At 64.8% G+C, this 56,687-nt stretch carries 53 protein-coding genes (2 of these 53 cut by a window edge); 28 read left to right on the plus strand and 25 right to left on the minus strand.

Annotated elements, in window-relative coordinates; all coding sequences use genetic code 11:
• Together pcaH and EB835_RS09805 are read right to left on the minus strand one after the other, a co-directional pair.
• Positions 1-604: the 5' portion of a protocatechuate 3,4-dioxygenase subunit beta gene (gene pcaH / locus EB835_RS09800; RefSeq protein WP_135809282.1), read on the minus strand. The gene continues 257 nt to the left of window position 1, outside the view; 604 of the gene's 861 nt are visible here — the first part of the coding sequence; it begins with the start codon at positions 602-604; its stop codon lies off the left edge, out of view.
• A 55-nt stretch (positions 605-659) separates the two neighbouring features.
• Positions 660-1,844 carry a 4-hydroxybenzoate 3-monooxygenase gene (locus EB835_RS09805; RefSeq protein WP_205749907.1) on the minus strand — a complete coding sequence of 395 codons (1,185 nt, stop codon included), beginning with the start codon at positions 1,842-1,844 and terminating at the stop codon, positions 660-662.
• A gap of 275 nt (positions 1,845-2,119) precedes the next feature.
• Here EB835_RS09805 and EB835_RS09810 point away from each other — a divergent pair, with 275 nt between their 5' ends.
• The 4 genes from EB835_RS09810 to EB835_RS09825 all read left to right on the plus strand — a co-directional run bounded on the left by EB835_RS09810 (position 2,120) and on the right by EB835_RS09825 (position 5,321).
• The gene (locus tag EB835_RS09810; protein ID WP_135809284.1) at positions 2,120-2,722 is read left to right on the plus strand and encodes a SipW-dependent-type signal peptide-containing protein; all 603 of its coding nucleotides are present in this window, start codon (positions 2,120-2,122) and stop codon (positions 2,720-2,722) included.
• Between the two features lie 101 nt (positions 2,723-2,823).
• Positions 2,824-3,438: a SipW-dependent-type signal peptide-containing protein gene (locus tag EB835_RS09815; protein WP_168216687.1), complete on the plus strand. Its 615-nt coding sequence runs from the start codon at positions 2,824-2,826 to the stop codon at positions 3,436-3,438.
• Between the two features lie 3 nt (positions 3,439-3,441).
• Positions 3,442-4,824, plus strand: a complete 1,383-nt coding sequence (locus tag EB835_RS20430; protein ID WP_205749908.1) for a signal peptidase I — start codon at positions 3,442-3,444, stop codon at positions 4,822-4,824.
• Positions 4,821-5,321: a hypothetical protein gene (locus EB835_RS09825; RefSeq protein ID WP_135809286.1), complete on the plus strand. Its 501-nt coding sequence runs from the start codon at positions 4,821-4,823 to the stop codon at positions 5,319-5,321. The genes EB835_RS20430 and EB835_RS09825 overlap by 4 nt, the downstream gene beginning before the upstream one ends.
• Positions 5,322-5,417: 96 nt before the next feature.
• On the opposite strand, the gene EB835_RS09830 is transcribed toward EB835_RS09825, so the two are convergent.
• The gene (locus tag EB835_RS09830) at positions 5,418-6,254 is read right to left on the minus strand and encodes a phosphosulfolactate synthase (RefSeq protein WP_135809287.1); all 837 of its coding nucleotides are present in this window, start codon (positions 6,252-6,254) and stop codon (positions 5,418-5,420) included.
• Positions 6,255-6,348: 94 nt separating this feature from the next.
• Positions 6,349-7,773 (minus strand): MmgE/PrpD family protein, encoded by a 1,425-nt coding sequence (locus EB835_RS09835; RefSeq protein WP_135809288.1) that lies wholly within the window; start codon positions 7,771-7,773, stop codon positions 6,349-6,351.
• Between the two features lie 205 nt (positions 7,774-7,978).
• Between EB835_RS09835 and EB835_RS09840 the strand changes: the two genes are divergently transcribed.
• Together EB835_RS09840 and EB835_RS09845 are read left to right on the plus strand one after the other, a co-directional pair.
• On the plus strand, positions 7,979-9,034 hold the full coding sequence (locus tag EB835_RS09840) for a YeeE/YedE family protein (protein WP_135809289.1): 1,056 nt from the start codon (positions 7,979-7,981) through the stop codon (positions 9,032-9,034).
• A complete protein-coding gene (locus EB835_RS09845; RefSeq protein ID WP_135809290.1) occupies positions 9,031-9,255 on the plus strand; it encodes a sulfurtransferase TusA family protein in 225 nt (74 codons plus the stop codon). The genes EB835_RS09840 and EB835_RS09845 overlap by 4 nt, the downstream gene beginning before the upstream one ends.
• A 36-nt stretch (positions 9,256-9,291) precedes the next feature.
• On the opposite strand, the gene EB835_RS09850 is transcribed toward EB835_RS09845, so the two are convergent.
• Positions 9,292-10,062 (minus strand): class II glutamine amidotransferase, encoded by a 771-nt coding sequence (locus tag EB835_RS09850; RefSeq protein WP_135809291.1) that lies wholly within the window; start codon positions 10,060-10,062, stop codon positions 9,292-9,294.
• Positions 10,063-10,234: 172 nt separating this feature from the next.
• Here EB835_RS09850 and EB835_RS09855 point away from each other — a divergent pair, with 172 nt between their 5' ends.
• The gene (locus EB835_RS09855) at positions 10,235-10,768 is read left to right on the plus strand and encodes an O-acetyl-ADP-ribose deacetylase (RefSeq protein ID WP_135809292.1); all 534 of its coding nucleotides are present in this window, start codon (positions 10,235-10,237) and stop codon (positions 10,766-10,768) included.
• 77 nt (positions 10,769-10,845) lie between these two features.
• Complete coding sequence (locus EB835_RS09860; protein ID WP_135809293.1) at positions 10,846-11,163, plus strand: hypothetical protein; 318 nt, start codon at positions 10,846-10,848, stop codon at positions 11,161-11,163.
• 27 nt (positions 11,164-11,190) lie between these two features.
• Here EB835_RS09860 and EB835_RS09865 read toward each other — a convergent pair whose 3' ends face one another.
• The 3 genes from EB835_RS09865 to EB835_RS09875 form a co-directional block, all read right to left on the minus strand.
• Positions 11,191-11,439, minus strand: coding sequence for a hypothetical protein (locus EB835_RS09865; RefSeq protein ID WP_135809294.1), 249 nt, complete (start codon positions 11,437-11,439; stop codon positions 11,191-11,193).
• Between the two features lie 120 nt (positions 11,440-11,559).
• Positions 11,560-12,240, minus strand: a complete 681-nt coding sequence (locus tag EB835_RS09870; protein WP_135809295.1) for a response regulator — start codon at positions 12,238-12,240, stop codon at positions 11,560-11,562.
• On the minus strand, positions 12,237-13,415 hold the full coding sequence (locus EB835_RS09875; RefSeq protein ID WP_135809296.1) for a sensor histidine kinase: 1,179 nt from the start codon (positions 13,413-13,415) through the stop codon (positions 12,237-12,239). Before EB835_RS09875 ends, EB835_RS09870 begins: the two co-directional genes overlap by 4 nt.
• 152 nt (positions 13,416-13,567) lie before the next feature.
• On the opposite strand from EB835_RS09875, the gene EB835_RS09880 reads away from it, so the two are divergent.
• The 3 genes from EB835_RS09880 to EB835_RS09890 all read left to right on the plus strand — a co-directional run bounded on the left by EB835_RS09880 (position 13,568) and on the right by EB835_RS09890 (position 17,018).
• The gene (locus EB835_RS09880; protein WP_135809297.1) at positions 13,568-13,972 is read left to right on the plus strand and encodes a DUF4175 domain-containing protein; all 405 of its coding nucleotides are present in this window, start codon (positions 13,568-13,570) and stop codon (positions 13,970-13,972) included.
• 17 nt (positions 13,973-13,989) lie between these two features.
• Positions 13,990-15,477, plus strand: coding sequence for a multicopper oxidase family protein (locus EB835_RS09885; protein ID WP_240688660.1), 1,488 nt, complete (start codon positions 13,990-13,992; stop codon positions 15,475-15,477).
• Between the two features lie 842 nt (positions 15,478-16,319).
• Positions 16,320-17,018 carry a nucleotidyl transferase AbiEii/AbiGii toxin family protein gene (locus EB835_RS09890; protein ID WP_135809299.1) on the plus strand — a complete coding sequence of 233 codons (699 nt, stop codon included), beginning with the start codon at positions 16,320-16,322 and terminating at the stop codon, positions 17,016-17,018.
• A gap of 102 nt (positions 17,019-17,120) precedes the next feature.
• On the opposite strand, the gene EB835_RS09895 is transcribed toward EB835_RS09890, so the two are convergent.
• On the minus strand, positions 17,121-17,879 hold the full coding sequence (locus EB835_RS09895; protein WP_135809300.1) for an SDR family NAD(P)-dependent oxidoreductase: 759 nt from the start codon (positions 17,877-17,879) through the stop codon (positions 17,121-17,123).
• Between the two features lie 208 nt (positions 17,880-18,087).
• On the opposite strand from EB835_RS09895, the gene EB835_RS09900 reads away from it, so the two are divergent.
• Positions 18,088-18,651 carry a dihydrofolate reductase family protein gene (locus tag EB835_RS09900; protein WP_135809301.1) on the plus strand — a complete coding sequence of 188 codons (564 nt, stop codon included), beginning with the start codon at positions 18,088-18,090 and terminating at the stop codon, positions 18,649-18,651.
• Positions 18,652-18,655: 4 nt separating this feature from the next.
• Here EB835_RS09900 and EB835_RS09905 read toward each other — a convergent pair whose 3' ends face one another.
• Positions 18,656-19,435, minus strand: coding sequence for a GTP pyrophosphokinase (locus EB835_RS09905; RefSeq protein ID WP_205749909.1), 780 nt, complete (start codon positions 19,433-19,435; stop codon positions 18,656-18,658).
• A complete protein-coding gene (locus EB835_RS09910) occupies positions 19,404-20,888 on the minus strand; it encodes an MFS transporter (RefSeq protein ID WP_135809302.1) in 1,485 nt (494 codons plus the stop codon). The genes EB835_RS09905 and EB835_RS09910 overlap by 32 nt, the downstream gene beginning before the upstream one ends.
• A 111-nt stretch (positions 20,889-20,999) precedes the next feature.
• Here EB835_RS09910 and EB835_RS09915 point away from each other — a divergent pair, with 111 nt between their 5' ends.
• Entirely contained in the window at positions 21,000-21,935 is a 936-nt protein-coding gene (locus EB835_RS09915; RefSeq protein ID WP_135809303.1) for a helix-turn-helix transcriptional regulator, read from the plus strand.
• A complete protein-coding gene (locus EB835_RS09920; protein WP_135809304.1) occupies positions 21,932-22,834 on the plus strand; it encodes an aldo/keto reductase in 903 nt (300 codons plus the stop codon). Before EB835_RS09915 ends, EB835_RS09920 begins: the two co-directional genes overlap by 4 nt.
• A 13-nt stretch (positions 22,835-22,847) precedes the next feature.
• On the opposite strand, the gene EB835_RS09925 is transcribed toward EB835_RS09920, so the two are convergent.
• Entirely contained in the window at positions 22,848-23,516 is a 669-nt protein-coding gene (locus EB835_RS09925) for a flavodoxin (protein ID WP_240688661.1), read from the minus strand.
• Positions 23,513-23,827: a hypothetical protein gene (locus EB835_RS09930; protein ID WP_135809305.1), complete on the minus strand. Its 315-nt coding sequence runs from the start codon at positions 23,825-23,827 to the stop codon at positions 23,513-23,515. Before EB835_RS09930 ends, EB835_RS09925 begins: the two co-directional genes overlap by 4 nt.
• A gap of 138 nt (positions 23,828-23,965) precedes the next feature.
• On the opposite strand from EB835_RS09930, the gene EB835_RS09935 reads away from it, so the two are divergent.
• Together EB835_RS09935 and EB835_RS09940 are read left to right on the plus strand one after the other, a co-directional pair.
• Positions 23,966-24,229 carry a DUF2277 domain-containing protein gene (locus tag EB835_RS09935; protein WP_135809306.1) on the plus strand — a complete coding sequence of 88 codons (264 nt, stop codon included), beginning with the start codon at positions 23,966-23,968 and terminating at the stop codon, positions 24,227-24,229.
• Positions 24,226-24,612 carry a DUF1304 domain-containing protein gene (locus tag EB835_RS09940; protein WP_135809307.1) on the plus strand — a complete coding sequence of 129 codons (387 nt, stop codon included), beginning with the start codon at positions 24,226-24,228 and terminating at the stop codon, positions 24,610-24,612. The genes EB835_RS09935 and EB835_RS09940 overlap by 4 nt, the downstream gene beginning before the upstream one ends.
• Before the next feature lie 20 nt (positions 24,613-24,632).
• On the opposite strand, the gene EB835_RS09945 is transcribed toward EB835_RS09940, so the two are convergent.
• Positions 24,633-25,406, minus strand: coding sequence for an IclR family transcriptional regulator (locus EB835_RS09945; protein WP_135809308.1), 774 nt, complete (start codon positions 25,404-25,406; stop codon positions 24,633-24,635).
• Positions 25,407-25,629: 223 nt separating this feature from the next.
• Here EB835_RS09945 and EB835_RS09950 point away from each other — a divergent pair, with 223 nt between their 5' ends.
• Genes EB835_RS09950 through EB835_RS09960 form a run of 3 tightly spaced genes read left to right on the plus strand, consistent with a single transcriptional unit; the run spans position 25,630 to position 29,591 of the window.
• Entirely contained in the window at positions 25,630-27,087 is a 1,458-nt protein-coding gene (locus EB835_RS09950; RefSeq protein ID WP_135809309.1) for a benzaldehyde dehydrogenase, read from the plus strand.
• A 28-nt stretch (positions 27,088-27,115) separates the two neighbouring features.
• Positions 27,116-28,408 carry an MFS transporter gene (locus tag EB835_RS09955; protein ID WP_135809310.1) on the plus strand — a complete coding sequence of 431 codons (1,293 nt, stop codon included), beginning with the start codon at positions 27,116-27,118 and terminating at the stop codon, positions 28,406-28,408.
• Positions 28,409-28,436: 28 nt separating this feature from the next.
• Positions 28,437-29,591, plus strand: a complete 1,155-nt coding sequence (locus EB835_RS09960) for a PrpF domain-containing protein (protein ID WP_135809311.1) — start codon at positions 28,437-28,439, stop codon at positions 29,589-29,591.
• A gap of 15 nt (positions 29,592-29,606) precedes the next feature.
• Here the strand turns inward: EB835_RS09960 and EB835_RS09965 are convergent, their stop codons facing one another.
• The 7 genes from EB835_RS09965 to EB835_RS09995 form a co-directional block, all read right to left on the minus strand.
• Entirely contained in the window at positions 29,607-32,375 is a 2,769-nt protein-coding gene (locus EB835_RS09965) for an ExeM/NucH family extracellular endonuclease (protein WP_135809312.1), read from the minus strand.
• A gap of 182 nt (positions 32,376-32,557) precedes the next feature.
• A complete protein-coding gene (locus EB835_RS09970) occupies positions 32,558-33,472 on the minus strand; it encodes an endonuclease/exonuclease/phosphatase family protein (protein ID WP_168216688.1) in 915 nt (304 codons plus the stop codon).
• Positions 33,473-33,507: 35 nt separating this feature from the next.
• Entirely contained in the window at positions 33,508-34,188 is a 681-nt protein-coding gene (locus EB835_RS09975; RefSeq protein ID WP_135809314.1) for an HAD family hydrolase, read from the minus strand.
• Positions 34,185-35,279, minus strand: coding sequence for an ABC transporter ATP-binding protein (locus EB835_RS09980; protein ID WP_135809315.1), 1,095 nt, complete (start codon positions 35,277-35,279; stop codon positions 34,185-34,187). The genes EB835_RS09975 and EB835_RS09980 overlap by 4 nt, the downstream gene beginning before the upstream one ends.
• Positions 35,276-36,139, minus strand: a complete 864-nt coding sequence (locus tag EB835_RS09985; protein WP_168216689.1) for an ABC transporter permease — start codon at positions 36,137-36,139, stop codon at positions 35,276-35,278. The genes EB835_RS09980 and EB835_RS09985 overlap by 4 nt, the downstream gene beginning before the upstream one ends.
• Positions 36,140-36,165: 26 nt before the next feature.
• Positions 36,166-37,089, minus strand: coding sequence for an ABC transporter permease (locus tag EB835_RS09990; protein ID WP_205749910.1), 924 nt, complete (start codon positions 37,087-37,089; stop codon positions 36,166-36,168).
• Complete coding sequence (locus tag EB835_RS09995; RefSeq protein WP_135809317.1) at positions 37,086-38,225, minus strand: extracellular solute-binding protein; 1,140 nt, start codon at positions 38,223-38,225, stop codon at positions 37,086-37,088. Before EB835_RS09995 ends, EB835_RS09990 begins: the two co-directional genes overlap by 4 nt.
• Before the next feature lie 339 nt (positions 38,226-38,564).
• On the opposite strand from EB835_RS09995, the gene EB835_RS10000 reads away from it, so the two are divergent.
• Complete coding sequence (locus tag EB835_RS10000) at positions 38,565-39,356, plus strand: GntR family transcriptional regulator (protein ID WP_135809318.1); 792 nt, start codon at positions 38,565-38,567, stop codon at positions 39,354-39,356.
• Positions 39,357-39,447: 91 nt separating this feature from the next.
• On the opposite strand, the gene EB835_RS10005 is transcribed toward EB835_RS10000, so the two are convergent.
• Positions 39,448-42,870, minus strand: a complete 3,423-nt coding sequence (locus EB835_RS10005) for a proline dehydrogenase family protein (protein ID WP_135809319.1) — start codon at positions 42,868-42,870, stop codon at positions 39,448-39,450.
• 154 nt (positions 42,871-43,024) lie between these two features.
• Between EB835_RS10005 and EB835_RS10010 the strand changes: the two genes are divergently transcribed.
• The gene (locus tag EB835_RS10010) at positions 43,025-44,557 is read left to right on the plus strand and encodes an FCD domain-containing protein (protein ID WP_135809320.1); all 1,533 of its coding nucleotides are present in this window, start codon (positions 43,025-43,027) and stop codon (positions 44,555-44,557) included.
• A gap of 51 nt (positions 44,558-44,608) precedes the next feature.
• A complete protein-coding gene (gene udk / locus EB835_RS10015) occupies positions 44,609-45,220 on the plus strand; it encodes a uridine kinase (RefSeq protein WP_168216690.1) in 612 nt (203 codons plus the stop codon).
• Between the two features lie 117 nt (positions 45,221-45,337).
• Here udk and EB835_RS10020 read toward each other — a convergent pair whose 3' ends face one another.
• Complete coding sequence (locus EB835_RS10020; protein ID WP_135809321.1) at positions 45,338-46,534, minus strand: IS110 family RNA-guided transposase; 1,197 nt, start codon at positions 46,532-46,534, stop codon at positions 45,338-45,340.
• A gap of 262 nt (positions 46,535-46,796) precedes the next feature.
• Between EB835_RS10020 and EB835_RS10025 the strand changes: the two genes are divergently transcribed.
• Together EB835_RS10025 and EB835_RS10030 are read left to right on the plus strand one after the other, a co-directional pair.
• On the plus strand, positions 46,797-48,371 hold the full coding sequence (locus EB835_RS10025; protein WP_135809322.1) for an HNH endonuclease: 1,575 nt from the start codon (positions 46,797-46,799) through the stop codon (positions 48,369-48,371).
• 72 nt (positions 48,372-48,443) lie between these two features.
• Positions 48,444-49,013 carry a hypothetical protein gene (locus EB835_RS10030; RefSeq protein ID WP_135809323.1) on the plus strand — a complete coding sequence of 190 codons (570 nt, stop codon included), beginning with the start codon at positions 48,444-48,446 and terminating at the stop codon, positions 49,011-49,013.
• Positions 49,014-49,204: 191 nt separating this feature from the next.
• Here EB835_RS10030 and EB835_RS10035 read toward each other — a convergent pair whose 3' ends face one another.
• Together EB835_RS10035 and EB835_RS10040 are read right to left on the minus strand one after the other, a co-directional pair.
• On the minus strand, positions 49,205-51,148 hold the full coding sequence (locus EB835_RS10035) for an FAD-binding monooxygenase (RefSeq protein WP_135809324.1): 1,944 nt from the start codon (positions 51,146-51,148) through the stop codon (positions 49,205-49,207).
• A gap of 45 nt (positions 51,149-51,193) precedes the next feature.
• Positions 51,194-52,600 (minus strand): MFS transporter, encoded by a 1,407-nt coding sequence (locus tag EB835_RS10040; protein ID WP_135809325.1) that lies wholly within the window; start codon positions 52,598-52,600, stop codon positions 51,194-51,196.
• Between the two features lie 139 nt (positions 52,601-52,739).
• Between EB835_RS10040 and EB835_RS10045 the strand changes: the two genes are divergently transcribed.
• The 4 genes in view from EB835_RS10045 to hpaD are tightly spaced (at most 12 nt apart) and all read left to right on the plus strand, a layout consistent with a single transcriptional unit that may run on beyond the window.
• A complete protein-coding gene (locus tag EB835_RS10045) occupies positions 52,740-54,230 on the plus strand; it encodes a fumarylacetoacetate hydrolase family protein (protein WP_135809326.1) in 1,491 nt (496 codons plus the stop codon).
• Positions 54,191-54,919, plus strand: coding sequence for a GntR family transcriptional regulator (locus EB835_RS10050; protein WP_135809327.1), 729 nt, complete (start codon positions 54,191-54,193; stop codon positions 54,917-54,919). Before EB835_RS10045 ends, EB835_RS10050 begins: the two co-directional genes overlap by 40 nt.
• 12 nt (positions 54,920-54,931) lie before the next feature.
• Positions 54,932-56,437, plus strand: coding sequence for a 5-carboxymethyl-2-hydroxymuconate semialdehyde dehydrogenase (gene hpaE / locus EB835_RS10055; protein ID WP_135809328.1), 1,506 nt, complete (start codon positions 54,932-54,934; stop codon positions 56,435-56,437).
• Between the two features lie 7 nt (positions 56,438-56,444).
• Positions 56,445-56,687: the 5' portion of a 3,4-dihydroxyphenylacetate 2,3-dioxygenase gene (gene hpaD / locus EB835_RS10060; RefSeq protein WP_135809329.1), read on the plus strand. The gene runs 894 nt beyond the window's last position; only the first 243 of its 1,137 coding nucleotides appear in the window; it begins with the start codon at positions 56,445-56,447; its stop codon lies beyond the right edge, outside the window.

A 56,687-nucleotide genomic window follows, 5' to 3' on the forward strand; every position in this document is an offset into this window, starting at 1 on the left:
GCCATGCGTTGTGGTGGTTCTTCCACGGGTAGGGGCCCGGCTTGATCGTCGTGAATGAGTAGGACCCGTCGTCGCCGGTCAGGGTACGGCCGACACCGGTGAAGTTCGGGTCGATCGGGGCCGGGTGCTGGTCGCGTTTGTGGATATAGCGTCCTGCCGAGTTCGCCTGCCAGATCTCGACGAGCTGGCCCCGCACGGGACGACCTTCACCGTCGAGGACCCGGCCGGTGACGCGGATGCGCTCGCCGATGGGTTCGCCGTCGGCCTGGATGGTCAGATCGGATTCGAGGGTGCCGATGTCCCGGTGCCCGAAGGCGGGGGAGAAGAGCTCGATCGTCTCTGGGTCGGTGTGGCGCGGATCCTTCGTCGGGTGCCGCAGGATCGAGGACCGGTAGGGCCGGTAGTCCAGGCGCGGCTGGGTCTCGGGCTTCTTGCCGCCGGCGACGTCCTGCTTGTACTGCGTTTCGATGCTCTCGATCTCCGCCGACAGCGTCGCCTGTGACTCGGCTGCGTCGTCGGGGCCCTTCACGGGCTGATCGATGACGGTCGGGGAGGTGAATGCCTCGGCGGACTCGTCAACGTCCGAGTTCTGCTGTGGACTCATCGTCGAACCTTTCTCTCTTCGGTGCTCATGTTCGTGGGGAGGGTGGGGGAGCGGCTCAGCCGTGGGGCCAGCCGGTGTAGCACTCGGCCAGGTAGCGGCGACCGTGGTCGGATTCGAGGATGGACCGCAGTTCGCCGAGGCTGCGCTTCGTTTCGAAGGCGTCCTGAGTCGGGTCGGTGTGGAGCATCCGTGTCATCTGGTACGAGAAGTTCTGGGCCTTCCATACACGCTTGGTCGCGGTCTGCGAATACCCGGCGAGCGCCTCGGCGTCGGAGTCCTTGAACGCCGTGATGAGAGCGGGGGCGAGCACGGCGACATCGGCGAAGGCGAGGTTGAGGCCTTTTGCGCCGGTCGGTGGGACCGTGTGGGCGCTGTCGCCGGCGAGGAACATCGACCCGTGCTGCATCGGCTCGGTTACGGCCGAACGGAACGGCAGCACGGTCTTGTCGAAAATCGGACCGGTCTTGAGTTCGAAGCCGTCGGGGCCTGCGACGCGGGCCTGGAGCTCGGTCCAGATCCGGTCATCGGACCAGTCGGCCACATCGGCGTCGGGGGAGGCCTGGAAGTACATGCGCTGGACGTTCGCGCTGCGTTGGGAGATGAGGGCGAAGCCGCGTTCGGAGCGGGAGTAGATGAGGACCTCGTGGCTGGGCGGGGCTTCGCAGAGGATGCCGAACCAGGCGAACGGATATTCGTGGAAGAAGCGCTGCCGGGTGCCGTCGGGAATCATCGAGCGGCAGGGGCCGCGCGAGCCGTCGGCCCCGACGACGTAGCGGGCGCTGATGCGCAGCTCTTCACCGTCGGCAGAGGTGGCGGTGACCCAGGGGGCCTCGGTTTCGATATCGCCGAGGCGGGTGTCCGTGACCGAGTAGTAGGTGGGGCGGCCCGTGCGTTCACGGGCGGCGGCGAGGTCGACGAAGATCTCGTTCTGGGGGTAGAGCCACACGGATTCGCCGACGAGTTCGGGGAAGTCGAAGTGGTTCGAGGCGCCGTTGACTCGAATGTCGATGCCGTCGTGGCGGTGACCGTCGATGTGGACGCGGGATTCGACGCCTGCAGCTTCGAGCATGCGCACCGATCCTGCTTCGAGGATTCCGGCGCGGTGTGTGTGGGCGATGTCGTCGCGGCTGCGGTTGTCGATGACGACGGATTCGATGCCTGCATTGTGCAGCAGGTGCGCGAGCATGAGTCCCGCGGGTCCGGCTCCGACGATCGCCACGTCTGTCTTCAGTTGTGCCACCTTGGCCTCCTTGCCGTATCTCGTCTCATCAGTGTGCGCCCAGTCACTGAGCCGAAGCGATGGCATTCTCAATGAATAAGAAGTCGGGCCGAGGGTGGGTGGAGTCCGGCGGCGCGGCTCACCGTGCGAACTCCGTTCAAAGTTACTTTTCGATAACAGATCACAGAAGTGATGGAAAAAAGTTCTTCGAAAGTAATTCTTCAGTCATCATGAAATCATCCCCCAACACTCTTCAACGTGATCGGTGCTCATGCACCCCTGGATAAGGAGTCTCCGTGACCGCTTCCAAGACCCGCTCCCGCAAGTTCAAAGCCATTCTCGCCGGCGGCATCGTCCTCGGTGTCGGCGCGGCAGTGACCCTCGCTGCCTGGACCGACGACGAATGGGCCGAAGGTGTCTTCGGCGCCGGTTCGTTCAACGTGGAGGGCAGCACCGACGGCTCGAGCTTCACTGATCACGAGAGCGCAGACGGAGCGGCCTCACTGGACTTCCAGGTCGGCGCGGACAACCTGTCTCCCGGTGACACCGCCGCTGCTCCCTTCGTTCTCCGCCTTGATGACGCGACGAGCTACGACGCTACGGTGGCGCTCACCTCGGCGGCGGGGTCAGGCGACAACACGGGCGCACTGAGCTACGAGATCGTTCAGGTCGCCTCGGCGGGAGACTGCTCGGCCACCGCCACGGGTACTTCGATCGTTGACGCCGGCACCGCGCTGAACTCGACGGGCGGCGCTGCGGACTTCGACCTCACCGCGGGTTCGGGCAGCACTGCGGGAGCTCCGGTGACGCTGTGCTTCAAGGTCACCGCGGGTGATGATCTCGAGCAGGGTCAGAACACCATGGCGCAGTGGCAGTTCACCGCAACCTCGGCCGAATGACGACGCTGAACTGATCGATGCACCTTTCCTCGTTGCGGCTGCGGAATCTCTTCTCAGGCGGGCGGGCACCGTCGAGTGACCGCCCGCTGAGTCGACGGCAGATGCGACAGCGGCGTCGGCTGCGCAATCGACGTATCAAAGCGATTCTCGCCGGTGGGCTGGTTTTCGGTGTGGGCGCGACGGCGACGGTCGCGGCGTGGACGGATACGGAAGAGGCCTCCGGCTCGTTCGAAGCCGGGAGGTTCAATATCGAACTGTCTGTCGACGGGTCGGACTGGACGAACACCAGCACGATGACCTTCGACGCAGGCAGCATGTATCCGGGGCAGAAGGTCTATGCCCCGGTGTTCGTCCGGACTACGTCGACCACGTCGATCGGCGGCGAGGTCACCGTGTCGGGCGGCGGAATACAGAATCCGAACGCCTTTGCCTCTGCGCTCACCTATCGAGCTGTGGCGCGGACTTCGTCCGGTACCGGGTGTGATGCGAACAGTTTCCCCGGTCCGGGCACCGTCATCTTCGGTGAGGACGGCGGGGTCGCCCTGAGCAGCAGACCGACTGCGGCGGCAAGTCAGGAACTTGAGTCTGCGGGTGCTGCCGTTCAGGCCTACTGCTTCGAGGTGACGCTGCCGACGAACGCGCCGAACGAGGCTCAGGGACTGTCGACGTCTCACACCTGGACCTTCACCGCCGAATCCACGACTCCAGGATCGTGAACGATGAGCCGTAGTTCATCGAACGGGTCGGGCATCGGTGCCTGGCTGGGTGCTGCCCTGCTCAATGTGCTCGCCGTTCTCGGCGTGGTGTGCATCGTCCTCGTCATCCTCGGTGTGGTCTTCAATGTCTCAATCATGATGTTCAAGACCGGATCGATGAGTCCGACGATTCCGGCGGGTTCGGCCGCTCTCGTTCGGGAGATCCCTGCCGAGGACATGAAGGTCGGCGACATCGTCACCGTCGACCGCGGAGACAAGGTTCTGCCGGTGACGCACCGCGTCATCGACATCCAAACGACCGACCCTTCCACCGGTGCCGTGACCTTCGACATGAAGGGTGACGCGAACGCGGAGAAGGACCCCGATCCTTACACCACGGAAACGGTGCGGAAGGTGATGTTCTCTGTCCCTGGAATCGCGCCGATCCTCCAGCAGTGGCGCAACCCGTTCCTGCTCGGCGGCATCACGATCGCGGCGAGCCTCCTCGTCGTGTGGGCGTTCTGGCCGCGCCGCGGCGATGATCTGGACGAGAGTGACGAGTCATCGGCAAACGCCGCACGTACCGAGGTTGATCGATTGCGAACTGCTGCGCGCTCGCCCAAGCATGCCGTGGCGGCTCCGATCATCGCCGCTATGTTGCTCGGCGGAGGAGTCGCAGGAGAAGATCTCGGAGTCGACACGACTGCCAGTGGAGGCGCGGGAGCTGCCTCGAACCAGTCCTCGTCGGAGGTTCACGGTCAGTATCTGCGTTTGAGGGCGTTCGGCGACGATAAAAGGATGCTCGGTCTCAGCCCGGGAGCATCGGCGAATTGGACCGTCGATGTGTGGGTCGAGGACGCTGATCCCGGCACGGTCGACCTCGAGATCGGTGCGGGGCAGGTGACTGAGCCGCTCGCCTCGGCGCTGGTCGTCGATGTGCGCAGCTGTGATCGGACCGCGATCGACGAAGGCTGTCCAGCGGGTTCACACAGCTTGCTGAGCGGGATGCCCTTGACCGACTTGGGGCGTGCGCCGGACGGAAACAGAGTCCTCGAAGAAATGCCGAGTGAAGACGAACGGCGCATCGATGTCACCGTCTCGCTGCTGCCCGACGCCGATGTGAAGAAGGTCAACGGGCAAACGAGCAGTGTCCGGATCACCGCGCTGGGCCAGGGCGAGGAGCTCTCTGTGGGCCCAGGTGACCCTGGGCCAGGCGATCCGGGTGAAGCCGACGCCGGCTCCAACGGATCAGGCTCAGATGATCCTGGTGCGGAAGGGCCTGGCGGGTCGGGAGAACTGCCGTGGACCGGCATCGACGGATGGCAGTGGTTCCTGCTGGCCGCGTTCGTGCTCATCGTTGTGGGATCGGCCGTGGTCTCGAGGACGCGGAGGGCGCGACAGTCATGACTCATATCTTCGTGTGGAAGCGAATCCGCGTCCTGCTCGCCATAGTCGCACTGTTGGCGCTCGTCCTCGTGCCTTCGGTGGTCAACGGGACCCTCGCCGGGTGGAACGATGACAAATCGAGTACCGGGGAGTTCACCGCCGGGTCGCTCAATATCAGCAATCTGACATGTACGGACAACAGCGGTCTGCTCGGGCTCGGCGGGGACCAGCTGAAACTGGATTGGACAAAGCCTGCGAACTCCGGGTCCACGCAGCTCCAATACACTGTCACAGTGGTAAGGACGCCATTGATCGGTTCGGCCGAGACGACAACTCACATCACCGAGAGCACCACTTACACATATACCGACAAGCGTCTGACACTGGTTTCTCTGCCGCGGTACTCATTGACGGTCCAAGCGAACCCTGTAGGTGGTTGGACCGGGGCCGCCCAAACCGTGAACGGGCGCGGGGCGAATCTGCTGGGTATCGGATTGGTTCTGCGCTGCAGATCGTGATGGTCGGCAGGGGATGAAAGGCGAAGACGCCGGCGGATTTCGCCGGCGTCCTCGCCCTTACTGCCGGTCAGACTGGCTTAGTGGCGGCGCCACACCTCACGGAGCCGGATTGATCACCCGTCCCCAGGTGGACTTGTTGCCCCAGACGTTCTGGCGCAGGCCCTCGAGCTGAAGAATCTGCGAGTGGTCGACGAACAGGTTGCATTCGTTTCCGTAGTTCTTGATGTACCACTCGAAGACCGGTCCGTCGGCGGCTTCGAACATGACGTTCTCCAGCCCCAGCCCGTTGATGATCGAGGCGGCCGCGGCGGTGTTCCACTCATCCACGTTCTCCGTGATGCCTTCGGACTCGATCATGATGATCGAAGCTCCGGCATCCAGGGCTCGCCTGCCGCGGTCGACGAGGTCGCCGATGTCCTTCGCGGACTCCGCTGCCAGCTCGGCCTCACCGGAGTCTCCGCCGGAACCGATCTGGATGCCCAGCTCGGGCTTCGCCTTGAGCCCGGCCTTGACGACCTTCTCCACCAGGCGCTCGAGCCCCGAGGTCGGCAGCATGATGAACCCGGTCGAGATTTCGATGACGTCGAAGCCGACCTCCTTGGCCTCCTTGAGGTACTGGTCGACCGCGTCGTCTCCGTAGCGCAGGACCGTTTCGATCCAGCCGCCCGACGACACGTACGCGTCGTTCTCGTGGGCGATGTCGCTCATCGCCTTGACCTGCTCGGGAGGCACGAGCGAGAAGGACCCACCCGCCCACTTGATGCCGTCGACCCATTGCCCGGCGACGTCGAAGACGTCCTGGAGGTGACGGGTGCCGAAGGTCGAATAGTACGGTGCGCGGATCTCGGTCATCCCGATGGTGCGGGGCTTGGCCGGGCGGTAGGCGCGGGGGACGAAGTTCATGGACACATCGAAATCGATGGCGTTCGACATGGTCTTTCCTTTCTTCGAATGCCGACGATTCGTCGGCGAGGGTGCCGACATCGCGTCGGCAGGGGTGCCGGGATCTCCGGCGGGTGGCGCAGCCTCAGCTGCGAGTCTGGCGAACCTGAGCTAGCACTCGGGTCAGCTCGCGGATCGGATGATTCTCGAGGTCATGGACGAGGTCGGCGATCTGGTCACGCAGCTCCGCCTCGGCGAAGGGGGAGGTCAGGGCGTCGAACTTCCGGCGCGCTCCTGCCCAGTCGAGGGGGTTCGTGGTGAAGCCCTCGTAGTCGTCGGTGCTCGCCCGGAACTTCGTTCCATCGCCGAGGGTGACGACGAGGTCGGCGCACATGTGCTCGGGGAAGCGATCGCTGAACTCCTGCGACGGCGTGATCGTCACCTTGTGCATGAGGTCCTGCACATCGTCGTCGACGATGCGCTCCGGCTCGTACTGGGCCGGGTTGAGCTCCCCGTCGAGGAGGACGACCGCGACCATCCACGGCAGCGAATGGTCCGCCTCCTCCTTCGTGCGGATCGTGCGCTTGTCGCCCTCTTCGCCACCGCCGATGATCGAATAGGCGACGTCGAAGGTCTTCAGCTCCACGCTGGCGATGGCATCTGCGCGGAAGCCCTCCTGCCGACGGATCTCCTGTGCGGCATCGAGGGCCGACTGCGAGTGGATCTCCGCATTGTGCTTCTTGATGATCGTGCCCGTGACCTTCTCGAGGTCCTCGGACGACCAGTCGAGGTCGAAGTCCCCAGCCAGTGTCTTGAAGCCCTTGTTGCCTTCGAAGACCTCGGCCGGGCCGGTGATTCCGTGTGCGGCGAGCAGGGCGTCGAAGACTCCCTCCTTCGACACGTGCGGATACGCCAGCCCCTTCCAGTGGCTCAAGTCCCCGGTGCGGGTCACACGCAGCGCCACATTCGCGGTGCCGGCCATGGCGGCCGCGTTCGCGATCTGCTCCGCGGTCAGACCCAGAGCCTTCGCCGAGGCGGCGCCGGCAGCGAATGCGCCCTGCGTCGTATGGTCGAAGCCCAGGTCACGGACCGGAGCGACGTCCGAGAGGCGGGCGTGGATCTGGTAGGCCACGGCGAAGGCCGTGAGGAAGTCCTCACCGCTGGCGTCGGCGTGCTCGGCGGCGGCGAGGACCGCGCCCATATTGTCCGAGGGGTGATTCGTCTCGCCCTTCGCGAGATAGGCATCCATGAAATCGAGATACCTGCTCAGAGCCGAGTTGAAGAACGCGGCATGGTCCGGGCTGGCATGGCCGCCGCCGATGAGGGTGGCTCCCCGCCCGGCGTCGAGGTCCTCGATGAGGGCTCTGATCTCCTGCAGCGGGGGTGCGTCGAGGGCGCCGATGGCGACGCCGATCGTGTCGAGAACGCGGATCTTCAGCTGTTCGAGGGCCTGCTCGCTGAGCATGTCCAGCGAGGCTCGGTCGACGAACTGCGCAAGTGACTGGACTTCTGTCTGTGCTGCCTCCGCTGTCGCTGTCTGAGCTGAGCGAGGCGTCGTTGTCGTTGTCATTGTGACCTCTCCTAGTTAGGTTAGGTATTCCTAAGCATGCGCCCAAAAGTATCTTGACGTCAAGATACATTTACTGAGATCCATACCACATCGAGACCACTGGGCGGCATTTCCGGTCGACGCGGTTGACGGAATTGTGATTGTTGAGCAAAATGGGCGGTTGTTGTGGTCGCCTGCGACCCTGTCTCACAGAGAAAGCAGCTTCATGATCATCACCGGACTCGTCGTCGGACTGGTGCTCGGTTTCGTCTTCCAAAGGGGACGCTTCTGTGTCACCGGAGCGTTCCGCGACCTCACTCTGACGGGGAACACGCGTTGGTTCTCCGCACTCATCGTGCTCATCGCCGTCCATTCCATCGGACTGTTCCTGCTCAACACCTTCGGGGTCATCACCCTTGAGGCTGAGCCCTTCCCGTGGCTCGCCGCGATCGTCGGCGGCCTCATCTTCGGTGCCTCCATGGTCTTCGCCGGCGGCTGCGCGACGGGCACCTATTACCGGGCCGGCGAGGGTCTCGTCGGCAGCTGGTTCGCGCTGATCTTCTACGCCCTCTTCTCCGCGGTCATGAAGCTCGGACCGGCCGCCGGATTCACTGACGGCATCCGCGCGATCACTCTGGACAACGGAAGCCTGCAGGCGAGCACGGGACTCAGCCCCTGGGTCTTCGTCGTCATCATCTCCGCCATCGCGATCTGGCTGACCGTCCATCATGCGCGCAAGCTCAAGACCCCGATGGCCACCCTGCCTCCCCGCAAGACCGGGCTTGCCCATCTGTTCACCGAGAAGCGCTGGAACCCCTTCGCCACCGCCGTGGTCATCGGCATCATCGCCACGATCGCCTGGCCGCTCTCGGCAGCGACCGGACGCAACTCCGGCCTGGGCATCACGACCCCCTCGGCGAATCTCACCGGCTACCTCGCCACCGGCGATGCCGAACTCATCGACTGGGGAGTCATGCTTGTCATCGGCATCCTCGTCGGCTCGTTCATCGCCGCCAAGGCCTCGGGCGAATTCCGCCTCCGTGTGCCGGACCAGGCCACGATCATCAAGTCGATCATCGGCGGAATCGGCATGGGCGTCGGCGCCGCCATCGCCGGGGGCTGCACAGTCGGCAATGCCATGGTCTCGACCGCACAGTTCGAATACCAGGGCTGGGTCTCCATGGTCTTCATGATCGCCGGTGCCGGAATCGCGGCCAAGGCCACCATCAAACCCAAGCAGTCGCAGGCCGCAGCGCCTGTGGCGGAAAGCAGGACCGTATGAAACAGGTACTCGAAACCGACGGTCAGGTCTGCCCCTTCCCGCTCGTCGAAGCGAAGGAGGCCATGACAGGTCTGGAGGCCGGCGATGAGCTGGTCATCAACTTCGACTGCACCCAGGCCACCGAGGCGATCCCGCAGTGGGCGGCCGAGAACGGCTACCCCGTCACCCACTTCGACCGCGTCACCGACGCCAGCTGGACCATCACCGTCCAGAAGTCCTGACCCGGCCCAGAAGTTCTGAACGGGATCTGACTCCAGCTACAGCCGGATGATCGTCTCCGCTCCATCGGGGACGGTCAGCCGCATGATCGTGTTCTGCTCGATGAGGCTCCAACCGCGATGTTCGAGCCCCGAGGAGGACACGATCATTGCGTTCTCGGGCGATCGCCGCCAGCTCATCCGGTAGTAGTGGTCGTGATGGTCCGGCGGCAGCGGTCCCTGCAGATAGGGCACCTCGGTGCCGGCGGTAGCGTGGACGACGATCATCTCCTCACGTGTGAGGAGGAGCAGATTGATGCCGGGATGGTCGAAGTCGGCCCGCAGCTTCCGCACCACTCCGGTCACCGCATCGAGCAGCCGTTCGCCGTGGCGCATCCGCCGAAGGATGAGCGCGAAGATGATCGCCGAATCCGTGGTGCCGCCGACCTCGTCGACCTCACTGACGCTGACATATTCGCGCAGCCGCTCGATCGGGTGGACCGAACCGTTGTGTGCCATCGCCACGCCCTCGGCGAGGAATGGATGCGTGTTCTCCTCGAGGTCGGCCAGCCCCGTCGTCGCCATCCGCAGATGGCAGATCCGACCCTCGCTCACGTCCGCATCCAAAGCTCGGGTCAGCCGCGGATCATCGGCACCCTCGGTGGAGGTGCGGAACCGAGCGACCGCCTCGGTGCCGGTGTCGACCCATGCCGTGCCCCAACCATCATCGTGGAGGGTGCCCATCGACTGCCATTGGCGGCACTCATCGGCACCGATGAGATCCGCGGCGGTCGTCGGGGTGGGGGAGATGAAACCGAGCAGCCTGCACATGTCCTTGAGCCTCTTTCCTCGCCGAGGTGACGCCGTCCTGCCAGCGTACGCGCACCGGTGCGAACGGTGGCGTCAAGTGTGAGTGAGTTCGACTCTTACTCACAGATACGTGGCTAAGTGTGAGTAATAGCCGAAGGGCTGCTGAGGCGGAGCAGACGTCTAGACTCGAGGCATGAAGATCACGGTTCTCGAAGGCGATATCACCGAGGTGGCCGTCGACGCGATCGTCAATGCCGCGAATTCGAGTCTGCTCGGTGGCGGCGGGGTCGACGGAGCCATCCACCGTGCGGCCGGGCCCGCACTCCTCGAGGCCTGCCGCGCGGTCAGGCAGACCACCCATGTGCGTGGCCTGCCGCCGGGGCAGGCCGTGACCACCCTCGCCGGGGATCTGCCCGCCCGCTGGGTGATCCACACGGTCGGGCCGAATCGGCACGCAGGTGAAGCCGATCCGGAGGTCCTCGAATCGTGTTTCGAGTCGAGTCTCAACCTCGCCGAGGAGGTCGGTGCGACCTCGATCGCGTTCCCCGCCATCGGCGGCGGAGTCTATGGCTGGTCGGCCCGGGACGTCGCCGAGGCAGCTCACAGCGTCATCGTCGACGGTCGGTCCCGCGGGCGCTGGGAATCGATCGAGGAAGTCCAGTTCGTCCTCTTCAATGACCAGATGACCAGCGTGTTCTGCCAGATCTTCGACCACGATCAGTGGTGATCGGGCTTCAGCGGTGATCGGGCAGGAGGGGCGCCGAAGGAGCGCGTGCGCGGAAGGCCTCCGGCTACTCTGGTTTCATGAGCGCAAGCTATGAAGAGACGATGACCATCCCCGTTGCCGCTGCCGACGTATGGCAGAGGGCGATTCAGGTGCTGAATTCTCAGCAGGGCGTATCCGGTGTGATGACGCACCCGGGCGTGCTGACTGCCTCGGTCAACACGAACTGGAGAAGCTGGGGTGAGAAGCTTTCGGTGCATGTCGACGAGGCTCCGGGCTGCACTTTCGTGCGCATCCGCAGTGTCTGCGCCTTTCCGCTTCAGATCATCGACTGGGGAAAGAACAAGGACAATGTGCTGAAGGTCAGAGCCGGGCTCGACCCTTCCAGGCGGCCGTAAGTAGGTGAACTCTCAGAAGCAATGGGGTCATGCCGTGTGCCGCATCCGGTGCACGATCGCCAGCGTCAGCGCAGTGATTGCGCAGCCGGCCGAAATGAGCAGCGGGATCCCGGAGATGATGGCCTCGACGACATACTCGGGACCGGTCTGGAGGATCGGTCCGACGACTTTGACCAGCAGGAAGCCGATGACTCCGATGAAGAGGAACAGCGCCGCCCTCTTGCCGAGGACTACCGGCAGGGGCTTCGGATACTGATAGATCTGTGTTGTGCTCATGGTCGATCACCTTCGAAATCGTCCACGGTCCAAACCATTTGGGCTGTGGCTGAAACGCTACGCCTGAAAGCAGAGTGCAGGCTGGACGATCTGACCGTATTCGGTGGGAGCAGAGGGTGATCAGCGCGGAGTCTGACCGCCGGGACGCACCAGCCCAGTCTCATATGCCAGCACGATGAGTGCTGCGCGATCGCGGGCATCGAGCCTGGTGAGCAGCCGGCTGACGTAGGTGCGTGCCGTGGCCGGGCTGAGGAAGAGCTCGGCAGCGATCTCGTCATTGGTCAGCCCACGCCCGATTCCGCTGAGCACCTCGATCTCCCTCTCGGTCAGTCCCTGAAGACCACACCCCTCGGCAGCGGGGGAGCTGCCTTGCGCCACGGCCTGCATCACCGAGGCGGTGATCGAGGGAGACAGCAGTGCGTCACCGGCGGCGACGGTGCGGATCGCCGAGCGCAGATCGACCGGAGAGACGTCCTTGAGCAGGTACCCGGCGGCACCGGCCCGGATCGCGGCGAAGACGTTCTCATCCTCGTCGAAGGTGGTGAGCATGAGCACCCTCACACCGTTCAACGCATCGTCGGCGACGATCGCCTCCGTCGCTTCGATCCCGTCCATGACGGGCATGCGGATGTCCATGAGGACGACGTCGGGCCGCAGTTCGCGCACAAAGGACAGGCCCGCCCTCCCATCGGCGGCTTCGGCGACGACCGTGATATCTCCGTAGCGTTCTGCCAAGGGCCGCAGACCAGCCCGGACGAGCTCCTGATCGTCGACGAGGACGATGCGGATCGCTTCGGTCATGGGGCTTCCTCGATATCGATGGGCAAGTGCGCTGTCACTGTGAACCCCTCGGCCGTCGTCCCCGCACCGAGGCTGCCCCCGAGCAGTCCCGCCCGTTCCCTCATCCCATGGATGCCGGCGCCCGACTCCGGATCAGCGGGTCCTCCGTGACCGTCGTCGGCGATGCGGACGATGAGCTCATCGCCATCCACCTGAGCAGAGACACAGGCGGCGGCCGCTCCTGAATGGCGCAGCACGTTCGTCATCGACTCCTGAACGATCCGGAAAGCCGCCGCATCGACGGCTCGGGGCAGCGAGGCCGGGTCGACGCTGATGAGGACGTCGACATCGAGACCGGCGGCTCGGGCGGTGTCGATGACGGTCGAGACCGAGGCCAGACCCAGCGCCGAGGCGGGGCCGGGTGTGGCCTCGTCCGCGGGGTCCTCCCGGAGTACCTTGACCGTACGACGCAGTTCGCGCAGCGCCTCCGAGGTGGCGCCGCGCACCCGCTCGAGCGCGGCCGCCCGGTCGTCGGGATCTTCGGCTTCGGTCGCCACCGAGGTGTGAAGGGAGGCCACGGACAGGGTGTGGCCGATCGTGTCGTGGAGGTCGCGGGCGATCCTCACTCGTTCGGACTGCATCCGCGCCTCGGCGGCCCGGGACTGCTGCGCTGCGGTGAGTGCTGCGATGCGGGACGACTGGATGCGGGTTTCTCTGGCGAGTCTGACCACAGACCCGAGCGCTATGGCAGCGGCGGCCAGCGCGAGTTCGGTGACGAAACCGTACCCGGTCAGGTGTGCGCGCGGGTCGAGATCGTCGAACCGGTAGAACGTCGACACGGCGACGAGGACGGCGGCACCGACCACGGCCCACGAGGTGCGCCTCACCTCGGCGGTGGAGTAGAGGACACCGACTGCGGGCAAGACCATGCCGATCGGCGGCAGGTTGAGGGCGTAGTAGGCGAAGATCCCGAACACGGACACCGTTAGCACGGTCAGCGGGAACCGGCGGCGCAGGAGCAGGACGGCACCGAAGCCGAGAGCCCAAACGATACCGGGCATCGGGGAGGATTCGGCGTCGGCGGCGATGACGAGCGAGATCACCAGGGTCACCGCAACGGCCAGGGACGCGTCGGTCAGGCGGGGTTCGAGGCGCTCGCGCACTCCGCTCCGGACTCTCGACTCAGCTGCACCCATGGTTCCAGAGTACGGAGCTTTCACCGATGCCGCAGTCGTTTCGACTCGATCATGATGTCGCCTGCAGGCGACAGAATGCTCGCCTCAGGGCGGTGATCACTGACGCTTCAGCGCCGATGTGGGAAATACGGTCAGTCGGGAGAGTTGAGGGTATGAATACGACAACTCATACGAAACGTCCCCTGTCCTGGCCGCTCATCGTCGGTCTGTCCTCTCTGGCGCTGCTGTGGCCGCTGACCGGACTGTGGCCCATCCTCGGTGACGGTGCCGTCCGTGCCTTCATCCTGCTCGGGCTCACCGCGGCGGTATGGATCGGGACCGTCGGCTTCGCCCGCGTCGCCCGGCCCGTGCTCACCCTGACGATCTGCGGTGCGGCGCACGGGTGCCTCAACCTCGCACTCGGCGGTCTGCTCGCCGGCACCGGAGCGATCGGCGCGGGCCCTGCCGTGCTCATGGCGTTCATTCCCCGTCTGGCGATGGGGGCAGGAGTCGGTGCGCTGGCCGGTCTGGCCGCCGCCGGAATCCAACGGGCGCTGGGTCGGCGGGACGAGCGATGAGACTGCGCAGGCCCGCAGTGACTGCGGCAGCCTCACTCTTCGCACTGTTCGTCGCAGTCGGGGTGACCGCGTGCGGAGTGTCGACCACCTCGGTGACGGAGCAGGAGTTCGCGAACGAGCTGGCCATCCCACCGTTGGCGAAGTCGGACGTCGAGGACGGAGTGCGCACCTTCGACCTCACCGCGCGGAAGGGTTCGACGGACTTCCCCGGTCAGGACGAACCGACGGAGACTTGGGGGTTCAACGGGGCGTTCCTCGGCCCGACCCTGCGTGCCGAACGCGGTGAGAAGATCGCCGTCGACGTCGAGAACGACCTGTCCGAACCGACGAGCGTGCACTGGCATGGGATGCACCTGCCGGCTGAGATGGACGGCGGGCCGCATCAGATGATCGAACCCGGCGAAACCTGGACACCGCACTGGAGGATCGACCAGCCCGCCGCGACCCTGTGGTATCACCCTCACCCTCACGGAGAGACCGAGAGCCACGTATACAAAGGTCTGGCAGGAATGGTCATCCTCGACGACGACGCCAGCGCCGAGGCGGATCTGCCGGATGAGTACGGTGTCGACGACCTCCCGCTCATCGTCCAGGACAAGAAGCTCTCCGACGGGCAGCTCGAGCTCACTCATGACGGTGCCGAGCCGGGAATGCTCGGTGACACCGTCATGGTCAACGGCACCATCGGCGCGGTGCAGGAGGTGAGCACGGAGAAGGTGCGGCTGCGCCTGCTCAACGGCTCGACCGCCCGCACGTACGCCTTCGAGTTCCCTGATCGGTCGATGGATCTCATCGCCGGTGACGGCGGGTTCCTCGCGGAGCCGGCCAAGGTGAATCGGCTTCGGCTGGCGCCGGGGGAGCGTGCCGAGGTGGTCGTGGACTTCACCCGGGGTGAGACGGTGCGGATGCGCTCGGCCGAGGTCGACCTCGGCGGGGTGGCGGTGCCGACGACGATGGGTGGCAACGATTCCTTCGACGTCCTCGAGTTTCGTGCCGCGGACGAGCTGAAGCCGTCTCCCGGGCCGGCATGGCAGACCTCCGAACACGCCGAGGACGATGCCCTGGACGAAGCCGAGGTGGCTAAGACCCGGAAATTCGAGCTCGAAGAGCGGGAGATCAACGGTGAACGGATGGACATGGGCCGCATCGACGAGGTCGTCCAGGTCGGTGACACCGAGGTGTGGGAGGTGCGCAGCAATCAGCCGATTCCGCACAGTTTCCATATCCACGATGTGCAGTTCGAGGTGCTCGATGTCGACGGGGAGGCCCCTCCGGTGGAGATGAGCGGGCGGAAGGACACGATCTACCTCGAGCCGAATCGGGACTACCGGCTGCTCATGCGATTCGAGGACTTTACGAACCCGCACCTGCCGTATATGTATCACTGCCACATGCTGCTGCACGAGGACGAGGGGATGATGGGGCAGTTCGTCGTCATCGACCCGGACCAGGAGGACGAAGTCGGGGTGCCGCCCGCCTCAGAGGGCGGCGGACACGAGCACTGAGGGGGAGGCGATGCCCGCATCTTCGCCGTACTCAATATTCGCTGATGTTCAAAGAATGTGAACATCAGCGAATATTGAACACCGGTCCACGTCGGGATAGGGGTTTTACTATGCAGAAATATACTGAACGAGTATATTTGTGCATAGTTGGAGGTGGTGTCATGGCTGAAGCGATCAGCTTCTTGAGGGCCGTCGCGCGATCACCGATGCGGACGATGCGCTATCAGGATGCTCGCGGTCTCGGTTCCAACTCATGGCGGGTGCTCGACGAGCTGGTCGACCAGGGTGCACTCAAACGCTTAGTTCGTGGCATCTACACAGCGCCTCCCGACGGCAGAGATGCCAGGACATGGACGCCGAGTCTGGAGATCGCGGGACTCGCCGTAGCAACAGCTCGTCACGGTAGGCGCAATGCGATCCTCATGGGGCTCGGGGCCGCGAGATTCTGGGGTGCGATCCCTCGTGCTGTGGGGACCACGGTAGTGGCGGTCTCGGTCGCTGGAAGGCGCCCGTTGGAAGTCGGCACTGGCACAGTGCATTTCGCACATCGAGAGTTGGAACGAGTTGAGGCGGTGTTGGAGCGAACGGAGCTCGGTTCTGGTCTGATCGCAACGCGAGAACAGACTCTCTTCGATCTCCTTATGCGTCCGGTGCAGGGTGGCGACGCCGAGGCCGCTGCGGAAGGTGCTCGAAATCTGCTCCCGCAGATCGATGTCACCGAATTCCGGGATCTTGTCTCGACCGCTCCGCGAGTGAACGACAGGGTGCGGAGTGTCTTGAAAGCGAAACGCGGAGCGTCATGAACTCTGTGGAATACGCATCGCAGGAAGGAACTCACAGTCATGCTTGACGAGGACGAGGCAGTATTCTTCGCGAACAAGTTCGGGGTCGCAGAATCGCAAGTTCGACGCGACTACATCATCTCCCATGTGCTTGGCGCACTCGCGGAATCTCTTGCGGATGACGTTGTCTTCTTCGGAGGTACGGCGTTGACTCGGACGAATCTTCCGGACCTGAGGCTGTCCGAAGACATCGACCTGATCGCGAAGGGTGATCGCAGTGCGACAGCGGCTGCCATTCAGCGGGCCCTCGTCAAGAACCTACGTCGAACAGTGGGCATTCCCGAGTTCACCCCGGCGCTGGCGGATACACGACATCCAGAACCCGCGGTGATGGGGATCGACGAGACGCGCATCCAGTTACAGCTACTGTCACAGATCGGATACCCGGCCTGGCCAACGGAAACGCGGAGTATCGAACAGAGGTACAGCGATGCTCCTCCAGCTCAGCTCAGAGTCCTCACCCCTCCGGCTTTCGCGGCTGCGAAGCTCTCGGCCTGGAATGACCGGAGAGCCGCTCGAGATCTCTACGATATGTGGGCGATGGCGACTGACGGCCCATGTACGAGTCCTGATGCAGTTTCGTTCGATGACGTTCCCTCCGAGAAGCAATGGACAGCCGCGTTGGCTCACCAATGTCGGCCAAAAGTCAGTGCCTCAGAGGCGGCGTCAGTCGTCCAGCGTGCATGGTCGACGAACTGACGTGTGGCCATAAATCGAGACTGCCGCCCACTAGCTCGAGCCAGTGGACGGCAGCATCATGGTCGTCGGGCAGGATCAGCCTCGCCGAGGAGGGGGAGCGGCTCACACCGCGGTGTAGCCGCCGTCGATGAGGTAGTACGCGCCGGTGACGAACGAGGCATCGTCGGAGAGCAGGAAGCTCACGACCTTCGCAACCTCCTCGGCGGTGCCCAGGCGTCCGAGCGGGTGCTTGGCTTTGAGGCCCTCGAGAGCTTCGGGGTCGAGGCTGTTCTCCAACAGAGGCGTCGTGATGTATCCCGGGCCGACCGCGTTGATGCGCAGACCCTCGGCACCGTACTCGGCGGCGGCGTTCTTCGTGATGCCGACGACACCGTGCTTGGCTGCGGTGTAGGCACCGTTGTTGATCGCGGCGACCGTGCCGTGGATCGAGGCCATATTGACGATCGCGGAGTCCTTCGCACCCGCCTCGAGCATGGCCGGGATCTGGTGGCGCATTCCGTAGAGGACGCCGTTGAGGTTGACGTCGATGACCTTGTCCCACGAGTCGAGGTCGGTCTCTCCGGCGGGCGCCTGGACGCCGCCGATGCCCGCGTTGTTCACCGCATAGTTGAGGCCGCCGTAGGTGTCGACGGCGAACTTGACGACCTTCTCGGAGTCCTCGCGCACACTCGTATCCTGCTGGACCGCCGAGGCGGTCCCACCGGTTTCCGCGATCTCATCGGCGACGCGCTGAGCTGCGGCGAGGTCGATGTCGGAGATGACGACTTTCACGCCCTTGGACGCGAGATCCTTCGAGATCGCTTCTCCGAGGCCGGAGCCTCCGCCGGTGACGAGCGCAACCTTGTTCGTGAAATCTGCCATTGCCATTGCCTTCTTTCATCTGCTGTGACGGGCCGGGAATATGCGACCCGTATCCAGTGCAACCGGGAATCCGCAGGTGGCATTCCTCGCGCGTGAGTCTCGTCGCTCACCCAGGCATCGATCGAGCTCGAAGCATTGATCGAGCGGGACTGGCGTGATTGACTATCAGCAGTTGCATTCTGCAATCACTGATGTTCGAGGAGGAGCGATGGGAAAAGTGGCATGGGGTTTCACGTGCTCGATCGACGGGTTCATCGCCGGGCCCGGCCATGACATGTCGTGGCTGTCGGCGTCCCAACCGAACGCCGAGGGCACCACCGAAGACATGGCCTCGAAGGTCGCCGTCATCATCTCCGGGCGTCGCGGCTACGACGCGGCGAAGGCACAGGCCGACGAACGGGACGAGCTGACATCCGAGGCTTACGGCGGCGCGTGGTCGGGGACGGAATTCATCCTCACCCATCGCCCCGAGGAGCTCGCCGGGGACGCTTCGGTGACGGCACTCAACTGCACCATCGCCGAGGCGGTCGACCGGGCCCAGCAGATTGCCGGGGATCGCGACATCCAGATCATCAGCGCCGATATCGCCCGGCAGGCGCTCGAGGTCGACCTCATCGACGAGCTGCAGGTCTACGTCGCCCCGGTTTTCCTCGGCGACGGAACCCGGATCTTCGACGTTCCGGGCGGCAGGCGCGTCGACTGGGAGCTCGTCGAGATCGACGACGCCAACCGGCGCAGCTTCGGTCGCACCTACCGGCCGAAGCGGCGCTGAGTCCTCAGCGCTCCCGCCGGCTGAGATCCCAGAGCATCCGCAGCGCCTCCTCGTCGAACTCCTCCCCGGAATCGACATCGGGATCTCCGCTGTGGACCTCGGAGTGGAGCTGCTCCATCCTCCGATCGAGCTGATCGGAGGCATCGGCAGCCTCGGTGAGCTCGTCGATCAGGCGGTCGGGGACGTCGCCGTTGAACTTGTACTGGATCTTGTGCTCGAGGCTCGCCCAGAAATCCATCGCGATCGTACGGATCTGCACCTCGCAGGTGACCGGAATCGGGCCTCCTCTGAGGAACACGGGCACCTCGAGGATTGCGTGCAGGCTTCGGTAGCCGTTGGGCTTCGGGTGGGCGATGTAGTCCTTGATCTCCACGACGCGGATATCGTCTTGAGCAGTCAGCAGCTCGAGCACATGATAGGTGTCGGCGATGAAGGTGCATGTGATGCGGATGCCAGCGATATCCGTGATCTTCTCGCGGACAGCGTCGATGTCGAGCGGCAACCCGCGACGGTGGACCTTCTCCAAGAGGCTGCGTGGTGACTTCACTCGCGAGGAGATGTGCTCGATCGGGTTGTAGCTGTGAGCCTGCGTGGACTCCTCGCGCAGGATGGAGATCTTCGTGAGCAGTTCATCGATGACGAAGCGGTGATGCATGATCAGTCGGGAGAAGTCCTGCCGTAGAGCCCGGAGGCTATCGACCTGGCTCTGAGTCGGCAGTGGGCGCAGTGACTTCGGTGCATCGTCCGATCGGTCACCAGGGTCTCGATCGGCAGGGCCGGTCATGCTCCTCCTCAGGAATGGGTTCGGCGCCGACTCTCTCGCCGGACGCAATGCCCACACGCATACGTCCGAATCGGCGACGACCGGATGGTCGGTCGTCTGCTCGTGACTCATTCAAGCACACCAGAGCCAGAACTGCGCCGAGCAGCAGAAGCCCTGCGGCGACCGAGAAGCCGAGGTCTGCCCGTCCCACGACGGCAGAGGCAGCTGCCCCGGTGCCCAGCACCCCGACCGTCAGCGATGACAGGGCGCCGACGCCGAACGTGCCGCCGATCTGATGCACGGCATTGACCAGCCCCGAGGCTGCACCGGCCTCATCGGCGCGCGCGCCGGAGACGGCCGCCCCCGTGAGTGGGCCGAAAGCCAGCCCCTGGCCGGCACCGAGGAGCAGCATGGGACCGGCGACGGCGAGCAGATAGCTCTCGCCGACCGTCGCGAACGCCAGCCACGCCATTCCGCCGGACATGATGAGGACTCCAACGACGACCAGGGTCCGCTGTGAGACGCCGGCTCTGCCGAGGCGAGGAACGACGGATGCGAAGAGGAACTGGACCAGCGACAGCGGCAGGAACCCGAGACCCGCCTGCAGAGGAGACATCCCCATCCCGGTCTGCATGAGCTGGGTGACGAAGAAGAAGAACGACATCACCGAGGCGACCAGCAGGAACCTCGTCGCCAGCGCCCCATTGCGCTGCACGCTGGAGAACAGCGACAGAGGCAGCAGAGGCTGAACAGCCCGCCTCTCGAGCAGCAGGAAGATTGCGAAGAGCACGACTCCGGCAGCCAGGGAACCGTCAACGACGGGATTGCCCCAGCCCAGCTCGGAGGCCTCGACGATGCCGAAGAGAACGAAGGCCACCCCCAGCGTCGAGGTGATAGCGCCGGGCAGATCGAGATGTCCGGGCTGTGCCGCATCCCGACCCGGCAGGGCCCTCAGCGCAAGGATCGCCAAGTGGACGCCGACCGGCACGTTGACGAGGAATCCCACTCGCCAGGACAGCAGGTCGGCGAAGACGCCGCCGAGCACCATTCCCGCCGCAGCTCCGATTCCCGCCACAGCACCGTAGGCCGAGGTGGCGCGAATCCGCGCCGGACCCTCTGGGAAATGCTCCGTGATGAGCGCGAGCGTCGTCGGAGCGAGGATCGCCGCACCTGCGCCCTGGAGAAGTCGTCCGCCGATGAGCCAACCGGCTGAGGGGGCGAGCCCGATGAGAAGCGACGACACCGAGAACAGGGTGAGCCCTGTCAGCAGCATGCGGCGGCGACCGAAGAGATCGCCGGTGCGTGCCGCCAGGAGCAAGAGGCCGCCGAAGACAAGAGTGTAGGAATTCTGCACCCAGCTGAGGTGGAGAGCGGTGAGTCCGAGTTCCTCGCCCATCACCGGGAGCCCGGTGACGACGATGGAGGTGTCGAGGAGGATCATGAAGTATCCGAGTAGGACGATGGCGAGAATCATGACTCCAGGCTCCGCCTCGGCGGCCGACATCACCAGTGACTGCTCTGCCCGGTACTGCCGGTACCTGCCTGAGGCCTACTGCTCTGCGTCGGGCCGGCGTACCGTGAAGCCATGAGCCACAATCAGGATGTCCGCGAGTTCCTCATGACTCGGCGAGCGAAGGTGAAACCGGAAGATGTCGGCCTGCCCGCCTACGGCGGCAATCGCAGGGTTCCCGGTCTGCGCAGGGAAGAGGTGGCGATGCTCGCCGGCATGAGCGTCGACTATTACACCCGACTCGAGCGCGGCAACCTCGCAGGAGCCTCGGAACAGGTGCTCGACGCCCTGTCCGATGCCCTCAATCTCGACGAAGCCGAACGAGCCCACCTCGGTGACCTCGCGAGAGCGGCCAACAATTCCGGCAGCAGGCGACGGGCGCGTTCCCGCCGCAAGCCCGGAGAGCATGTGCGCCCCGAAGTCCAGCGCATCCTCGACGCAATCATCGACGCCCCTGCCTTCATCCGAACCGAACGACGAGACATCCTCGCCGCGAACGAACTCGGTCGGGCACTCTACTCTCCACTGTACGAATCGAGCGTCTCGCCCTCGACGATCGGAGGCCCCGGCGAAGTCAACGTCGCCCGTTTCACCTACCTCGACGCCAGTGCCAAGGAGTTCTTTCCCGAATGGGAGAAGACGGCCAAGGACCTCGTGGCGAGCCTGCGCACGGTGGCGGGACGATACCCGGATGACAGTGTGTTCCACGCACTCATCGGCGAGCTCGTCACCCACAGCGACGACTTCGCGCGGATGTGGAGCGCTCATGAGGTGCGACAGCACAGGACCGGCTCCAAAATCGTCCATCACCCTGTCGTCGGTGAGCTTGAGCTCGACTACGAGACGATGGAGCTGCCGGGCGACGGGGGACAGGCGCTCATCGTGTACTCGACAGCACCCGAGACCGCCTCGGCGGAATCACTGCGACTGCTGGCCAGCTGGAACGCCGCGGAAAGGGGTACTGATGGGGACTCCCTCACCGAGGTGGCGCTGAGTAGTCTGGAGGAATGAACTCACAGAACAAGCCTACGGTTCCGACATTGACCCTGGGCAACGATGTCACAATGCCTGCACTCGGCTACGGCGTCTTCCAGACCCCGCCCGAGGAGACCTCCGTCGCGGTGACCACGGCACTTGAGACCGGCTACCGCCACATCGACACCGCCTCGGCGTACATGAACGAACGCGGAGTCGGCGATGCCCTGTCCAAGAGCGAAGTGGCGCGCGACGAAGTGTTCATTGAGTCGAAGGTGTGGATCAGTGACTACGGCTATGACGAGACCCTCCACGCCTTCGAGAAGTCCTCGGCCAAGCTCGGACTCGACACGATCGATCTCTACATCCTCCACCAGGCGCTGCCCGGCGAGTTCGACAGGACTGCCGAAGCCTACCGTGCCCTCGAGACGCTGCTGGCAGACGGCCGCGTCCGCGCCATCGGGGTGAGCAACTTCATGAGCGAGCATCTCGACCGCCTCTCCGTGACCGCCTCGGTGACCCCTACCGTCAACCAGATCGAGGTCCACCCCTACTTCCAGCAGCGTGAGGTGCAGGCGAAGAACGCCGAGCTCGGCATCCTCTCACAGGCATGGTCACCCATCGGCGGCATCACCTTCTACCGCGACGGGCAGCACACGAGCACGCTGAAGGACCCGGTCATCACCGACATTGCGGCGGCGCACGAGAAGACGCCCGCGCAGGTGATGCTTCGGTGGCATGTGCAGGAGGGGCGCCAGGTCATCCCGAAGTCGGTGACCCCGTCACGGATCAGCGAGAACTTCGATGTCTTCGACTTCGAACTCACCCCATCCGAACTCGCCGCGATCGATGCCCTTGACACCGGAGCCCGCGGCGGCCCTGAACCCGAGGACGTCACCTTGGAGACCTTCGGACGCGAGATCCCCGAAGCATAGACGCCGGGCGAACTCAGAACCCGCTCGAGGTGAGCCATTCGCGTACTGCGGGGGCCGCCTCGGCGGATTCCTCTCCCTGAATCGCCAGGCCCTCTCCGACCGTCGTGCCGGGGAGGGCCTGCGCGTAGTCGTCATCGACACCGGAGAGGCCGCTGACCGCATAGGTGACGAAGGGGTAGAGACTGAGACCGGTCAGGTCGACGGACTCGATGAAGGTGCGCATGATCATCGGTGCCTGCGATCCCCACACCGGGCTGCCGAGGATGAGCGTGTCATAGTCGGCGAGATCGGGCAGTTCGCCGGCGATCTGCGGACGGGCGTCGGCTTCCGCTTCTCGGGAGTTGCGCGCGACCGTCGGGTCGTACTCCTCTGGATAGGGGTCGGCGGCGTGGATCCGGTGGGTCTCGCAGCTGAGTTCGTCCTCGATGAAGCCGGCGACGCGTTCGGTGTGCCCGATGTCGATCCACTCCCGGTCTCCATAGGAGTAGTTCTCTCCCGGTCGGGAGAAGTAGACGAGGAGTGTGCGCGAGCTTCTGCGACCGCCCCCGCCCGAAGCTGCGGGCTTCGAGCTCGTGGTCGCGGGAGTTGATTCGGGGGCGCAGGCACTGAGCACAGCGCCCGCACCGAGCAGTGAGCCCGCTCTGATGAGGGTCCGACGCCCCAGAGCTCCCTGCGCGCTCACAGCCGCACCAGGGCCTTGATCGCGCGACGTTCGTCCATTGCCGCACACCCTTCGCCGATCTCGTCAAGAGAGACCTCGAGGTCGAAGACCTTTCCCGGGTCGATGACATCGTTCATGATGAGGTCACCGACACTGGCGCCGGTCACCTCGGTACCGATCTCCTCGACGATGCCACGGTAGGGCCACAGGCCGGAGCCGCAGACGCAGGCGGTCGTCAGTCGGATGACGGCATCGGTGAGGTTGATGATCGTGGGTTCGGGGTGGTCCTCGACGCGGAAGTCGCCGGGTCCGTAGATCAGTGCAGCCCGCATGGGCATATCTCCTTGCCGATAGGCAGCTGTGTATTCCTCCATCACAGCGCATCTGCCGAGGGGGAGCCAGGGACGTTCGAACAGGGTGATGCCAGTACCCCTCTGGCCCGTGTCCGTGCCGGCGCGTACTGTCTGAGTATGTGCAGGAACATCAGGACACTCCATAACTTCGAACCGGCGGCTACCTCGGAGGAGGTCCAGGCTGCGGCGTTGCAGTATGTGCGCAAGATCGCCGGTACGACGAAGCCCTCCCAGGCCAATACTGAAGCCTTCGACGAGGCTGTCGAGCAGATCGCCCACATCACCCAGCATCTCCTCGATGCGCTGGTGACGAATGCGCCGCCGAAGAATCGCGAAGTCGAAGCCGAGAAGCGCCGAGCCAGATTTGAGGCCCGCGCATGACCGTCATCGGCCTCGTGCTCGCCGGCCTCGCCGCGGCCCTGCATGTCTTCATCTTCTACATGGAATCCATCGCTTGGACGAGTCCGCGCGCTCGCGCGACCTTCGGCACCACCCCCGAAGAGGCCGAGGCGACGAAATCCCTGGCCTTTAACCAAGGCTTCTACAATCTCTTCCTCGCCGTGGCAGTGATCATTGGAATCCTCTGCGTCTCCGGCGGAGCCGCCGAGATCGGCTATACCCTCGTCCTCGCCGGAGTCGGATCGATGCTCGCGGCCGCCTTCGTCCTGCTGTTCTCGAACGCCGATCTCGTCGCCTCGGCGATCAAGCAGGGCATCTTCCCCTTCCTCGCGGTCGTGATGCTCGTCCTGGGACTCACCGTGTGATCGATGGGGTGGGTGAGCGCTCAGCCCGCGGAGACCTTGTCCTTGCCCGCCAGGTCCTGCGTGATCCTCGCCGAGGCGGTCCTCAGGGCCCGCATGATCGCGGGCACCCCTTTGCGGTGCTCCGAATCGATGACGACGCCGAGCCCGGCGATCGCCGCGCCGCCTGCGTCGAAGACCGGAACCGTGATGCCGGTGGTGCCCTCGTCGATGTGACCGGAGAGCTCGGCGAAATGGTGGGACCGGATCGTCGAGAACATCTTTCTCAGCTCTGCGGAATCCGTCGTCGTCTTCTCCGTGATCGCCGCCAACGGCCCGCGCAGATACGCCTCGCGCACATGCTTCGGCGCATAGGCCAACAGCACCAGCCCGCACGAGGAAGCATGAGCCGGCAGACGCCCGGCCGTCTTCGACCGGTGGATGACAGCATTCGGTGCCGACATCCGTTCGATGATGAGCACCTCGCGTTCCCGCAGGATACCCAGCTGGGTGTTCTCGCCGACGAATTCGTGCACGGCCATCATGTGCGGGCGGGCCACCGAGGCCAGATCGACGGCATCCGAGGCGCGATTCGACAGCTCCCACATTCCGACTCCGATCCGGATGCGGCCATTGGGGTCACGCTGCAGCAGATCATGACGCATCATCTCCCCGATGAGGCGGTAGGCCGTCGACTTCGGCAGCTCTGCACGCTCGGCGATCTCTTCGGTGCTCAGGCTCTGGTGATCAGGGTCGAAGGACGCGAGCACGCGCACGAGCCGATCGATCATCGAGTCACCGGAGGGAGAGTTCGCCATGCCCCGAATTCTAGCGGCCCTCACGGTGAATTCTCAATGAATGGGATAATTATGGATTCGGGTGGTGGGGATCACTACTCTGACGAGAGGTGCACCACAGTCCTTCGTCGATTGTGCTCGCAGACCAATTCGTCTCACGGAGCTGTACGTCGTTGCCGACACGCAGGCTCCACCGAAATCGCCACAGACATGACCCGCCACGAAGAAGAAGTGAGGACAGACAATGACTGATTTCCTGGGAACCGATTGGCACGAGAAGATCTTCACCGGCACCTGGACGGAAGGCTCCGGAGAGACCTACGACGTCATCGAACCCGCGACAGGGGAGACGCTGGGCCGCCTCGGTGGCGCCAGCGCCGACGACGTGAACTCAGCAGCGACCCGTGCCGCGGCCGCACAGAAGGAATGGGCACGCACGACCCCCGCCGAGCGTGCCGCGGTGCTGCGCCGCGCCGGCGCCCTGTGGGCCGAACACGCAGACGAACTCTCCGACTGGATCGTCCGCGAGGCCGGTTCCATTCCGGCTAAGGCGGCCCTTGAGATCAGCTCCGCCGAGCAGATCTGCTATGAATCCTCCGCACTGCCCAGCCACCCGAAGGGGCAGGTGCTGACCTCGAACGAACCGCGCTGGTCCTTCGCCCGCCGAGTTCCGGCCGGAGTCGTGTCCGTCATTGCCCCGTTCAACTTCCCGCTCATCCTCGGCATCCGGTCGGTCGCCCCCGCGCTGGCGCTGGGCAACGCGGTCCTGCTCAAACCCGACCCGCGCACCGGCGTATGCGCGGGCGTATCGATTGCGAAGATCTTCGCCGAGGCAGGACTGCCCGAAGGACTGCTCCAGGTCCTGCCCGGCGGGCTCGACGCAGGTGAGGCCGTCGTCGCCGCACCCGAAGTCTCCGTCATCTCCTTCACCGGATCCACCGCGGCCGGACGCAAGGTCGGCGAAGCCGCCGGCCGCCTCCTCAAGCGCTGCCACCTCGAACTCGGTGGAAACAACGCGCTCGTCGTCCTGCCTGGCACCGAGGTCGGTCCGGCCACCTCGGCGGGGGCCTTCGGATCGTGGATGCACCAGGGCCAGATCTGCATGACCACCGGACGCCACCTCGTCCATGAATCCATCTATGACGACTACGTCGAGCAGCTGGCCGAACGAGCCCGCAATCTGCCGGTGGGCAACCCCGCCACCGAGGAGGTCGCGATCGGGCCGATCATCGACGACAAACAGCGCACCCACGTCCGCGACATCCTCGACAAAGCCACCGCCGACGGTGCGACGCTCGTCGCCGGGGGACCCGGCGAAGGCGCCTTCGTTCCACCCACGGTGCTCACGGACCTCAGCCCTTCGAACCCCGCCTGGGCGCAGGAGATCTTCGGACCCGTCGCCCCGGTAGCCCGATTCTCGACCCTCGAAGAAGCCGCCGAGATGGTCAACGCCAGCGAATACGGCCTGTCCTTGGGCATCCTCGGCGATGTGGGCATGGCCATGGACCTGGCCGACCTCGTCGACACCGGCAAGGTCCACATCAACGAACAGACCGTCTCCGATGAAGCCAACGTCCCCTTCGGCGGGATGAAGGACTCCGGCAACGGATCCCGGTTCGGCGGGGCCGAGGCGAATATCGAGGCCTTCACCGAAACCCAATGGGTGACCATGCGCTCATCCATCGCGCCCTACCCATTCTGATCCGCACCACAACACCCCGGAGACACCGATGTCCGCACCCACTCCATCCGCATCCTTGACCCGCGTCACCCCTGCCGGACGCTGGCCGGCCGTCCTGTGCTGGCTGGCGGTCGCCCTGGAAGGCTTCGACCTCGTCGTCCTCGGCGCGGTCATACCCGAGCTGCTGGCTACCGAAGCCCTCGGATTCACCCCCGAGGCGGCTACGCTGGTGGCCACACTCAGCCTCGTCGGCGTCGGCCTGGGTGCGGTGTCCGTCGGCCCCGTCGTCGACCGGATCGGGCGGCGGTGGGCGATCATCGGATGCGTCATCGGCTTCAGCGTCTTCACCCTGCTCGTCGCCTTCGCCCCGAACGTCGCACTGTTCACCACCTACCGGTTCATCGCCGGACTGTTCCTCGGCGCTGTGATGCCCAGCGCACTCGCCTACATCAGCGAATACAACAAGTCCGGCAAGACCGGAAAGGCCACGACCCTGACGATGACCGGCTACCACGCCGGCGCCGTCGCGATCTCCCTGCTCGCCGTCGCCTACTCACACAACTGGCACCTGCTCTTCCTCGCCGGCGGCCTCGCAGGGCTGGCCATGGTTCCCCTCCTGATCTGGAAGCTGCCCGAATCCGAGGTCTTCCTCATCGCTCAGGAACTCAAACGCAATCCCGGAGCCGCCTCGGCGAAGGAAGCCGGAGCAGCCGATCCGACCGGTGCCGTCGACGCACAGGCGAAGACGGGAATGGCCGGACTCTTCGCAGGCAAGCTGGCGCTGGTGACCATCGGCGTGTGGGCGGCGAGCTTCATGGGACTCCTGTTGGTGTACGGACTCAACACCTGGCTGCCGAAGATCATGGCCGACGCCGGCTATGAGGTCTCGGACTCGCTCGTCATGCTCTTCGTCATGAACATCGGCGCCGTCGTCGGACTCGTCCTGGCCGGATGGCTGGCCGATAAGCACGGGACGAAGAAGATCGTGCTCATGTGGTTCATCCTCGCCGCGATCTTCCTCGCCGCACTGTCCATTCCGATGACCAGCCAGGTGCTGCTCAACATCGCCGTGTTCATCACCGGAGTCTTCGTCTTCTCCGCCCAGGTGCTCGTCTACGCCTTCGTCTCGGCCGTCTATCCGCCGCAGGCCAGAGGAACAGCTCTGGGCATGGCCTCGGGGATCGGGCGGATAGGCGCCATCGTCGGACCCTTCATCACCGGTGCCCTGGTCACCGCCGGCATCGCCTATCCGTGGGGCTTCTACCTCTTCGCACTCGTTGCGGTCCTCGGGTTCGCCTCCATGGTCATCGTGCCGAAGTCGGTGGATGCAGTCGGGCGGTGACGTCAGTGCCGTCGGCTAGTCTGGCTCCATGACTCGCTGGATCGAGGCCGCATTCGTTCGCGGCGGCACGAGCAAGGGACTGTTCTTCCGGGAGGATGCGCTGCCCGCACTGAGGGAGGACGGCGACACTTCCGAGCGGGATGCCGTGTTCACCTCGGCGATGGGATCCCCGGACTCCTTCGGCCGGCAGCTCGACGGGATGGGCGGAGGCATCTCCTCCCTGTCGAAGGTCATGATCGTGTCCGTTTCGACGCGGGAGGGCGCCGACCTCGACTACACGTTCGGGCAGGTCGCCATCGCCGAGGCGACCGTCGACTACTCCGGCAACTGCGGAAATCTGTCGTCGGGTGTCGTGCCGTTCGCGCTGTCGGCCGGTTTGGTTACGGCCGCCGACGGGTGGCACGTGTTCCGCCTGTTCAACACGAACACGTCGAAGTTCGTCGACGTCGGTCTGAATGTGGTCGACGGGCAGGCCGCTGTCGAGGGAGAACTGGTGCTGCCCGGAGTCAGCGACACGGGAGTCCCGATCGAACTCATCTACCCCGACCCTGCCGGCAGCCGGACCGGTGCACTGCTGCCGTCCGGAGTGGCACGCGAAGAGTTCGCGGTGGGCGGTGCGAGGTTCGAGGCCACGCTCGTCGATGCGACCCTGCCGCTGGTCGTCGTATCGTCATCGCTGGTGATGCTTCACGGCACGGAAACGCCGGAGGCCATCGACGCCAGCGCTCCGACGATGCGGCTCATCGACGAGCTGCGGCGGAAGGCAGCTGTGCGCATGGGGCTGTGCGAGACCCCGGAGACGGCACCCCAGGTCGTACCCAAGGTTGCGATCGTCAGCAATCCGCAGTCGACGAGACTCCTCGACGGCACCGAGCTTCCGGCCTCCGACGTCGACATCCTCGTCCGCGTCATCTCGATGGAGCAAGCCCACAAGGCTGTGCCGGGAACCGCCGCGATGTGCCTGGCCGCGGCCGCGCTGCTGCCCGATCGCGATTCGTTCGTCCGGTGCATCATCGAACGCAGCAATCCCGACTGGACCGGCCCCGAGGTGCGACTGGGCACACCATCCGGAGTGGTGACCGCCTCGGCGGTGTGGGACGACGAAGCGAAGACGGCGACGGCGACCTCCCTGTTCCGCACCGCGCGGGTGCTCATGGTCGGGAAGGTCGCCGTCAGCGACTGAGTCGTTTTCGGTGGCTCAGCCCAGGCGGCGTCGGCGGACGAGGAAGACGACGCTCGCGCCGATCACGATGAGTCCGGCAGCGATCGCCATCATCACCGTCGGGTCGGTGCCCGTCCGGGGCAGATTGCCTCCCGCTTCGCTGTCGGAGCCGCCGTCGCTCGAGCCACCGTTGCTCGCACTGTCACTGTCAGAGCCGGCGTTCGAGCCGCCGGCATCGGAGTCGGCGGTTGCACCGGCGGCCGAGCTTCCGGCATCGGCACCGTCCGAGTCAGAGCCCCCATCGTCCGAGTCCTCGTCGAAGAGCCCGACGATCACGGGATCGTGGTCGGAGGCACGGAACTGGTCCGCTGCGAAGAGATCGGCTGCGTTGTAGTTGAAGCGGCTGTACTCGAGGGCCAGCGCCTCCACGGAGTTGATGTTCCAGACATCGGCCCCGGTGATCGCGTCGAATCCGCTGGAAGGCAGGGCCGCCTCGGTGCCGGTGCTCTGTGCGTTCGCACCCGAGGAATCGAGGGCGAGCACATGGTCGAGACTGCCGGTGCGCGAACCGTAGACGTAAGTCGACTTATCCGTCTTCTCCGCGGCGACATCCTTGAAGCCGGCTTCGTAGAAGACCTGCATCGGATCCTCCTGCGTGTACGAGTTGAAGTCGCCGAGGAGGTAGACGTAGTCGCCGCCCGCGGCCTTCTGCCGGTCTCCGGCGAAGTCGACGAGCGCCTTCGCCTGCTTGACGCGGTCGGCGTTCGACGCACCCTGACCGTCACCACTGTCCTCATTGCCCGGTCCTTCGCCCGAACCCTTGGACTTGAAGTGATTCGAGACCGTCACGAAGGTCTTGTCCTTCTCCACCTCGCCGGAGGAGTCCTTCGGCGCGAACGCCTGGGACAGGGGTTCGCGGGCGTTGGAGAACGCATCCTGATCCTCAAGGATCGTCGATTCGCTCTGCGGGGCCACCTCGGCGGGCTGATAGATCAGCGCGGTTCGGATGACGTCCTCATCGGCGGGGACCGCGTCAGGGGAGGGGACGAACGCCCACTTCTCGGACCCAGCCGCCTCGTTGAGGCGATCGACGAGGATCTTCAGAGCGTCGTCGCGGTCATCGCCGAACGCAGCGGAGTTCTCGATCTCCATGAGTGAGACCACCGACGCATCGAGCTTGTTGATTGCGGTGACGATCTTCGCCTCCTGTCGCTTGAGGCTCTCGGCATTCGCGGCGCCGCGGGCATCGCAGCCGCCGCGGACAGTGATGTGGTTGCCGTCGCGGTCGTCGTAGTACTCGCACCCGTCGAGCTGGTCGCCGGTCGTGGTGAAGTAGTTGAGGACGTTGAAGCTCGAGAGGCTGACCTGCCCGCCTACGGATTCAGGGGAGTCGCTGCGAGTGTTTGTGAACGTGGTCGGCTGGACCGTCACGGCATTGTCCCCGGTCAAACGGGTGGTCGGCTGGAACCGCCACTTCTCGTGATCAAAGCCGAGCACCACCGGCGAGGTGAACGAGGCCTTCGCACCGACGCGGACAGGGGCGTCCTTGTTCAGGTAGGGCAGCGACACGTTCTTGTCGGATTTGAGGAAGTCCACGGTGGCGCCGTCGTCGAGGACGACCTCACGGTCGAGATTCTCCTCCTCCAGTGCCGTTGCTTCGGGACTGCCGGGGCGGTGGACGTCGGTGGGCTGGCCGAGGGTGCCCTCGCCGATGGCCAGGACGACCTCACCGTAGGTGTTCGTGTTGTAGTTGTCCGCGACGGTCAGCGCTTCGCCGGGCTGGAGGAGCATGCCTTCGAGGGATTCGCGCTTCTCGTCGCCGGTGGGGAAGGCGCCTTCGACGGGTTTGACAGCCTCGGCGGGTTCGTCGAGTGTGGTCAGCCCGCTGTCGGACACGGAGATCTGGGTCTGTCCGTAGTGTTCGGACACTTTGCCGGTGATCTCGACGTGGTCGTCGATGTTCACGTCGGCGACGGTGTCGGGGGAGTAGACGAAGATGCCGTCGGAGGCGGCGTCCGTCGCGTGATCGGCTCCGCCGGTGCCAGGGGTCTGAATGTAGTAGCCGTTCAGTCCGCCTTCGGGGTACGCGGCGGTGACGATGCCGCGGGTGGTCACCGTCTCGCCCTGCAGCGGGCTTTCCTCGCCCGTGCCCTGGACGTCGGCGATCGGGGTGACGCCTTCGGGGCTCTCGCCGTCTCCGCCGTCGTTGTCTCCGTCGTCGCCGCCGGGGAGGGCGTTCGGGGTGGGCGCGGCGGACGTCCAGGTGTCGCCGACGAGTTGGATCGAGTCTCCGCCCGAGGCGGTCGCGCCGGTGGGTTCAGCCTCCTGGTCGGTGACGGGGGCAGGGGTGAAGGTGTTCTTGGCGCCGGTGACTCCCTTGCCGTCGACGGTGCCGCCGATCTGCTGGAAGTCGATGAGCGCGCCGGATTCGTCGACGACGAAGGCGCTCGACCCGTACTCTCCGTCGGCGGCCGACCCGGCCTTGACGGAGTTCGTGATCGGCACTTCGACGGCCAACGCCCCGGAGTCGCCGACCGTCGTGTTCTCCGGCGCGGTGACGGTGTTCTCTTGTGCTTGAACGCTGCCGCCGCGGGTGACCGAACCGAAGGTCCATCCGGAGATGTCGGCGCTGGGTTCGGCAGCGATCTCGATGAAGTCCGTGTCGATGGAGTAGGCGATTTCGGAGATGTGGGTGTCGCCGGCGGCGGCGAAGCGAGACACCGCGTCCGCCGGACCGGCGGGGAGGATGAGAGCGGCCGCGAGGCCGAGCGCTGCGCAGGACGACGCCGTCTTGGAGACGTTCATAGGGGCCTTTCATGAGGACAGATCACAGCGCACGGATCGCGGCGCAATCTCTTGCACGATATCCGGATACACGTCGACAACGGTGTCGATCATGTGAATACGATGTGAACTGACTGTACTACGGCTTCGGATTCTGTGCCGTCATCAAGCGCATCCGCTGTGTCTCTCCTACAGGGATCCGATCAGCCGCGGAAAGCGAACCGCGTCTCAACCAGCTGGTGATCGGACGGGAAGCGGTTCTGCCGTTGGTTCGGGATGAGCTCGCAGCGGCCGCCCACATCGACGAACCCGTCTTCTTCTCGGCTTTCGGCACTACAGCCGCGCACCACGCTGTCGATGATGTCGAGGCCGCGGGAGAATATGAAATCGATGCGATCACGAGGTTCGGCACCGTCGGTGCGACCCGGTTCGGGCTTCTCTTCATGGCCGGCATGGGTGAGCGGTTCGATCGGCGACCAGGTATCGGCCGGCGCGGCGACGGGGTCGGGGTGGATCGCGCGGAAGGTGTCGGTGAATCCGGCTGACAGCAGTGCGTCGGGGGAGCGCCAGGCGATATCGGGACGGTCCGTACGCGCCGCCCAATCCCCGGTGGACGGTGTGTTGAAATCACCGCAGATGACGACGGGCAGGTCGGCCTCATCGACCTCATCGCAGATGCGGGCAGTCTCGGAGAGGATGTCTTCGATCTGCTGCAGTCGCGGAGCCTCCTCTGCATCGGCAACCTCTTGGCCCTCACCCTGCAGCGCTCGGTAGACCGCATACGGGTACGGTGCGAGGTGGACGGACCAGACGAGGACCCGCGGCGAGTCCGGCAAGGGGCGCACGAGTGCGGCCTGGGCGTAGGGCTGCGTGCTGGTGTCCACTGCAGTCAGCTGTCCGGTGCTGAGCACGCCTGTGTCCCATCCGCGCTGCGCAAGGTCCGCAAGGAGCTTCGGGGCCAACTTCTCTGCGGCGCTGCCCCAGCACTCCTGCAGTGCCAGGATGTCGGCCGGGAACTGCGCAGCGATTGCGTACTGTTTCTCCTGGCCGAAGTCGACTTCTCGACCGCCGTACCAGACGTTCCATGTCTGTAGGGTGAATGTGGTCTCAGCGGGCATGGGATCTTCTCCAATGATCGGCATCGGCGGGGTGGTCAGTAGTCGGAGTCGACGAGGAGCGTGCGGGTTCGGGAGTCGAAGTGCAGCTGGGCGAAGTGCCGCAGTCGCACCTCGCCGGCCAGTTCGATGCTGGGATCGCTGTTGACTCCGATCACGGTGCATCCGGCCGTGTGAGCTGCTCGGGAACCCACCGGTGAGTCTTCGAAGGCGACCACCGCCGAGGCGGCCAAGCCAAGTCGCTGTGCGGCCAGAAGATAGGGGTCCGGCGAGGGCTTGCCCTGGATGACGTCGTCGATCGTGATGATCGTGTCGAAGAAGTCGAGCATGCCCGCGCGTTCGAGGAGGCCGCACACATCGTCGCTGCGTCCGTTGCTGGCCACAGCGATCGGGATGCTGCCGGACAGTGCCGCCACGAGTTCGGGAGCCCCGGGCATGGGAGCGGCGACGTGTTCCAGAGCAACACTGTAGGCACGGTCGACCTCCTCTGCTGTCGGGGGTCGGACATGGCTGGGGGAGCCGAGGCTCTCATACACCTGCTGCAGTCGAGCCACGGCTTCGGCTGCAGTGAGACCGCGAAGCCCCTCGGCAGCGATGCCATCTGCGGCCATCGACTCCAGGTAATCTCCCATCAGCTCGATCCAGGGGGCTTCGGAGTCGACGAGGATTCCGTCGCAGTCGAAGACGGCACCGGAGAAGCCGGTGATGGAGTCGCTCATGCGGGGAGTCCTTCGGCGTTGTTGCGGTCCAGGCGCAGCGCGGGCTCGGCGGTGACGGATGCGTCGATGCGCAGTCCCGGACACATGGCATCGGCTTCGGCAGAGGCCAGCGACGCCGACCACTGGGGACTGTGGTCCCCGGGGAGCCCGAGGTGGACCATTGTGCGCTCACCGGTGTAGGTGCTGTGCTTGACCTCGAGGAAGCCATCCGGTGCTGCGGTGATCGAGAGGTTCTCGGGCCGGACGAAGACGGTGTCATCGGGTGTGGGTTCGACTGGCAGGCGGTCCCTGATCGTCCAATCGCGGTCGACGGCGAACTCATTGATCGATCCGACGAATCGGGCGACGAAGGCGGTGGCGGGGGAGGCGTACACCTCGTGAGGGGCGGAGTACTGCTCGATCCTGCCGTCGTTCATCACGGCCACTCGGTCGGCGATCGCCAGAGCCTCTCCCTGATCGTGGGTGATGAATACCGTCGTGGTGCCCAGCGCCTGCTGCACCCGACGGATCTCATCACGCAGGGAGGAACGGACCGAGGCGTCGAGCGCCGACAGCGGTTCGTCGAGAAGCAGGACCTTCGGCTGGGTGGCCAATGCGCGGGCCAGAGCCACACGCTGCTGCTGTCCACCCGAGAGCTGGTGCGGGAAACGGGTGCCCATGCCGGACAGTCCGCAGATCTCGAGGAGCTCCTCGGTGCGTCCGCGCCGTGCTCCGGCATCGACCTTGCGGATCCGCAGACCATATTCGATGTTGTCGCTGACACTGAGGTTGGGAAACAGGCTGTAGCTCTGGAACACCATGCCCATGTCCCGGCTGTTCGGCGGCAGCTTGAGCACGGATTCGCCGCCGACGAGCACGTCGCCTCCATTGACCGGTTCGAAACCGGCGAGGATGCGCAGGGTCGTCGTCTTGCCGCAGCCCGAAGGGCCGAGGAAACTGACCATGCTGCCGGCCTCGATGTCGATGTTGAAGTCCTTGAGCACCTCGGTGCTGCCATAGGACTTGTCCACGTGCTCGAAGCGCACGGACTCGGGCTCGCTCGACTGTTCGATGCCCGAGGGCGATGGTCGAGTGCGATCAAAAGTGGTCATGAGGTCACAGCGTCCTTTCTTGAGGCGGCGGCCGGGTCGTCGGCCTCGGTCTCGTCGTCTTCGCTCACAGCGTTCGGTCGGTGCCCGAAGCGTGATGCGCTCACCGTCGCAGCGGCCAAGAGCAGCCAGGTGGTGAGGTTGAGCAGCACTGACAGCGTGATCGAACCGCGGAAGTTCGTGCTCGAGAGCGTGTTGAGGAAGACCGGCAGGGTGTTGATCGACAGGGTCGCTGCCACCGTGTATTCCGCAATAGACAGAGCGAAAGTGAAGAAAAGGGAGAACATCACCGGTCCGCGGATATTGGGGATGATGACCCGACGCAACGTGGTGCCGAGTCCGGCGCCGAGGATCGACGAGGATTCGAAGAGGGTGCGCAGCGGCAGAGTGGACAGCCCGGCATCGATCGACCGGAAGGTGAAGGGCAAGCACAGGATGACGTAGGTGCCCACGAGCACGAGCGGCAGGTCCTGGGACTGCAGCATGGTGTTCAGCTGCATGCCGAGGCTGCCGCGCCCCTGGGATGCGAGGCTGCGCAGAACCGTTGAGAGTCCGGCGACGATCGCGATCGCCGGGACGACCAGCGGAAGGGTGCACAGGATGCTGAGCACCGATCGCAGCCGAGGCGCCCAGAGATGAACCGCGACGACAGCGGGAACTAACGTGACCACGAGAATGACGGCAGCGAGCACGGACACGATGAGGCTGCGCGTCAGCGGGGCCACGATCTTTCCGGAGTCGGCCAGGCCGGTGAGCCCGGATGTGGTGAAGCTTCCGTCGGCACGGAAGAACGAGTATGCCAGCGAACTCAGCAGGGGTGTGAGGATGAAGATCGCCAGGGCCACCAGTGGCAGCCATGCCAAGAACCTCCTCATCCGCGGGGAGCTGTTCAGGTGTTGAGCCACTTGGCGCTCCTCTTCGTCAGGGCATTGAAGGCGATGAGGACGATGACGGCGATCGCTCCCGTCGTCACACCCAGGGCCATAGCCACCCCTTCTCCGCCGGTGGCGGCAGAGCCTGCGAGCTGGCCGGCGATCTCGAGTGGGATGAGAGGAAAGCCGCCTGTGCCGATGAGCACCGCCGCCGAGGCGTGAGTGCCGAAGGCAGAGCCGAACAGCAGCAGCCAGGCGCCCAACAGAGCGGGGGTGATCACCGGCAGTCCGACTCGGCGCCAGAAGGTCAGATCGGTGCCGCCCAAGGAGGTGTTGGCCTCACGCCACTGCTGTCTGAGCGCGACGAAGCTGGGCAGCGTGAGCAGGATCATCGTGGGAATGAGGAAGTATTGGTACATGAGGATCAGACCCTTGACGCTGTAGAGCGTGAACGTCGAATCGACCGCTGTGATCAGCGCGGTGAAGTATCCGGTGTTGCCGACTGCAACGATGAAGGAGAACGCCAGGGGGACGCCTCCGTCGTTGGCCAACACGCTGGAGATGACTGCGGTGATGGAGTCGACGATCGTCGACTTCACGGTCGAGATCGCCCAGGCGCAGATGCCGCCGAAGACTGCGGCCACAGTGGCCGCGGTGAATGACAGCAGCAGGCTGTTGCCCAGGGCCATCGAGCGCGAACCCGAGCCCAGTGCGGTGTAATTGTCGAGGCCGAAGGTCTTCGTGCCCGGTTCGCTGCCGGGGACGAGAAACGATGTCGCCACCATTCCGACGATCGGGATCACGAAGAACAGCACGATGATGACGGTGATCGGCGTCAACGCCGTCCACGCCGGTGAGGGAGTTCGTTTGCGCCGTGGACCGGCCGGAGAGGGATCTTCTCCGGCCGGTCCACCGGTGTGCGACAGCGGTGCTGCGGTCATCCGATGGCTTTCGCCCAATTGTCGGCCAGGACCTTCTGCAGCGAATCCTGCTGTTTCTGAGTCGGTTGCGGCGCAGGGTTTTCGACAGCGTCATCAATGAGCTTCGACAGTGAATCGTCATCGACTGTGCCGGCGTCGACCATGGCGTCGAGCCTGCCGGGCTTGACATAGCCTTTGAGCAGCAGATTCTGTCCTTCGTCGCTGAAGACGAATTCCTGCCACAGGCGTGCGACGGCAGGGTGCGGTGCATCGTCGTTGACCGATGCCGCGTAGTAGGAGGCGACAGTGCCGTCTGACGGGATGGAGATCGACATGTCGACTCCGGAGTCATCGAGGTCGTCCGCCCACTGCAGGAGCAGGTAGTCCCAATTGATGGCGATCGGCGTCTCGCCGGTCTCGAATGTTCCGGCCTCGACCTCGGTTGGAACGAGATTGCCCTTGTCCGAGAGCTCTGCGAAGTAGTCGATGCCCGGCTGTATGTCATCGAGCGAGCCGCCGTTGGCCAGCGATGCCGCGACGACGGCCATGAAACCGGCTTCTCCCGTCGTCGGATTTCCACGCATGGCAACTTTGCCCTTGTATGCCGAGTCGAGCAGCTCCTCGAAGCTCGTGGGGCACTTCTTCACCGCTTCGGCGTCGCAGCCGATGGCCATGGTCCCGCCGAGGTGGTTGAACCAAGTGCCGTCCGGTGACTTCATGTTCTCGGGGATGTCATCGGTGGTTTCGGGGTAATACTCTGCGAGCAGACCTTCTTCGGCAGCGTCGACGGCAAAGGACTCGCCGGTGTCGAGATAGTCGAGAGAGGTCTCCTGCCCCTGCCTGTTCTTGACGGCGTTGATGAGGTCCTGGCTCGCGCCGGTCGAAGTGTCGTTGTTGACCTCGATGTCGTACTTCTTCGCGAACGCGTCGAGCAGCCCACCGTAGTTGGCCCAATCGGGGTAGAGGCCCATGACGTTGAGCGATCCCTCCGCCTGAGCCGCCTCGACGAGAGCATCCATGCCCCCGCCGTCTTCGACCGACGTCGCAGATCGCCAATTGGCGGATTCCTCGGATTCTCCGCTGCCAGCGCAGCCGGACAGAGCTGCCAGAGCGCCCAGTGCGAGGGCAGCGGTGACCTTTCGTGTGTGTTTGAGCATGGTCGTACTCGCCTTTCGGACTTGTGCGCAAGCGCATGTTGTTCTCGTTCGAGGTGATTCGATCCACATCCACGATAGGGAACTGGCGGCAGATAAACAACCTAGATCACTAGTGAGGATGCAATATCGAATACATCCTCACCAGTGAGGTGTGAACAGAAGGTGACCTGATAGCACCAGGTGGGTGAACATGTATCGCTCGCCTATCCCGCGAAATCAAAACGGATGAGGTGATTGCGTTCCTGGTGCCGCCGTCGGCGCAGGGCGTGGGGTAGCGTAGATGTACAGCATCGTATGCGGTGCTGAGAACGTCGGCGGGACTGGAAGGAGACTGAGGGTGTGACCGAGTCGCAGCAGCAGCCGCTTGGAGCGAGCGGGGCGCGGTACGAACAGATCGCGGAACAGATTCGCGAATCGATTCGCAACGGGACGCGACAAGTGGGCCAGAGCGTCGAGTCCGAAGCAGCATTGGCCGCCGAGTACGAAGTCGCGCCGGGAACAGTGCGCGAAGCTCTGCGACTGCTCGTCAGCGAGGGCACAGTGGGCGGTCGCAGGGGTGCTCGCAAGACAGTGCTGCGCAGACCTCGTCCGGCGGCAGTGGCTGAGGAGTTCCGCAGCTTCGCGCAATGGGCGAGTGCACACGGTCGCACTCCCGGTGGCCACGTCATCGAACAGAGCTGGCGGATTGCGGGAGATGAAGCGGCCGCGGCACTGAATGTCGACTCGCGTGCACGTGTGCTGCGGGTGCTGCGCGTACGGTTACTCGACGGGGAGAAGGTCATGGTCGAGAGGACCAGCTACCCCGAACACCTCGGCGAGTTGGTCGAGAAGGTACCCAATGACGCGCCCTCGGTCAGCCGGAGCCTCGCCCAACAGCACGGCATAGTGTTCGCCGGCGCCGACCATGTCTTCTCGGCTGCGGTCTGCGGCCAGCAGGACGCATCCCTCCTGGGCGTCGCCCGCGGGCGCCCGCTGCTGCGTCACTTGCGCCGCAGCCGCGATAGCGCGGGCCGGCCGCTGGAGATCTCCGAAGACCGATATCTCGCCAACATTCTGTCCGTGGCCATGTCGAACGGCCGCAATGTCAATCCGATCAGCTGGCTGACCGCCGACGAACAGAACTGGTTCTGAGGTCGCCGCAGACTGTGAGAAACCCCCAGAACTACCTGACGGCGGCTCAGCAACCTCGCGCAAGGTTGCTGAGCCGCCGTCAGGTAGTAATTCAGGAGGTGAGGGCGGCGGCGAGCTCGTGGAAGTCACGGCTCGGGTTGCCGAAGCGATGCAGCGTCATCGACACCGCCTGCTCCTGCACGTAGTACCGCAGCTCCACCCGGCCCGAAGTGGTCACCGGCTCATCGATGATCGCGACCTCCGGACGTGGTGCGGTCGCTGCCAGCAGCTCGTCCTCGAACCGTCCGAGGAGGCGGATGCGCGCCCCCACGGTGTCGTCGTAGCGACCTTGTGCGACCATCTCGGCGAACTCGGCAGCCGTCTCGGTGCGAGCAGGCACACCGGCATTCGTCACCGCGATCTTCACCTCGGCGGGCACATCCTCGGCGACGGACAGCTGCACCGTCGATCCCACGGTCGACGCCGCATGCAGAGACCGTTCGAGGTCGAACAGGCTCGCCTCGGCCGTGACGCGCAGAGTCACCGGGCGGGGGCGGTAGCGGAAGATGTTCGCCTCCGCGCGCAGACCCGTGTGGTCCTTCGCCGCGCCGAATTCGCGGTCGAACCAGCGCCGGTCGTCGGCCTTCGCCGCCTCGAGGTCCTGATCGCCGGAATCGGTGAAGTGTCCGAAGAGCATGAGGTAGTTCGGGCCACCCGCCTTCGATCCCAGCCCAACCGACGACTGCTTCCAGCCGCCGAAGGACTGACGTCGGACGATCGCACCGGTGATTCCGCGGTTGACATAGGCGTTGCCGACTTCGACGCGATCGAGCCAGGTGGCGACCTCCTCGGGGTCGAGTGAGTGGATGCCGCCGGTGAGGCCGAAATCCACGGCATTCTGGAACTCGATGGCCTCATCGAGATCCTTCGCATGCATGAGTCCGAGCACCGGACCGAAGACCTCGGTGAGGTGGAAGAACGAACCGGGCTTGACCCCGTCCTTGATCCCGGGGCTCCAAAGGCGCCCCGAATCGTCGAGCTGCTTGGGTTCGAGGAGCCAGGATTCGCCGGGCTCAAGCGTCGTCAGTGCCCGACGCAGCTTGTCCGAGGGATCCTCGGTCAGCGGGCCCATGGTCGACGCGAGGTTCGAGGGCCAATCGACGACCATCGACGAGGCGGCATCGATGAGCTGACGGCGGTAGCGCTCGGAATCGTAGGTCGATCCGACCATGATTCCCAATGAGGCGGCCGAGCACTTCTGCCCGGCGTGGCCGAAAGCTGAATACACGAGGTCGGCCATGGCGAGGTCCCGGTCTGCCGCCGGAGTGATGACCAGGGCGTTCTTGCCGGAAGTCTCCGCGTTGACGTGGAGTTCGGGCCGGAAGGACTTGAACATTGCCGCGGTCTCCGAGGCACCGGTGAGGATGACTCGGTCGACGTCCGGGTGCGAGACGAGATGCTGACCGAGCTCCCGTTCGATCGGGGCGCACAGCTGCAGCACATCCTTCGGCACGCCGGCCTCCCACAGGCAGTCGATGATGAGCGCCGAGCAGTGCGGTGTGGGCTTCGAGGGCTTGTGGATGACCGCGGATCCGGCTGCCAGTGCGGCCACCGTACCGCCGGTGGGGATTGCGATGGGGAAGTTCCACGGGGGAGTGATGACGACCATCTCATCCGGGGTGAATGTCGCACCCTCAAGGTTCTCAAGCTCCAGCGAGTTCAGCGCGTAGTAGCGGATGAAGTCGATGGCCTCGGACACCTCGGGATCGGACTGGGACGGCATCTTGCCGACCTCGGCGGCCTCCACGGCGATGAACTCACCACGACGGGCAGCGAAGATGTCCGCGGCCCGGTGGAGGATCTCCGCACGTCCGGCGGCTCCGAGTCCGCGCCATTCGGCAGCGGCGGTGCGACCGCGGGCGATCATCGCATCGAGCTCGGCCGCGGATTCGACCTTGGGCGCGTTCGGACGGTCATCGAGGTAGCCGGGGGCGGTCGCCTCGGCGATGATCGTGCGCACCCATTCCTGGTTGGCAGGAAGGGCCGGATCCGTGTCGGGCTCATTGAAGAAGCGCTCGGGGACCACCGAGGCGGCCGCGGCGGCCGCGGAATCCGCCTCGGCGGCGCGATCCTGGGTCCGGTTCGGCTCCGGAGCGGTCTCACCATCGGTGGCGATGATGGATTCGAGCTGTGCGACGGACGCGGTGAACCTGTCGGCTTCACGTTTGAACACGTCGTTGCCGTTGGCCAGGTCGAAGATGCCGGACATGAAGTTCTCGCTCGCCGAGTTCTCTTCGAGGCGGCGCACGAGGTAGGAGATCGCGACGTCGAACTCCTTCGGGTGCACGGCCGGGACGTAGAGGAGGAGGTCCCCGACGTCCTCGGTCACGGCCGCGGCCTGCTCGCTGGCCATGCCCTGGAGCATCTCGAATTCGACTCGTTCGGTCACCGCACGTTCGACGGAGAGATGGTGGGCGAAGGCGATGTCGAAGAGGTTGTGGCCGGCCACGCCGATGCGCAGGCCCTTCATCCTCTCCGGGGTGAACAGCCAGTGCAGGACCCGCTTGTAGTTCGCGTCCGTGGACTGCTTCGAATCACACGTTGTCGCAGGCCAGCCCGCGATTTCGGCATGCACGGTCTCCAGCGCGAGATTCGCACCCTTGACGAGGCGGACCTTGATCCCGACCCCGCCGTTCTCGACGCGGCGGGAAGCGAATTCGCTCAGCCGCTGCACCGCACCGAGCGCGTCGGGCTGGTACGCCTGGATGACGATTCCGGCCTCGAGATCCTTGAACTCCGGTTCGGAGAGCAGCCGCGTGAACACCGCGATCGTCAGCTCGAGGTCCTGGTACTCCTCCATATCGAGATTGACGAACTTCGCACCGGTCGGGGCCTTCGCTGCTTGGCTGTAGAGCGGGCGGAGGCGGTCGACGACGTAGTCGACGGTTTCGTCGAAGGCCCACATCGAGATCTGCGACGCCACGGAGGAGACCTTCACCGACACATAGTCGACATCGTCGCGGGCGAGCAGCCGGTGGGTCTGTTCCAGGTGGTTGTCGGCTTCGCCGTCACCGAGCACGGCCTCGCCGAGGAGGTTGATATTGAGTCGGTGACCGTCGGCGGTGAGCGCGGCCACGGCCTTGCCGAACTGCTTGTCCCGGGCGTCGACGACCATATGACCGACCATCTGGCGCAGGCGGGTGCGGGCGGCGGGCACGACGACCTGCGGGGCGATCTTTGCCAGGGCGGCACCGGCCTTGATCTGTGCGCGGTCGAGGTACGACATCGTCTGGGGAGCGAGCTTGCCGACCTCGGTCAGCGCGTCGGCGGCGGCGTGGACGTCATCGGTGCGCACGACCCGATCGACGAACCCGACGGTGAAGTCGAGGCCGTTGTCGTCGGAGAGGACGGCGGAGAGGCGTTCGGCCGCGGGGTTCTTCGCCGTGGTCATCGATGTCGACACCCGCAGCCACCGGCGAACGGTGTCGATCGACTGGGCAGTGAGCGTGTCGAGGTCGGTTTCGGTGTGCAGCAACTGTGCTCCTTCGGTGCTCGGTGTTGGTGCTCTCACGCATCGGCGCTGACCGTGGAGCTCGGGTGTGAGTTCAGTATGCGCCGCGGGAATCCGGGGGTGAAGAGATGGAGTCGATCCCAGAGAATGTTTGAGTCAGAAGTACTAGAATAGAGGAATGTACTCCGTTGAGTTCCGCCGTGACGCGGTGGCGCTGCTGACGAGGTCGACCCTCGCCGAGGCGGCTGCGCGCACGGGTGCATCACCGTCGACCCTGCGTCGGTGGGCGAGCCGATCCGACCTCGAGGATCGTCCCCGCAGCGGACGTCCGCCGATCCAGGGGACGGCCGACCGGGTCGTTGAGGCCCTCGTCGCGACCGCGGGTGCCCGGATCTCCGGGCGGGACTATTCGACCCGTGCCCTGGCCGAGGCGACGGGGCTGAGCCAGAGCATCGTCGCCCGGTCCGTCCGTGCTCTCACCCTCCCCGTCGCCGAGGTGGCAGGCGGGAGGGAGCTCGTTCTCGCCGCCAGCGGATTTCCCCTTGTCATCCTCGGCATCCGCAGCGTCGTTGCTGGTGAAGCGGGAGGTGAGGCCGCCGCAGTGCCGCCACGACGGATCCAACGGCGCATCGCGGGAATCACCGCGGCCCTGCGGACCGCGGGAGTCCAGAGGTGGGCGCAGCGCTTCGACAGCGAGCATCGGCAGGTGCCCACCGCCGAACTGCTCGCACTGCTCGATGGGGACAGTGACTTCCTTGTCTTCGACCCCCTCGGCGAGGTCCCGGGCGCGTTGCCCGACGACGCGGGAGGCCGGGTGAGAGTGTGTCAGGACTTCGACGAGTTCGCAGCAGTTCTCAGGAGCCGCCTCGGCGAGTGTCAGGACATCCCCGGGTCCCTGCTCGATCTGCTCGCCGCACGTGTCCGGCACGGACTCGAAGGAGTGCTGTGGCGCGAATCTGTTCCGCTCGAGCCTCAGAGAAGTTCCATGAGTTCTGACTCAATGGAGATCTCATCGTGGCTGCCGAAAGAGACCCGATCGATCACCGAACATCTTGCGATCGCGCTGCGCGAGGAAATCATCGACTCCGGCTACGAGCCCGGTGACCGGATCAATCCCCGCCTGCTCTCTCGCCGTATGCAGGTGCCCCGAGCCTCGGTCGATGCGGCGCTGCGGCGGATGGTCGATGACAAACTGCTCGACGGATCCCGGGGAGGCGCACGGATCCCGCTGATCACGACCGTCGACGTGCTCGACCTCTATGCCGCACGCATGGCAGTCGGGGAGGTCGTGTTCAGGTCCCTGGCTCTGCGTCCGCAGCGCTACCTCGTGCCCGTGCAGCTGGCCCTGCGGCAGGTCGAGGCCTCCGCGCCCACCCGCAGCGGAATCGATGTCGAGGACGCCGACCTGCATTTCCAACAGGAGCTGGCCCGCGCTTCGGGGCTGCGGGAATCGGCTCGTGCTTTTGAAGCTCTGACTCTGCGGCTGCGGCTGTTCATCTCCATCCTCCAGCTCGACTATTCGCCAGCCAGCGATCGCATCGTCAGCGATGATCGGGCCATTTTCCGGGCACTCAGCCGGGCGGATGCGAAGACGGCGATCGAAGTCTGGCGCGGCAAGGTCGACAATGCGGTCAGGCATATGGCCGGTCTGCTGGGCAGGCGGCGCTTCGACCAGGAGCTGTGGACCCAGCTGACGCGCAGCCTCGGGTGAGTGCGTAGGCCGGGAGCCGCCTCGGCGAGGGTCGTGGTCTATATTTGTGGCGTGGAGACTTTGGTTGTGGGCGTGGCCGGCGGAACCGGCAGCGGAAAGACGACGCTGACTCAGGCGCTGTTGGATAAGTGTGAGGGCCCGCCGTCGGTGCTCTTCCACGACAACTACTACAAACGGCGCGACGAACTCACCTATGAGGAGCGCGAAAAGGTCAACTACGACGACCTCGACGCCTTCGACAACGACCTCTTCGTCGACCACCTCACCGCGCTGCGGAACTCGGAGGCGGTCGAAAGCCCGGTCTACGACTTCTCGATCCACAACCGCAGCGATGAGACCACGCTGGTCGAGCCTGCATCGGTCATCATCGTCGAGGGCATCCTCATCTTCGCCGAACCGCGCATCTGTCAGCTGCTCGACATCAAACTCTTCGTCGACACCGACGCCGATGTGCGTCTGCTGCGCCGAATCAAACGCGATGTCGTCGACCGCGGCCGGACCCTGCAGTCGGTGGAGGACCAGTACCTGGGCACGGTCAAACCGATGCACGAGCTCTACGTCGAACCCTCGAAGCGCAATGCCGACATCATCATCCCCGACGGCGGACACAACATCGTCGCCATGGACATGGTCCTCAACCGCATCCAGCGCGGCGTCGGGTGACCGGCTCGGTCGGGTGACCGGGACGGGGTGCTGACTCGGGCGACCAATCAAGGTTTCTGACCAGGAATAACGCTGGTTGATCCAGCCGTCGCGAATGTCGTGATGCTCCTATAGATGTCAAACGGTTTCGAGCAGATATTTGCGGTACTCATCAACGAACTCGTCATTACGAGCCAGCCCACGTTCGAGCCGCGAGATCGTGATTGCCCATGTGCCGAAATGCTCGGCAACGGTCTTAAGACTCATCTTCTTCGATTGCCGTAACGGCCGTAGATCGTCAATGGCAGGCACGGCTGGTGGGTTGGTGATCAGGGAATACACTTCGTCGGCGACGTAGCGTTTCAAGCACCGCATGATCTCCTTCTTCGACTTCCCCTCTGCTGTCCGACGCGCCACGTACTCCTTGGTGCGCAGATCGTAGGACATGCGAACTTTCACGATGTCATAGAGCGCACTGTTGGCTTGCCGGTCACCACCCCGGTTGAGTCTGTGGCGGTTCGTCTTCCCTGATGATGCTTGCAACGGACTGGTCCCGCACAGGGCCGCGAACGCGGCCTTCGACGTGATCCGTTCCGGGTTCTCGCCCGCCGTGACGAGCAGCTTCGCAGCCGAGATCGCGCCGATGCCCTTCGCCGCTGCCAGTGCGGGGGCGACGTCCTTGGTGAGGGCATCGAGCTGGGCATGAGCGGTGTCGATCTCGTCGGCGAGGAACTCGATCCGACGCGCCAGCCGGTGGAGGGCGATCCCGAGATGGTCACCTGCTGCCGGCCGAGTTCCGAGGAGAGCAGCGTGGAGGTCATCGCCTGTCAGTCCGGCGTATTGCTCCCGGATCGTGGCGGGTGCGGTGGTGAGGAAGTGGATGATCTGCGTGGTGGCAGCTGTGCGGGCCTTGACCGCCGTTGTCCGGGCTTTCAGCAGCATGCGGATGCCGTCGACCGTCCCGCCGAGGAGTTTCGGGACGGGGAGGTCATCGGCGTCGGCGGCGACGGTCTTCGCCGCGGAGTAGGCGTCGATGGGGTCGGACTTCCCGCCGCGTCGGGTTTGCCTGTTGGGGCGGATGACTTCCTTGACGGTGATGTTGTGGGTGCGCAGGTAGGCGGTGATTCCAGCCCCGTAGGAGGCGGTGCCTTCGATACCGATGGCGATAATGGCGCCGAATGTGAGGATGAAGTCGAGCAGTGCCCGGTAGCCGGTGCTGGTGGTGGGGAATTCTCTATCACCGAGTTTCTTGCCGACTTCGTTGATGATGCCGACGTGGTTGGTGTTCTGGTGGGTGTCGATGCCGGCGTACACATTCGTCTCTGGTGCTGTCATGATGGTGTCTGCCTCTTCCATTGGACTGGTGGGGCGAGGGCCAGTCGGTCGGGCAGACAGGACGTAGACGAGACTCCGTGGTCGCGGAGTCACGCTCCTATAAGGTCATGTCCCCACCGGCTGGTTCTCTTCGGTGGGCGACAGAATTCCCGGTGGACTGATCACGAGAAGGACGCCATTGGTGGGTCAGTCAGTGCCTGGGTCACACCGGGAACCTGTCTTTAACATTCTCTACGTCAGTGCCGCGCAGTACGGTCTTCATATGGACACCGACTTCGTCCGGGATCCGATGGAGGATTCCGCAGCACTGACCGAGATCACTCGGTTCGGTGAGTTCCTGCGCGGCCTCGACCAGGGTGACACCGAGGCGGAGACGCTGGCGCGGATCACAGCGCTCGAAGAGCTCAAGTCAGCTGTCGTCGCGGCACAGACCAAGGAGGCGGTGGCCTTCGAAGCGCTGCGCATCGAACGGGACCGGCTCAACCGGGTGCCCGTGATCGACTGCGGCAGACGCGCCGGCGACGAAGTCGGATTGGCGAAGAAGGTCTCGCCCGGATCGGGCAGGAAGTTCCTCAGCACCGCCCGCACGATCGTCGTCGGGCTGCCCAATACCTTCAAAGCCTTGGCCAAGGGGGAGATCTCCGAAGACAAGGCACGAATCATGGTCGACGAGACCGCGGTCCTCGCCGATGCCGATCGGCGCAAGGTCGATACGCGGATGAAGCGCAGTCTGGAACCGACCGGGCTGCGCAGCCTGCGTGCCGAGGTGCGTGCACTCAGTGCGGAGATGGACGCTGAGGCGGCAGCAAAGCGGGCAGCGAAGGCCGCGACCAATCGTCGCGTGAACCTCACCGTGATCGATGACGGCATGGCCAGGATCTCCGCGATCCTGCCGCTTCCACAGGCCGTCGCCGCCTATGAGAGCCTCCGGGCCGGCGCCGAGTCGATCACTGTCGCCGGTGATGCAGGTGGACGGAATCGCCAGCAGGTGCTCGCCGACACCTTTGTCGAACGACTCAGCGGCCAATCGAGCGCAACGGCGGTGCCCGCGGAGATCCACCTGCTCGTCGAGGCCGAATCCCTGCTCTCCGACGGATTGGTGCCGGCTTGGCTGCCCGGGTTCGGGCCGCTGCCGGCGAAGACGGCGCGGGAATTCATTGCCGCGAACGAGGCGGAGACGTTCATCAGCAGGATCTTCACCCGTCCCGATGACGGACAGCTGGTCGGAATGGACGCGAAGAGCCGAGAGTTCACCGGCCGACTGCGGCAGATGATCACTTACCGCGACGATGTATGCCGGACCCCGTGGTGTGATGCCCCGATCCGTCATGCCGACCACGCTCGACCGGTCGCATCAGGTGGGGCGACCACCTGGGAGAACGGTTCAGGACTGTGCGCATCCTGCAACTACGCGAAAGAACACCCCGGATGGAGGCACGAAGCCACCGCGGAGGGACTGCGGGTCACCACACCGAGTGGGCGATCCTACGACGTGGCCACACCTGCGGTGGTCCGCCGCATGCGGTTCCCGCGCCCCGAAGCAGTGTCCGAGCCCGGAGATTCGCCGCCACAGGCCGATTGGCGGCAAGCGTTCTCCCGATTCCTCGAACCGGAGCGAGACGAGTCGCCGACCACAACGGAGGACCCTCCGATCGAATTCCAGCCGATCGTCCCGAGTTTCGTACTGCCTGAGCAGCTGCCGCCGAGATACTGCACGCGTGCGGAGAAGATCGCTGACTGGCGCAGACGCAATTCACACCGGCGACCGACCGCGGCGGACTGCAGAACCAGCCCGGTCGAGAAGGAACTGGTGAAGGTGGTCTTCGGACCGGACTGAGCCGAGGCTGCGTGTCGGATCTGGAACAACGCGGGAACACCCGTCACACGATTACTGCAGACAATCGTGTCTATGGACAGGCCGGGTAGGAACGAAGACACACGACTGACGACCGCACGAGGGCGTAGTCTCAACCTCGCAGCACGTGTGCTCCCGTTGGGGTCGGTGGCCTGCTGGGCGATCACGATCTTCGTGCCTGTCCTCGACAGCGGCGGGACCGGATCGATGCGGATCCGTGTGACGTCTCTCGGGTTCTCCCCGATCGACATGAATGATCTCAATCCGGGTTACCTCGCGCTCTGGATCATCATCCTCACAACCGCGTTCACTGCCTGGCTGCTGTCCGCATCGAAATGGTGGTCGATTGCGGCCATCGTCCTGGGCACGGTGCTGGGTCTGCACCTGCTGCAGATGGTCGCCGATCCGCCGATCATGATGTGGGACGGACAGACCGCCGACGGCATGCCCACAGGTGGCATGGAAGTCGCCTATCCTGCGGCAGGATTCGGTTTCTGGGTGCTCGGGAGCGTCCTCTTCTTCACCTCAGGAATCTGTGGACTGGTCGCCGCGTCTCAACAGAATCGTCACCGCCGCGAACGAATCAAACGCTGCATGGCCAAACGCCCTGGTCCCACGGCGTGAGGCCAGGGGCGTGCCGGTGACAGTCCGGCCAGCCGCCCATGCTCATGTGGGATGCCGAAGATTCAGACAGCCGGAGTGTTTTCGCGGAGCCCAGAATCACCCCTCGGCGGCGCGGCAACCGAACCCGTCGCTGAGTGCCGCGTCCGCCGTGGGTGGCGGTCCTCACCGCCCGGGAATGCTGAACGGCGAACTCACTGCACGGGTTCGAAGACTCCCGCGAAGTAGTCGCCGATTTCCGAATGCGCATCCAACGGGAAGACTCCCGAGACGTACTGGTCGGGGCGGACCACGACGACGGCACCATCACGACTGATTTTGCGGACCTCGAAGATGTCCTCCTCCGGCAGAGTCGCGTAGATCTTCTCCACGTATTCGAGATCGAAGGCTCCGACGTGCGGGCGGAAGACCGTCGGCACATCGGGGAACGCGAACTCTTTGTGTTCCTGCTGGTAGATGACGCTGAGTTCGACGAGGGCGTCGAGATCCTCACCTTCCCGGCGGTAGGCGACCAGCGGAGAGGCGGGATCCGATTCGAGCCACGCAGCCAGTGCCGCCGCTTTCGACTCGCCGCGGCCGGCGGAGTCGCCAGCTGCGGAGTCGCCAATGATCGGTGCGGCACGATCGGCGAAGACGTAGACCCGCCAGCGACCATCGGCACGAGCCTCGTGCCCGAGGTGGACGAAGTTCGCATCGCAGCTGCGCTTGACACGAGCCGACTTGAACCGTTTGCCGATCGGGAAACCGGCCGCGAGCTCTTGGTGCGTCGGCGGCGTCGTGATCATCGACTCCGTGTACTCGGTCATGAACCCCGCGGGGAACTCCGCAGTCTTGACGTAGAAGTCCTCGAGGTAGGTCTTGTCCGGCAGCTCCTCCTGCGGAGTCGCCATGAGCGTCGACCATTCCTTGTCGAACTCGATGAGGTTCTTCGCCGCCACCTGACGTTCGGCCGAGTAGGTTCGCAGCAGCTCCGTCGAGGACCGACCGGAGATGACCTGACCGAGCTTCCACGCAATATTGAAGCCGTCCTGCATCGACACGTTCATTCCCTGACCGGCCTTCGCCGAGTGCGTATGGCAGGCATCGCCGGTGATGAACACGCGCGGACACGGCGAAGCCGGATCGGTCTCATCCGTGTCGTCGAAGGCATCCGTGAGCCGGTGCCCGACCTCGTAGACCGAATGCCAGGCCACGTTCTTCACATCGATGCTGTAGGGCGCGATGATCGCATTGGCACGATCGATGATCTCGTCGATGCTCGTCGACCGCACCTTCCGGGCGTCATCCTCGGGAACTTCGCCGAGGTCGACGTACATTCGGAACAGGTGCCCGCCTTCGCGGGGGATGTGGAGGATATTGCCGTGCTTCGACGAGATCGCACATTTGGTGCGGATATCGGGGAAGTCGGAGTTCGCGAGCACGTCCATCACACCCCAGGCATGATTGGCCTGATCACCGGTCATCGTCCGCCCGATCGCCGACCGCACCTTCGACCTGGCTCCGTCGCAGCCGACGACGTACCCTGCACGGATGGTCCGTTCCTCACCGGTGCGTTCGCCCGCGGTGTAACGGACCGTGACCGAGACCGGATGGTCCTTCGCCGAGGCGGCCGAGGCGTCCGCGTCGACGGCGAGGTCGACGAACTCGATCCCGTAGTCCGGGGTGATCCTCCCGGGGGACTGGACAGCGAACTGTGCGAAGTAGTCGAGTACGCGCGCCTGGTTGACGATGAGGTGCGGGAATTCGCTGATCCCGTGCTCGTCGTCCTTCGGCCGACCGGTGCGAATGATGTGCTCGGGGTTCTCCGGATCCGGATTCCAGAAGGACATCTCCGTGATGTGATAGCCCTCGCGCATGATCTCCTCGGCGAAGCCGAACGCCTGGAAGGTCTCGACAGAACGGGCCTGGATGCCGTCGGCCTGACCGATGACCAGCCGCGAATCCCGCTTCTCGATCATCCGCGTGTTTACGTGCGCGTACTGCGAGAGCTGAGCCGCTGCGATCATCCCCGCAGGACCGCTGCCGACGATGAGGACATCGACCTCATCGGGCAGATCCTCACTGCGCTCGATCCCGCAGCCGGCGGCTTCTTCGATCCGCGGGTCCGCGGACACGTAGCCGTTCTGATGGAAATGCATGTCAACCTCCGGTTCTTGACACGTCGTCGTGATATTCGAATGCTATCAGTTCATATACGATCTGGTGGTGCCGGAGTTGTCCCGGTCACCGTTCGAGCTGGTCAGATGCGCGCGCGATCCCATCCCGATGATCGGGCTCACCGCCTGCTCGTCCTCGTGGTCGGGGCCCAGCGGAATTCCGGTGCGGTCACGCAGCAGCAGCGTCGCTGCGAGTGCGAGTGCGGCGACGACGCCCAGGTACACCGCCACTGAGGTGGTCGTTCCCGTTGCTGAGACCAGGGCTTTGGCGATCGTCGGAGCGAAGGCGCCGCCGAGGATCGACCCGATCGCGTAGGAGACCGAGACTCCGGAGAAGCGGACGCTGGAAGGGAACAGCTCGGCGTACATGGCCGGCTGCTGACCGTAGGTGAAGCCCAGGCCGACTGTCAGGACGACGAGTCCGAGCAGGAGCATACCCACCGAACCGGTGTTGACCAGCGGGAACAGGCTGACGATGCCGATGAGCAGGAGCACCCAGCCGAGGATGTAGGTGGTCCGGCGCCCGATCCTGTCCGAGACGGTCCCGGCGATGATCGTGAAGATCAGCCAGGACACCGCCGAGGCGGCGACGGCCCAGAGCACGGGACCGCGCTCGAGGCCGATGGGGCCTGCCGGGTCCGTGGCGTAGTTCTGGATGTATCCGCCGGTGGTCATATAGCCGGCGGCGTTGTTGCCCATGAAGACCAGCGAGGCGAGGATGACGAGCAGCCAGTGGTTCTTGAGCAGACGGCCCAGAGGGTTCGTCACCTGCTCCTTGCGCTCTGCGATCTCGTGGAAGACGGGGGATTCCTCGACTCCGCGGCGGATCCAGTAGCCGATGAAGACGAGGACGATGGAGAGGAAGAACGGCACCCGCCAGCCCCATTCGAGGAAGGCGTCGCCCGGGGCGATCGAGGTCATCAGGGCAAGTACGCCCGAAGACAGCAGGAGTCCGATGGACACCCCGATCTGCGGGAAGGATCCGCGCAGTCCGCGCGACTTCTCATCGGCATGTTCGACGGCGAGCAGAACGGCTCCGCCCCATTCGCCGCCGGCTGAGATTCCCTGGATGATGCGCAGCGCGATGAGCAGGATCGGGGCCAGGACGCCCGCAGATTCGAAGGTCGGCAGGAAGCCGATGAGAGCCGTTGCTGCACCCATGGCGATGAGGGTGATGATGAGGACCACTCGGCGGCCGAGCTTGTCGCCGTAGTGGCCGGCGAGGAAGGCGCCCAAGGGGCGGAAAAGGAAGCTGATGCCGACCGTCGCGAACGCGACCATCGTCGACATGGTCGAACCGAGCGGGCCGAAGAAGAGCTGGTTGAAGACCAGCCCCGAGGCCGCCGCATAGAGGAAATAGTCGTACCATTCGATGCTCGTGCCCACGATCGTCGCGAACGCCACCCGGGCCTGAGTGTGCTTCTGTGTTGCCATGACTTCTGTGTCCTGTCGTGCGATTGGCGTATCCGGCACAGCCGTTTCAGCGGTGAAGCTGTGGCCTGGATTACTTGTCCCCGGGAACCGTATCATATACGATCTGAGGTGAAGCCAACCGAAATGAGGTGTGAGATCGATGTCGACTCCTCCCGCCCGTCCGGGCAAGATCATCGCCGTCCATGTGGCCTATGAGTCCCGTGCCGCGCAGCGCGGTAAGCGGCCCGCCCAACCGTCCTACTTCCTCAAAGCCGCCAGCTCCGTGGCCGCAACAGGGGAGACCATCGAACGTCCCGCCGGAACCTCGCTTCTCGCCTTCGAAGGTGAGGTCGCCATCGTCATCGGAACTCCCGCCCGCAACGTGACTGAGGCAGACGCCTGGTCGCATGTGGCAGGCGTGACCGCGTCGAATGACTTCGGTCTCTACGACATGAAGACCCCGGACAAGGGGTCGAACCTGCGTTCGAAGAGCCGTGACGGATTCACTCCGCTGGGCCCCGAACTCATCCCCGCCGCCGAGGCGGCCCCCGATTCCCTGCGCCTGCGCACCTGGGTCAACGGCGAAGTCGTCCAAGATGACGGCACGCGCGCCGAGCAGCTCATCTTCACCCTCCCGCGCATCGTCGCGGACCTCAGCCAGCATCTGACCCTCGACGCCGGGGACGTCATCCTCACCGGTACCCCGGCCGGATCCTCCGTCGTCGTCCCCGGTGACACGGTCGAGGTCGAGGTCACGGCCGCCTCAGCGAACGGGGAGGAACTGAGCTCCGGCCGGCTGACCACCACCGTCGTCGAGGGCCCCGGCGACTTCGATGAAGACCTCGGCAGCATTCCCGCGGTCGATGAAGCTCTGATCGTCGACGCGTGGGGATCGCGCGAGGCGGCCGGACTCGCGGCCAGCGATAGCGAATCGGATGGCACCAGCGCAGCGGACGGCAGCCTCGGCGAAGATCTCGTCGCTCGGCTCACCGAAGCCCCGACCGCCGGCCTGTCGGCTCAGCTGCGCTCGCGCGGACTCAACAATGTCGTCATCGAGGGTGTCGCGCCGCTGCAGCCGGGTGCGAAGATCGTCGGCACTGCAAAGACACTGCGCTTCGTGCCCAACCGCGAGGACCTCTTCAAGTCCCACGGCGGCGGCTACAACGCGCAGAAGCGAGCCTTCGACTCGATCCGCCCCGGCGAGGTCGTCGTCATCGAAGCCAGGGGCGAATCGGGCTCCGGCACACTCGGCGACATCCTCGCCCTGCGCGCGAAATCCCTCGGAGCAGCGGGAGTCGTCACCGACGGGGGAGTCCGCGACTCCGCCGAGGTGGCCGGCATCCTGCCCGTGTTCGCCACCGCACAGCACCCTGCCGTGCTCGGTCGCCGTCACGTTCCGTGGGAGTCGGACGTAGCCGTGGCCTGCGGAAACGCCACCGTCCTGCCCGGCGATGTCATCGTCGCCGATGACGACGGAGCCATCGTCATCCCCCGCGACCTCGCTGAAGAGGTCGTCGACGCGGCGCTGACCAAGGAGATCGAGGACGGATGGGTGGCCGAACAGGTCGCCGCCGGCAACCCGATCGAAGGGCTCTTCCCACCGAAGGGCGAATGGAAGGCGAAGTTCGACGAGTGGAAGGCCTCCCGGTGACTATCGCCGCCACACTGAGCAAGGCTGAAATCGCATACCGGTGGATCCGCGAACGCGTCGCCGATCAGACCTACCAGCCCGGGCACAAGCTCGTGCTCGCGCAGATCGCTCTCGAACTCGACACCTCCGTAGTGCCGGTGCGCGAGGCCATCCGCCGGCTGGAAGCCGACGGGCTCGTGACCTTCGAGCGCAATGTGGGGGCCCGCGTGGCCATGGTCGATCAGGGTTCCTACACCCAGTCGATGGAAACGGTCGCGATCCTCGAGGGAGCAGCCGTCGCCCAAGCGCAGGGCCACCTCGGTGCCGGTGATCTCGATGCGGCGGAGCAGATCAACGATCGGATGCGGGCGCTGCTGGACGATTTCGATCCCGCCGAATTCACCCGACTCAACCACGAGTTCCACGAAACGCTCTACCGGCGCTGTCCGAACGAACGGCTGTGCACCCTCGTCGAACTCGAATGGGACCGGCTCAATCACTTGCGGGATTCGACGTTCTCCTTCGTTCCCGAACGGGCCCTGGAGTCGGTGGAAGAGCACTCGCGCATCGTCGCCCTCATCCGGGCCCGCGCCTCGGCGCAGGAGATCGAACGGGCCGTGCGCGAACACCGATCGGCCACACTGCACAGCTTCCAGAACTCCCAGACGACCACCGCAGCATCAGCTGCAGATGTGACTACAGATTCGTAGAAAGGACCAGTCATGACACAGTCCACAACCCCGCCGGCAGGACTGCCGGAGAAGATCCGCCACTACATCGGCGGGCAGTTCGTCGACTCCATCGACGGGGAGGAATTCGACGTCCTCAACCCAGTGACGAATGAGTCCTACATCACCGCAGCCTCGGGCAAGAAGGCCGATATCGAAGCGGCCGTGACGGCGGCGAAGACAGCCTTCGACGAGGGCCCGTGGCCGACGATGCTGCCCCGCGAACGCGCCCGGATCCTCTACCGGATCGCCGACATCGTCGAGTCCCGCAAGGACGAACTCGCCGCGATGGAGTCCTTCGACTCCGGCCTGCCGATCACCCAGGCCAAGGGTCAGGCGGCACGTGCTGCGGAGAACTTCCGCTTCTTCGCCGACCTCATCGTCGCCCAAGTCGACGACGCCTTCAAGGTTCCCGGCCGCCAGGCGAACTACGTCAACCGCAAGCCCATCGGCGTGGCCGGGCTCATCACCCCGTGGAACACCCCATTCATGCTCGAGTCGTGGAAGCTCGGCCCGGCGATCGCCACCGGCAACACCGTCGTGCTCAAGCCTGCTGAGTTCACTCCGCTCTCGGCCTCGCTGTGGCCGGGCATCTTCGAAGAGGCCGGACTGCCCACCGGCGTGTTCAATATGGTCAACGGCTTCGGCGAAGAGGGCTACGCCGGAGACTCGCTCGTCAAGCACCCGGACGTTCCCCTCATCTCCTTCACCGGCGAATCGAGCACGGGACAGACGATCTTCGCCAACGCCGCTCCCTGGCTCAAAGGCCTGTCGATGGAGCTCGGGGGCAAGTCCCCAGCTGTGGTCTTCGCCGACGCGGACCTCGAGGCTGCCGTCAACGCGACGATCTTCGGCGTCTTCTCGCTCAACGGGGAACGCTGCACCGCCGGTTCGCGCATCCTCGTCGAGGAATCGATCTACGATGAATTCGTCGAGCGCTATGCCGCCCAGGCCAAGCGTGTGAAGGTGGGTCTGCCCTCGGATCCCGACACCGAGGTGGCCGCGCTCGTCCACCCCGAACACTTCGAGAAGGTCATGTCCTACGTCGAGATCGGCAAGACCGAGGCCCGCCTCGTCGCCGGCGGCGGACGCCCCGAAGGATTCGAGACCGGCAACTTCGTCGAACCGACCGTCTTCGCCGACGTCGCCCCCGACGCCCGGATCTTCCAGGAGGAGATCTTCGGGCCCGTCGTCGCGATCACCCCGTTCTCCTCCGACGAGGAGGCCCTGGAGCTTGCGAACAACACGAAGTACGGACTCGCCGCCTATATCTGGACCTCGGATCTCAAGCGAGCGCACAACTTCTCGCAGGCCGTGGAGTCGGGCATGGTGTGGCTGAACTCGAACAACGTCCGCGACCTGCGCACCCCCTTCGGCGGCGTCAAGGCCTCGGGGCTGGGCCACGAGGGCGGCTACCGCTCGATCGACTTCTACACGGAACAGCAGTCCGTGCACATCAACCTCGGCGAGGTCCACAACCCGGTCTTCGGGAAGCAGTGAGGCTGACATGACCAATCGCGAAGATGTGACACTGACCTCGGCCGGCTACTACGTCAGCCAGGAGGCGCCGATCGTCACGGACAATCCCATCGCCACACCTCAGGCGAGTCCGCCCGACATCCTCCGCTGCGCCTATATGGAACTCGTCGTCACCGACCTCGCCGCCTCGCGGGAGTTCTACGTCGACGTGCTCGGACTCTATGTCACCGAAGAGGACGAGAACACGCTCTACCTGCGTTCGACGGAGGAG

Source organism: Brevibacterium sp. S22 (assembly GCF_004745485.1).
Taxonomy (GTDB): Bacteria; Actinomycetota; Actinomycetes; order Actinomycetales; family Brevibacteriaceae; genus Brevibacterium.

Coding starts and splice junctions, on each gene's coding strand:
- hpaE (WP_135809328.1), top strand. CDS start 54,932: ATGACACAGTCCACAACCCCGCCGGCAGGACTGCCGGAGAAGATCCGC.
- EB835_RS09840 (WP_135809289.1), top strand. CDS start 7,979: ATGATCATCACCGGACTCGTCGTCGGACTGGTGCTCGGTTTCGTCTTC.
- EB835_RS09905 (WP_205749909.1), bottom strand. CDS start 19,435: ATGACCGGCCCTGCCGATCGAGACCCTGGTGACCGATCGGACGATGCA.
- EB835_RS09900 (WP_135809301.1), top strand. CDS start 18,088: ATGGGAAAAGTGGCATGGGGTTTCACGTGCTCGATCGACGGGTTCATC.
- EB835_RS10050 (WP_135809327.1), top strand. CDS start 54,191: ATGGAAGGCGAAGTTCGACGAGTGGAAGGCCTCCCGGTGACTATCGCC.
- EB835_RS09990 (WP_205749910.1), bottom strand. CDS start 37,089: ATGACCGCAGCACCGCTGTCGCACACCGGTGGACCGGCCGGAGAAGAT.
- EB835_RS20430 (WP_205749908.1), top strand. CDS start 3,442: ATGAGCCGTAGTTCATCGAACGGGTCGGGCATCGGTGCCTGGCTGGGT.
- EB835_RS09850 (WP_135809291.1), bottom strand. CDS start 10,062: ATGTGCAGGCTGCTCGGTTTCATCTCCCCCACCCCGACGACCGCCGCG.
- EB835_RS09940 (WP_135809307.1), top strand. CDS start 24,226: ATGACCGTCATCGGCCTCGTGCTCGCCGGCCTCGCCGCGGCCCTGCAT.
- EB835_RS10040 (WP_135809325.1), bottom strand. CDS start 52,600: ATGGCAACACAGAAGCACACTCAGGCCCGGGTGGCGTTCGCGACGATC.
- EB835_RS09910 (WP_135809302.1), bottom strand. CDS start 20,888: ATGATTCTCGCCATCGTCCTACTCGGATACTTCATGATCCTCCTCGAC.
- EB835_RS09830 (WP_135809287.1), bottom strand. CDS start 6,254: ATGTCGAACGCCATCGATTTCGATGTGTCCATGAACTTCGTCCCCCGC.
- EB835_RS09995 (WP_135809317.1), bottom strand. CDS start 38,225: ATGCTCAAACACACACGAAAGGTCACCGCTGCCCTCGCACTGGGCGCT.
- EB835_RS09835 (WP_135809288.1), bottom strand. CDS start 7,773: ATGACAACGACAACGACGCCTCGCTCAGCTCAGACAGCGACAGCGGAG.
- EB835_RS09815 (WP_168216687.1), top strand. CDS start 2,824: ATGCGACAGCGGCGTCGGCTGCGCAATCGACGTATCAAAGCGATTCTC.
- EB835_RS09930 (WP_135809305.1), bottom strand. CDS start 23,827: ATGCGGGCTGCACTGATCTACGGACCCGGCGACTTCCGCGTCGAGGAC.
- EB835_RS09825 (WP_135809286.1), top strand. CDS start 4,821: ATGACTCATATCTTCGTGTGGAAGCGAATCCGCGTCCTGCTCGCCATA.
- EB835_RS09865 (WP_135809294.1), bottom strand. CDS start 11,439: ATGAGCACAACACAGATCTATCAGTATCCGAAGCCCCTGCCGGTAGTC.
- EB835_RS09935 (WP_135809306.1), top strand. CDS start 23,966: ATGTGCAGGAACATCAGGACACTCCATAACTTCGAACCGGCGGCTACC.
- EB835_RS09895 (WP_135809300.1), bottom strand. CDS start 17,879: ATGGCAGATTTCACGAACAAGGTTGCGCTCGTCACCGGCGGAGGCTCC.
- EB835_RS10030 (WP_135809323.1), top strand. CDS start 48,444: ATGGACAGGCCGGGTAGGAACGAAGACACACGACTGACGACCGCACGA.
- EB835_RS10025 (WP_135809322.1), top strand. CDS start 46,797: ATGGACACCGACTTCGTCCGGGATCCGATGGAGGATTCCGCAGCACTG.
- EB835_RS09945 (WP_135809308.1), bottom strand. CDS start 25,406: ATGGCGAACTCTCCCTCCGGTGACTCGATGATCGATCGGCTCGTGCGC.
- EB835_RS09975 (WP_135809314.1), bottom strand. CDS start 34,188: ATGAGCGACTCCATCACCGGCTTCTCCGGTGCCGTCTTCGACTGCGAC.
- EB835_RS10035 (WP_135809324.1), bottom strand. CDS start 51,148: ATGCATTTCCATCAGAACGGCTACGTGTCCGCGGACCCGCGGATCGAA.
- EB835_RS09875 (WP_135809296.1), bottom strand. CDS start 13,415: ATGGGTGCAGCTGAGTCGAGAGTCCGGAGCGGAGTGCGCGAGCGCCTC.
- EB835_RS09890 (WP_135809299.1), top strand. CDS start 16,320: ATGCTTGACGAGGACGAGGCAGTATTCTTCGCGAACAAGTTCGGGGTC.
- EB835_RS09915 (WP_135809303.1), top strand. CDS start 21,000: ATGAGCCACAATCAGGATGTCCGCGAGTTCCTCATGACTCGGCGAGCG.
- EB835_RS10045 (WP_135809326.1), top strand. CDS start 52,740: ATGTCGACTCCTCCCGCCCGTCCGGGCAAGATCATCGCCGTCCATGTG.
- EB835_RS09970 (WP_168216688.1), bottom strand. CDS start 33,472: ATGCCCGCTGAGACCACATTCACCCTACAGACATGGAACGTCTGGTAC.
- EB835_RS09880 (WP_135809297.1), top strand. CDS start 13,568: ATGAATACGACAACTCATACGAAACGTCCCCTGTCCTGGCCGCTCATC.
- EB835_RS10020 (WP_135809321.1), bottom strand. CDS start 46,534: ATGACAGCACCAGAGACGAATGTGTACGCCGGCATCGACACCCACCAG.
- EB835_RS09870 (WP_135809295.1), bottom strand. CDS start 12,240: ATGACCGAAGCGATCCGCATCGTCCTCGTCGACGATCAGGAGCTCGTC.
- EB835_RS09860 (WP_135809293.1), top strand. CDS start 10,846: ATGAGCGCAAGCTATGAAGAGACGATGACCATCCCCGTTGCCGCTGCC.
- EB835_RS09955 (WP_135809310.1), top strand. CDS start 27,116: ATGTCCGCACCCACTCCATCCGCATCCTTGACCCGCGTCACCCCTGCC.
- EB835_RS09920 (WP_135809304.1), top strand. CDS start 21,932: ATGAACTCACAGAACAAGCCTACGGTTCCGACATTGACCCTGGGCAAC.
- EB835_RS09980 (WP_135809315.1), bottom strand. CDS start 35,279: ATGACCACTTTTGATCGCACTCGACCATCGCCCTCGGGCATCGAACAG.
- EB835_RS09950 (WP_135809309.1), top strand. CDS start 25,630: ATGACTGATTTCCTGGGAACCGATTGGCACGAGAAGATCTTCACCGGC.
- EB835_RS09960 (WP_135809311.1), top strand. CDS start 28,437: ATGACTCGCTGGATCGAGGCCGCATTCGTTCGCGGCGGCACGAGCAAG.
- EB835_RS10010 (WP_135809320.1), top strand. CDS start 43,025: ATGTACTCCGTTGAGTTCCGCCGTGACGCGGTGGCGCTGCTGACGAGG.
- EB835_RS09845 (WP_135809290.1), top strand. CDS start 9,031: ATGAAACAGGTACTCGAAACCGACGGTCAGGTCTGCCCCTTCCCGCTC.
- EB835_RS09965 (WP_135809312.1), bottom strand. CDS start 32,375: ATGAACGTCTCCAAGACGGCGTCGTCCTGCGCAGCGCTCGGCCTCGCG.
- EB835_RS09855 (WP_135809292.1), top strand. CDS start 10,235: ATGAAGATCACGGTTCTCGAAGGCGATATCACCGAGGTGGCCGTCGAC.